Here is a 55,373-nt window from a genome sequence, read left to right as displayed (position 1 = left end):
GGAATGGGGCATGAAGAAAGCCAGATCCTGCTGGACGAAGCCATCGCGTTCTGCACGCAGCCCGAATATGTCTATTCGCACCAATGGTCAGTCGGAGACGTTCTGATCTGGGATGAACGCGCAACGATGCATCGTGGCCGTCCCTGGGACTACAACCATCCAAGAACGCTGAAATCTATTTGTAGCTCTGTAACCGAGTCTGATGGTTTAAACGCAGTTCGTGTGGTTTGAAAAACCATCCCTCCCGCGCCCGCTTCGAGTCATCGGTCATGCCAAAGGGCTCTCCGACCGGCGGGACAACTCTTGTGCCACGCGGCTGCGGCCCGTATCTAGAACCCAAACAGAGACACAGGAGAATACCAATGCTGAAAGGACTCGGCGGGCTTGGCGGTCTGGGCGACATGGCCAAGATGATGAAATCCGCGCAGGATCTGCAAACGAAAATGACCGAAATGCAGGAAGAGCTGAACAACATGATGGTTGTCGGTGAATCTGGGGCTGGCTTGGTCAAGGCAACTGCAACGGCCAAGGGCGACCTGAAAGGTCTGGACATCGACCCGTCCATTTTTAACGGCGACGACAAGGAAGTGGTCGAAGACCTGATCCTGGCCGCGATCAAGGATGCCCAATCCAAAGCGACTGAGCGTTCTCAGGAGGAAATGGCAAAACTGACCGAAGGCATGGGCTTGCCCGCAGACATCAAGCTGCCGTTCTGATAGACACTCCTGACGACCCAGAGGCCGGGCCCGCTTGCCCGGCCCATTTGCAGGAGCGTGCGGATTGAGTTCCAACAACGACATAGACAATTTGATCGAACTGATGGCCAAGCTGCCCGGCCTCGGCCCCCGTTCGGCCCGTCGCGCCGTTCTGCATCTGATCCGCAAACGTGCCCTTCTGCTGACGCCCTTATCTGATGCCATGCAGCAGGTCGCCATTACCGCTCGTGAATGCCTGAATTGCGGTAACGTGGGCACCACCGACATCTGCGATATCTGCGACAATGAGGCCCGCGCGACCGGAGAGCTGTGCGTGGTCGAGGATGTTGCCGACCTTTGGGCGATGGAACGCGCGGCTGTTTTCAAAGGCCGCTACCACGTTCTTGGCGGCACATTGTCTGCGCTGGACGGGGTTGGCCCGAATGAATTGCGCATTCCCCGTCTCAGGGATCGGGTGACTTCCGAGGGGATCACCGAAATCATTCTGGCGCTGAATGCGACCGTCGACGGCCAGACCACCGCCCATTACATTGCCGATCAGTTGGAGGGGCAGGTACGCCTGACTTCGCTGGCGCAGGGTGTGCCGATTGGGGGTGAGTTGGATTATCTGGATGACGGGACGATAACGGCCGCGCTCAGGGCGCGGAAGGAACTGTAGCTCAAATTCCCAGTTCTCTTTTTCGCGCTGCCTGTGCGCTAGTCGGCGCCAGCGCAGCGCACGGCGCTCGCTCAAATATCGCGGTACCTACCTTGACAGCGGTATAGTTATTGGATGAGTTGCTTTCTGTTAATTTCACGGATTATCAAACACGATGAAACACTTAGCGTTGTTTGCAATTGTTGGTGCTTTCGCCTCGCCCATTGCCGCTGAAACTCTCTACTTATACGAAGACACCCACGATCTACCGCCGCCATACAAACAATGGCGGAGCGCAATTCCGGAAGACAAAAGATATGATGAACAAACAGACAGGCACGTCTATGTTCGCGGCGAAGGTAAGTACGGCGATTTTTTCGGCGTTCTATACGTTGATTGCATTAACCCTGAATACTCCGAATGGTTAGCTGTCGGAGGGTCGCTGAATTCAGAAGACGTTCCGAACCAGGCAATTGTTAACCTGAGAATTGAGATATGTTCCAGCGGCGAGGAGACCTGACACGGCCCCTTGGAAATTAATAGATTGTCTAACTTCTACGACAATTTACAATGACATAAATAGATTGTCTGATTTGTGGATGTGCTATGACCCGCCTTCTTGCCCTTACCTTCGCTGCCTTCACCACCACCTCTGCTCTCGCACAAGACCTCATCGACAAGGGCTTTGTCGAAGGCTGGAACATCATGATGGACCCCGCACTTGGCAACGGGTGCCTGATCCAGACGGTGTATCAGGATCTCTCGGTGGTGCGGCTGGGCTTTGACGCGTTGGGCAATCGCGGGTATTTCGCCGTATACAACAAGGCTTGGGGCGACATCAAACAAGGCGAGAGCTATCCGATCCGGTTTGAGCTGGACGGCAAAAGCTATGACGCGACTGCCATTGGGTTCAACCAACGAGACGTACCGGGCGCGACCGTGTTTTTCACCGATCGAAGCTTTGTGAACGCCATCGCACAGAACAAAACGATGACCGTTTATAACCCCGCAGGTGAAGTGGTAATGGCCATCGACCTCAAAGGGACCGCCAAAGCGCTGGATTATGCCCGCGATTGCCAGAACAAGAAGCTTTAACGAATCGGATCGAACAGCGCGTCCTTGGCGGTACAGTCGCGGATCACGTCGCCGCCACAGGGCACTGGACCAAGGTCGTGCGACAGGCACAGGCGGATCTCTTCGATATAGCCCTGCTTGCATGTGACGGTGATCATGTCCCGTTCCAAACCGGGATTGTCCTTCAGGAACGCCTCTTCGACCACTGTAGCGGGTAATGTGACGGATGAGTCCAGCTTGCGAAACACCTGCGGGCGCTTGACCGCGTCATAGGCGCGCCGGGACAGGGCGAAATAGTCGGGTGCAGACAGCCCGGAACAGGTGCCGTGTTTTTTCCACTGATGCCAGGCCAGACCCGCACTGCCCTGAATATCTTCCATTTCGCGTGTCATACGACGGGTCGGAGGCGCTTCGGGCGTTCTGCAATAGGACGGCCATCCCTGATGGAATTGTGGCCAAAGGCCATGCAGAATCCAGCCATGATCATGACGCGCATCGCACTGATCGGACCCACGCGCATCACCTTCGCGGGCGCACCAGTTGGGCGACCAGCTAAGTGACAGAACATAGTAATCGAATTCTCCGGCCTTTTCACCGTCGGCCAGCGCAGCAACCGCGCTGAAAATCCACAATACGACCCAGCGCATTCGCCTCTTCCCTTCTTGCCTTTGCGCGACTATATACGGCGCAAGTTCCCCGACAACGGAAACCTGCCTCAAGACCAAGGGGCCGCCGAATTCCGGCGACGGGACAGATGTATGTATAGGAGACGGGCTGATGGCAAAACCGCTTATGGCCAAGGCAACCGCCGTATGGCTGGTGGACAACACCACGATCAGCTTCAAGCAGATCGCGGATTTCGTAGGGATGCACGAATTGGAAGTGCAAGGCATCGCTGACGGCGATGTGGCTGCTGGCGTGAAGGGTTTTGACCCGATTGCCAACAACCAGCTGACCCAGGACGAGATCAACGCGGCGCAGAACAACCCGCTTCACAAGCTGAGGCTCAAGTTCAACCCGGCCGCTTCGGGCGAAGAAAAACGTCGTGGTCCGCGTTACACACCGCTGTCCAAGCGTCAGGACCGTCCGAACTCGATCCTGTGGCTGGTCAAGTTCCACCCGGAACTCAGCGATGGTCAGATTGCCAAGCTGGTGGGCACCACCAAACCCACCATCCAGTCCATCCGCGAGCGCACCCACTGGAACATCGCCAACATGCAACCGATCGACCCGGTCGCTCTGGGCTTGTGTAAACAGTCCGAGCTGGACGCCATCGTGCAGAAGGCAGCCGCCAAGAAAGCAGCTGAAGGCGGTGTGATGAGCGATGATGAACGTCGCAAACTGGTGTCGACCGAACAGTCGCTGGAAATGGACGCTGCGCCAAAAATCCCAACCGCGATTGAAGGGCTCGAAACGTTCTCACTGTCCGACGAACCTGAGGAAGAGAAAGAAGAAGCGATCATCGATGCTGACAGCTTCTTCAATCTGCCCAAAGGTGGGGCGGATGACGAAGACGAAGATGATCTTCGCCCATAACGCATAATCAGCCCCGGCCAAAACGGCTGGGGCTTTTTAACGGACTTGCCATGCTGAACGTTCTATCTGCTGTTTTTGGCCCACACCGTGCCGTCTCTGTTTATGCCTTTCTCAAAACCTGGGGTCTTGGTTTGGCTGGCGGCGTTGTCATGATCGTTATCGTTACGTTCCTGTTTCTGCTGGGTGACGAAGGGGAACACGCGCACGAAGCCTTCCTGACTGTGCCGGTTTTGTCTGCCACGGCGATAAACGGAGATCTTAAGAACGGCGTAATTGCCTCGGTTCGACTGCCGGATGGATCTGCCACGTCGATCACTTCGACCGAATCCCAAATTTCACAAACCGTGGGCACAACCGCTTGCATCGAGAAACGCGTGTATGTCGAAAGTGGCGAAGCCCGGTATCGGTTCAAACTGCCACGCTTGTGCGAAGACAGCTGATTGGTTGAACCCATCTAACAAAGCCGCCCGATGCTGACACCGGGCGGCTTTTGCGTTCATACCATCTGAAAGATGATGCCTGCGATAATCGCACCACCCACTCCGAGGCCAAGGTAGGTGGCAAACACGCGTGGTTTGACCAGCGACCAAACTGCGGCCATCGCCGGGATGGAGCTGACAGCACCAGCAACCATGAACGACATGGCGGCGCCTGCTGTCATTCCCTGCTCCATCAACCCCGCCAGCAGCGGCGGTGCCACGTAGGAGTTCAGATAAGCCGGCATTCCCACCAAGGCGGCAACAACGATGGGCAGCACACCATCTCCGCCAACCACGCCAGCGATCAGGTCGGCAGGCACATAGTTGACCAACAAGGCTTCAAGCACATACGCCAGAGCCAGCCATTTCAGCAGGAACAATCCGTTGTGTACGAACTCTGAACGGAACCGAACGCGTCGCTCGGGTTCTTGCCAGAATTTCCAGACCGGCTTGTCATCCATTTTCGGACCACAGCCGCAGCATCCGGCAGGTTTGTATTCGCGCAGAGGTTGGGCAAACGCGCCTTGGCGCATCAACAGTCGCACCATGAACCCGCCAAACAGGCCAAGGGCAACCGCCGCCACGGCTTTACCGATGGCAAAGGGCCATCCCAGCGCACCGGCGGTAATCAAGAGTGTCGGCGGGTCGATCAAGGGCGAGCTGAGCCAGAAAGCCATGACCGCCGACAACGGCGCGCCAAGCGCCAGAAGGCCTGCGATAAAGGGAATGACCTCGCAAGAACAGAACGGTGCGAGACCACCGAACAGCGCAGCCAGAAAGATCATCCGGGTCTCGCGCCCCTCAAAGGCGCGGGCCACCATCACTTCTGCTCCGGTCGCCTTGAGGTATGACAGCAGCAGCACGGCAAACAGGATGTATTGCCCGGTATGCGCCAAGGCCTTGACTGCGAAAGTCACCACCTCACGCAAGTTACCGGGGTCCAGGATTGCCACAGCCGCAAGAATTGCAACGATCAATGCCCAAGGCGTCTTGATCAGCTCCAGCACGCTCTTGGCGGTCACCTTGGGATTTTGTGTTAATTCAGCCATCGTTCGCAGCCTCTCCAACCGCGTCGGCGCAACATTCGCTGAGAATGAACTGCGCCAGGTTTCTCAATTCGTTGTAACAGGCCCGGTTGATCGTGGTGCGCCCGATCTTTTCCTGCTCAACAACACCACCGGCCGCAAGAAACCGCAGGTGATGCGCCAAGGTCGACGGGGCGATACCCGTCCGGTTTTGAATCTCGCCAACGGTCAAACCGGCGTCGCCAGCCCGTACCAGGGTCTTGAGGACTTTCAGTCGGGCTTCAGATCCCATGGCAGAAAATCCGGCAGCAGCAGCTTCCCACATGAGTCGCCTCCATTAAACTAGATTTATAGTTATTTAGGTTAAACCGATTTCCCGGTCAACCCACCAGGTGAAATTTCGTGACCGCAATGTAAGTCCAGATTGCCCCCACCTTAAGTCCACCCTATAAGCAGGCATGGGGATATCAGTCGATACATTCTTTCTTGAACTCAACGGTCAAGGCACGCTTCAGGCTCAGATCCAGCAGATGATCGCCGAAGGCATCCTGTCTGGTCGCTTTCACGTTGGGGAAAAGCTGCCATCGTCGCGCAAACTGGCCGCACATCTGGGTGTCAGCCGGATCACGGTGACGTTGGCCTATACCGAATTGCTGGCGAATGATTACCTGACTGCCAAGGGACGATCTGGATACTACGTTTCGCATAATGCGCCCGTCCCGCCCAAATACTCGCCCGTCCAGCGCGGCACAGAATCCGTAGACTGGGACAAGGCGCTAGCACGTCGCTTTCTGGACAGCTACGTTCTGCCGAAACCCAGCGACTGGCGCGAATACCGCTATCCGTTCATCTACGGTCAGGCAGACCGGACTTTGTTTGATCACGCCAACTGGCGCTTGTGCGCTGTGCGAGCTTTGGGACACAAGGACTTCGATTCGCTGACCGGTGATTACGTGGATCAGGATGACCCACTTCTGGTCGAGTTCATCGCCCGCCACACCCTACCCAGACGCGGCATTGCCGCCCGCCCCGAAGAAATTCTGATCACGCTGGGCGCGCAGAACGCGCTCTGGCTGGCATCGCGCATCTTGCTGACCCACAATCGTTCCGCCGTGATAGAAGACCCCTGTTATTACGCGCTACGGAGCTTGCTGAATCATTGGGACTGCGCGGTGACGCCCCTGAGTGTCGATCAAAACGGACTTCCACCCGAGACGATCCCCGACGACGCTGACGTCATCTTTACAACGCCCAGCCATCAAAGCCCGACGACCGCAACGATGTCGATCGAACGCCGGAACCAGTTGCTGGATCGAGCACGCGAACTGGACGCGATGGTTGTCGAGGATGACTACGAATTTGAAATGGCTTTTCGGGGTGCGCCTTCACCGGCGCTCAAATCCATGGATCGGGATGGGCGCGTGATCTACGTCGGCAGTTTTTCCAAGTCGCTGTTCCCCGGATTGCGGCTTGGATACATGGTCGGTTCCGAGCCCTTTATCCGCGAGGCACGTGCGCTTCGTTCATTGGTTCTGCGCCACCCACCTGGGCACATTCAGCGCACGGCCGCATACTTTCTGTCATTGGGCCACTACGACGCGCAGATCCGGCGCATGTCGAAGGCTTTACAAGAGCGGCGCGCTGCAATGAACTCAGCCATCGAAGAAAGCGGGCTGATCGTGGCCGGGCGCGGTGTGATTGGTGGTTCGTCAATGTGGATGTCGGCGCCGGAACATGTCGACACGACCCAACTTGCGTTGAGGCTGCAGAATCAGGGTGTTCATATTGAACCGGGCGCACCGTTTTTCTCTGGACCAGACAGACCCCGGAACTTTTATCGCCTCGGCTACTCCTCAATCTCGACCGACCGCATTGCACCAGGTGTGAATCTGATCGCGGACGCCATTCGGACCGCCTAGGCGATATCTGGACCTAATTCGGGTTTCGTTTTGGCCCTAACGCCAAGCGCACCCATACGCCAAAACCGTATCAAAACCCCGGGCACTTTGCCCGGTTTCACCCACTTGTTTGGAGAGCACTCACATGAAGATGACGACCGAAGAAGCCTTTGTTAAGGTTCTGCAGATGCACGGGATCGAACATGCGTTCGGTATCATTGGCTCGGCGATGATGCCGATCTCGGACCTCTTCCCGAAAGCTGGAATCATGTTCTGGGACTGCGCCCATGAAGGCAGCGCCGGCATGATGGCCGATGGCTACACCCGCGCCACCGGCAAGATGTCGATGATGATCGCGCAGAACGGCCCTGGTATCACCAACTTCGTGACCGCTGTCAAAACCGCCTACTGGAACCATACACCGTTGCTGTTGGTGACTCCGCAGGCGGCCAACAAGACCATCGGTCAGGGTGGTTTTCAGGAAGTCGAGCAGATGAAGCTGTTCGAAGACATGGTTGCCTATCAGGAAGAGGTCCGCGACCCGTCCCGCGTCTGCGAGGTTCTGAACCGCGTGATCATGCAGGCCAAACGCGCCAGCGCCCCGGCTCAGCTGAACATCCCGCGCGATATGTGGACTCAGGTGATCGACGTCGACCTGCCCGCCATCGTTGAATTCGAGCGCCCCTCGGGCGGCGAGGCCGCCGTTACCCAAGCCGCTGAATTGCTGTCGAACGCCAAGAACCCGGTCATCCTGAACGGTGCCGGTGTGGTTCTGTCCGAAGGCGGCATCGACGCCTCCAAGGCGCTGGCCGAGCGTCTGGACGCACCCGTCTGCGTTGGCTACCAGCACAACGACGCCTTCCCCGGCTCGCACCCGCTGTTTGCAGGTCCCCTGGGCTATAACGGTTCGAAAGCCGGAATGGAGCTGATCAGCGAAGCTGACGTGGTCCTGTGCCTCGGCACCCGTCTGAACCCGTTCTCGACCCTGCCGGGCTATGGCATCAACTACTGGCCTGCGGATGCGAAAATCATTCAGGTCGACATCAACCCCGACCGTATCGGCCTGACCAAGACAGTCAGCGTCGGCATCGTTGGCGACGCGGCCAAGGTGGCCAACGGCATCCTGAACCAGCTGAGCGGCACCGCAGGTGACGAAGGCCGTCAGGAGCGTAAAGACCGTATCGCGCAGAAGAAATCCGCCTGGGCTCAGGAACTGACCTCGATGACCCACGAGGATGACGATCCGGGCACCAGCTGGAACCAGCGCGCCCGCGACGCCAAGCCCGACTGGATGAGCCCGCGCATGGCATGGCGTGCCATTCAGGCTGCGCTGCCGAAAGAGGCGATCATCTCGTCCGATATCGGCAACAACTGCGCCATCGGCAACGCCTATCCGGCCTTTGAAGAGGGCCGCAAATACCTTGCCCCCGGCCTGTTCGGCCCCTGTGGTTACGGTCTGCCTGCCATCGTTGGTGCAAAAATCGGCCAGCCCGAAGTTCCGGTTGTCGGCTTTGCCGGTGATGGTGCCTTTGGTATCGCAGTGAACGAACTGACTGCGATCGGCCGCTCGGAATGGCCTGCCGTGACCCAGATCGTCTTCCGCAACTACCAGTGGGGTGCTGAAAAGCGGAACTCGACCCTGTGGTTCGACGATAACTTCGTCGGCACCGAGCTGGACACCCAGGTGTCTTATGCCGGTATCGCACAAGCCTGCGGTCTGAAAGGTGTTGTTGCCCGCACGCAGGACGAACTGACCGCAGCCCTGAACCAGGCGATCGAAGATCAGAAGAACGGCATCACCACCCTGATCGAGGCCCTGATCAACCAGGAACTGGGTGAACCCTTCCGCCGTGATGCGATGAAGAAGCCCGTCGCAGTCGCAGGCGTTTCGGCTGACGATATGCGCGAGCAAGCCGTATAATTACAGGACGAGGCCGGAGCGAATGACCCTGACACCTATTGAGCTGTTGCGGCAGAACGCTCCGGCCACCCGCCCTGTGATTTCACTATGCGAAGGCAGTGATCCCCGCGTTGTTGCGGGGGCGCTGGCCGCCCATCAGGCCGATCTGGCCGATGTTATTCTGGTCGGACCACAAGCCGAAGTCGAAGCTGCCCTGAAGGATCACGGTGCTGCTCCTTCACAGGGCGTTGCGGTGCATGACCCCGTGACCTCGGAACTGACCGAGGAGTTTGCCCAGACATTCTTTGAGTTGCGTCAACACAAGGGTGTTGATCAGGCCAAGGCCCGCGCGGCCGTTGAAACGACACCGGTCTATGCCGCCATGCTGGTGCGCAGCGGGCGCGCCACCGGAACGGTCGGCGGCGCGGTGCACACAACCGGCGATATTGTTCGCGCGGCCATTCAGGTCATCGGAATGGCCCCAGATGCCGGGATGGTGTCGTCCTTTTTCCTGATGTACCCGCCTGAGAACGCGCAATCCGGCGCACGGGCGATGCTGTATTCAGACTGCGGTTTGGTCATCAATCCGACTGCCTCTGAGTTGAGCAAAATCGCCATCGCCTCGGCTGCCTCGGCCAAAAGTCTTCTGCAGATCGACCCCAAGATCGCGATGCTGAGCTTTTCGACCAAAGGCAGCGCCAAGCACCCGGACGTGGACAAGGTGATCGAGGCCACGGAATCTTTGCGCCAGACCGCACCTGATCTGTCAGTCGACGGAGAACTGCAGTTTGACGCGGCTTTTGTTCCCTCGGTCGGCGAACGCAAATCTCCCAGATCATCCGTTGCCGGTCAGGCCAACGTGATGATCTTCCCAAATCTTGATGCGGGCAACATCGGCTACAAGATCACCCAGAGGCTGGGCGGATACTCCGCAATTGGCCCGGTGCTTCAAGGGCTGGCACAGCCGGCCAATGACCTGTCGCGCGGCTGCAGCGCCGAAGATGTAACCCAAATGATCGCCGTGACTGCACTGCAAGCCGGCAGTACATAATTCACTTATTCACACCGTTTTTCCGAACAGTGTTCTCATATCGGGAAGAAACTGACACATTCCTCCCGAAACAACCGACAGGACCCGCCAATGACCCATCAGCAGCCGATCCTTGATACGTCTCCGAAAGTCTCGGACGAGGTTCGCAATACCACGTGCTATATGTGCGCCTGCCGCTGTGGCATCAACGTGCATATGAAAGATGGCAAGGTTGCCTATATCGAAGGCAACCGCGATCACCCGGTCAACAAAGGTGTCCTTTGCGCCAAAGGATCCGCCGGGATCATGCAGGTCAACGCTCCGTCACGCCTGCGCGCGCCGCTGAAACGCGTTGGCCCGCGCGGCTCGGGGGAGTTTGAGGAAATCAGCTGGGATGAAGCGCTGGAGCTTGCCGTCAGCTGGCTGAAGCCGATCCGTGAAGACAACCCAGAAAAGCTGGCCTTTTTCACTGGGCGCGACCAAAGTCAAAGCTTCACCAGCTTCTGGGCGCAAAACTTCGGTACCTGTAACTATGCTGCGCATGGCGGCTTTTGTTCCGTCAATATGGCAGCGGGCGGCATCTATACGATGGGCGGCGCGTTCTGGGAGTTCGGCCAGCCCGATTGGGACCACACCAAGCTGTTCATGCTGTTCGGCGTGGCCGAAGACCACGACTCCAACCCGATCAAGATGGGCATCGGCAAGATCAAGGCGCGTGGCGCGCGTGTGATCGGCGTCAACCCGATCCGCTCGGGCTATAACGCCGTGGCCGATGACTGGGTCGGCATTACGCCGGGCACTGATGGGCTGTTCATCCTGTCGATGATCCACGTGCTGATGAAGGCGGGCAAGATCGATCTCGACTACCTCAGCCGCTACACCAACGCACCGGTTCTGATCGACGCCTCCGAAGGTCCGACCAAGGGCTTGTTCTTGCGGGACAAAGACGGCAAACCACTGGTCATAGATCGCGCCACCGGTGAATTGACTGCCTTCGACAAGCCCGGTGTTCGCCCGGACTTGTCGGCCACTTACGAAAAAGGCGGCGTCACCCACCGCCCGGTCTTCCACCTGATGGCCGAACGGTACCTGAGCGACGAATACGCGCCCGAAAACATTGCCGAACAGTGCGGCATCCCCGCCCAGCGCATTCGTGCCATCGCGGGTGAGCTGGCGCGCGTGGCCTTTGACGAAGCATTCGAGCTGGACCGTGAATGGACCGATTTCCGCGGAGAAAAACACAGCAAAATGATCGGCCGCCCCGTGGCGATGCATTCGATGCGCGGTGTCTCGGCCCATGCCAACGGCTTCCAGACCTGCCGCGCGCTGCACGTTCTGCAAATCCTGCTGGGCACAGTCGAGGTTCCGGGCGGCTTCCGCTTCAAGCCGCCCTACCCCAAACCGGTCGAGGCCCACCCAACCCCGCACTGCAAGGTGACCCCAAATTCACCGCTGGACGGCCCGCATCTGGGCTTTGTACAGGGCCCCGAACATCTTGCGCTGAAAGAAGACGGCAGCCCCGCACGAATCGACAAGGCGTTTACCTGGGAAAACCCGATGTCCAGCCATGGGCTGATGCATATGGTGATCTCTAACGCCCATGCAGGCGATCCCTACAAGATCGATACGCTTTTCATGTACATGGCCAACATGTCCTGGAACTCGACCATGAACACCAAGGGTGTCATGGAGATGCTGACGGATAAGGATGAGAACGGCGATTACGTGATCCCGCGCATCATCTATTCAGATGCCTATTCCTCGGAAATGGTCGCCTATGCCGACCTGATCCTACCGGATACCACCTATCTGGAACGTCACGATTGCATCTCGCTGCTCGACCGCCCGATCTGCGAAGCAGACGCCGCCGCGGACGCGATCCGCTGGCCAGTGATTGAGCCCGATCGTGAAGTGCGCGGATTTCAGTCCGTGCTGATCGATCTGGCGAACCGAATGGGACTGCCGGGCTTCACCAACGAGGACGGCAGCGCCAAATGGGTCGACTATGCCGATTACATCGTTAACCACGAACGCAAGCCGGGCATCGGCCCCCTTGCCGGATTCCGGGGCGAGAATGGCGACAAGAAGGGCCGGGGCGAAGTCAATCCCGACCAGTTGAACCGCTATATTGAAAACGGCGGCTTCTACGTGGCCCATATCCCCGAAGGTGCGGATTACTACAAACCGTGGAACACCGCTTACCAAGACTGGGCGGTTGGCATGGGCATCTACGACAGCCCGCAACCCTACTTGTTCCAACTCTATTCCGAGCCGATGCGTAAGTTTCAGCTGGCCGCCGAAGGCCATGGCGAACGCCAACCGCCCGAACATCTGCGCGCGCGCATCAAAGAAACAATGGACCCGATGCCGATCTGGTACGAAACCGACCAGACCGGCAATGAAGGCTTCACTGTGAACGCCCTGACACAGCGCCCTATGGCGATGTATCACAGCTGGGGCACCCAGAACGCATGGCTGCGTCAACTGCACGGGCGCAACCCGCTTTATGTGCCGACAAAACTGATGCGTGAACATGGATTGCAAGATGGTGACTGGGCCAAGGTGACCTCGCCCCACGGTGAAATCACGGTGCCTGTCATGGAAATGGCTGCACTGAACGACAACACCGTATGGACCTGGAACGCCATCGGTAAACGCAAAGGTGCCTGGGCCCTTAAAGAAGATGCACCCGAGGCCACAAAAGGCTTTCTTCTCAACCACCTGATACACGAGCTTCTGCCCGCCAAAGGCGACGGCCTGCGATGGGCAAACTCTGACCCGATCACGGGCCAGGCCGCGTGGTTCGACCTTAAGGTCAAGATCGAGAAAGCCGCGCCTCCTTCGGATGCGGAAAGTCAGCCCGAGTTCCCTGCGATCAAGTCCCCGGTTGGGACTGGGCCACAGGACCTGGCATGGAAGGTGGGCAAATGACCCGGATCCGCACTTCATCTGGCCAAAAATATCTCGGGGGTGAATTGAGCCAAAGGCTCAAGAGGGGGCTGGCCCCCTCCCCCGCATTGCAAGCAGAGGTTCAATGACATGACCCAGCTACCTCAATCCACCGAGCGCAAGATGGGTCTGGTCATCGACCTGGACACCTGCGTAGGCTGCCACGCCTGCGTGATCTCGTGCAAAGGCTGGAGCACTGAAAACTACGGCGCGCCCCTTTCAGATCAGGACGCTTACGGCGGTAACCCGTCGGGCACGTTCCTGAACCGGGTGCATTCCTACGAAGTGCAGCCCGCCGAAGGTCATGCTCAGCTGATCCACTTCCCCAAATCCTGCCTGCATTGTGAAGACGCGCCCTGCGTCACCGTCTGCCCGACCGGCGCCAGCTATAAACGTGTGGAAGATGGCATCGTTCTGGTTAACGAAAGCGACTGCATCGGTTGCGGCCTCTGTGCTTGGTCGTGCCCTTATGGCGCGCGCGAACTGGATCAGGCCGAAGGCGTCATGAAAAAATGTACGCTCTGCGTTGACCGAATCTATAACGAAAACCTGCCAGAGGTGGATCGTGTCCCCTCGTGTGTACGCACCTGCCCCGCAGGTGCCCGGCACTTTGGCGATCTGGGCGATCCTGACAGCGATGTCAGCAAGCTGGTTGCAGATCGGGGCGGTGTGGATCTGATGCCCGAAATGGGCACCAAACCTGTCAACAAATACCTGCCGCCGCGCCCCAAGGACACTGTGGAGGACCAGATCGACATTTTGGCCCCCCTTCTGGCACCTGTTGCTGAAGAACCCAAGGGCTTCCTCAGCTGGCTCGACAAGACGTTGGAGAAACTCTGATGCATCCCGCACCCTCAGTCATTATCTTCACCACTTTGTCCGGGCTGGGTTTTGGCCTGTTGGTCTTTCTTGGCCTTGGGTTTCCGGCTGTCTCGGGCTGGATGGCCTTTGCCTTCTTTGCCATCGCCTACGCGTTGGCAGTCGGCGGGCTGATGGCGTCCACGTTCCACCTGGGGCACCCGGAGCGCGCCTGGAAAGCCTTTATCCAATGGAAGACCAGCTGGCTCAGCCGCGAAGGCTGGTGCGCTGTTCTGGCGCTGATCATCATGGGGCTCTACGCGATTGGTCTGGTGTTTCTGGATCAGAATTGGAGCCTGCTGGGCTGGATAGGCGCGCTGTTCTCGCTGGCAACCGTGTTCACCACATCAATGATCTACACGCAGCTCAAAACCATCCCGCGCTGGAACATGAACCTGACCCCGGCGATGTTCCTTAGCTTCAGCTTGGCGGGTGGTGCATTGCTGGCCGGTCAAACTAGCGTTGCTATTCCGCTGCTGTTGATCGCGGCGCTTGTCCAGATGCTGTATTGGCGTAAAGGGGATCAGGCGTTTGCCTCCTCTGGAACCGATCTGGGCACCGCAACCGGGCTTGGCGTGCGCGGGTCTGTCCGCGCCTTTGAACCACCGCATACCGGCACCAACTATCTGCTGCGGGAATTTGTTCACGTGGTCGGTCGCAAACACGCAGAGAAACTGCGTGTCCTCTCGTTTGTTCTGGCCTTTGTGCTGCCGGTTATACTGCTGGTTTTACCATTCAATCACCTCTTCGCATTGCTGGCCGTGGCCTCGCATCTGGCGGGCGTGGCAACGTCGCGCTGGTTGTTCTTTGCACAGGCTGAACATGTCGTTGGGCTTTACTACGGTAAACGCTGAGGGGGCTCTGCCCCCGCCGCGGCAAGCCGCGACTCCCCCGAGATATTTTTAGCCAGATGAGGTCTGGATCCGAAATGAAAAGGGCGGCGCTCAGGATTTGAGGCCGCCCTTTGTTGTATTCTGAAAAACGTGTCAGATCAGGTCAGCATGGGCCATTGCAGCCTCAATTGCGGCCTTAGTGCTGTCCTCAAGCTCGGTCAACGGTGAACGGACCTCGGTGCCGCAGAGGTCCAGTTTGCTGAGCGCGTATTTGGCGCCGACAAGACCCGGTTCGATGAAGATGGCTTCGTGCAGCGGCATCAACTTGTCCTGATAGTCCAGCGCTTTTGCATAGTCTCCGGCCAGTGTGGCCTGTTGAAACTCGGCGCAGAGCTTGGGAGCGACGTTTGCAGTGACCGAGATACAGCCAACACCGCCATGGGCATTGAAACCAAGCGCGGTCGCGTCTTCACCGGACAGCTGGCAGAAATCTGCGCCACAGGTCGCGCGTTGCTGGCTGACGCGGGCCAGATCACCCGTTGCATCTTTGACACCAACAATGCGCGGCAGCTTTGACAGCTCACCCATAGTGGCCGGTGTCATGTCGACAACGGACCGTCCGGGGATGTTGTAGATGATGATCGGAATATCCGCAGCTTCGTGCAGGGCCTGGAAATGGGCAATCAGGCCGTTTTGGGTCGGCTTGTTGTAATAGGGGGTAACGACCAGCGCTGCGTCCGCGCCGACCTTTTGGGCGAACTGCACGAACCGAATAGCTTCGACCGTATTGTTCGAACCGGCACCGGCGATGACCGGCACGCGGCCTGCGGCAGTTTTCACGACCTGTTCGATCACCGTTTCATGCTCGTCATGGCTGAGCGTGGGGCTTTCGCCTGTGGTACCCACCGGCACCAGCCCGGTCGAGCCTTCTGCAATCTGCCAATCCACAAGATGTTTGAGCGTCTTCAGGTCCAACTCGCCGTTGTTGAACGGGGTGACGAGGGCTGGCATTGAGCCTTTGAACATGACACGCTCCTTTAAGGTGCATTTTGCGGTTTTTGCGCCTCGGTCCCTCACGTTTCCAGCTTTGTGAGTTGATCCCGGCGACGCAGGGTTTATCTTCACAGGCTCTATCCTCGGTTGGTTGGGAAATGCAAGGGATGACACGCTTTCTGGCATTGTTGATTGCCGCGATTCTGTACTCAGTAACGGCACCGCAGCTTGCGCGGGCGGATGCCGCAGGTGATTTGCGTGCCGGGCTTTATGAAATGCGTAAGGGCGACTGGAACGCCGCACTGCGCGTATCTGGCCAACGCGGATCTGTATCGCGCGATATCATCGTTTGGCACTGGCTGCGCGAAGGGTTCGGCAGCTCGGGCGATGTACTGGTGTTTCTCGAACGCCGCCCCGACTGGCCCGGTCTGGCATGGTTGCGCCGCAAAAGCGAGCCGGCCTTTACCGGCGCCGATCCTGACAGGGTTCTGAAATTCTATGCCGAAATGCCCCCTCAGACTGCTGAAGGGGCGTTGAATTATGCAATCGCTCTGAAAGCAAAGGGACGTATCGGAGACGCCGAAGCGGATATCGTCACCGCGTGGCGGACCATGCCGATGGGTTCAGGGTTGCAGAAGACGTATCTGGAAAACTTCGCAAAGCTGTTGAAACCGCATCACGCGGCACGGCTGGACCGGATGCTATGGGATGGTCATCTGGTCAGCGCCGGACAGATGTTGTCTCTGGTCAGTGCAGACCAGCGCAAGCTGGCCGAGGCACGGATCGCGTTACAGAAACGCCAGCCCGGCGTGGACGGCAAAGTGGCGGCAGTTCCGAAATCCTTGGCGGATGCGCCCGGGCTTGCCTTTGACCGTTTTGTCTGGCGGGACAAGAAGGAACTGGATGACAGCGCCGTTGACCTGATGCTGGCACGATCGACCGGCCCGGATGCCTTGGGCGAACCTGACAAATGGGCCGAAGGACGCCGTCGCCTGGCACGGCTTGAGATGCGATCGGGACGATCGGCACGGGCTTACGACGTGGCCGCCAATCACCACATGACACCCGAAATGGGCTATGGCTATGCAGATTTGGAGTGGCTGGCGGGGTTTCTGGCATTGCGCAAGCTGAATGATCCGGCCACGGCTGTGCGACATTTCCAGAGTTTCTCTGACGCGGTCAAATCGCCAATCTCAAAAGGGCGTGGCGGTTACTGGCTTGGGCGGGCTTATGCAGCGATGGGCGACGCAGACAAAGCTTACGACGCCTATGCTAAGGGGGCCGACTATCAAACCTCATTCTACGGCTTGTTGGCTGCGGAACGGATTGGGAGGCCGTTTGATGCAGAGCTGGCCAATCCGCGGCGCGCACCGCATTGGCGACAGGCAGAGTTCGCCGATTCCAGCGTTCTGGAAGCGGGGCTGTTGCTGCTGAAAGCCGGAGAGGCCAACCTGTCCGAGAGGTTCTTGACCCATCTGGTCGAAAGTCTTGATCAGGTGCAAGCCAATCAACTTGGTGATCTGGTCATCGAGTTGAAACAACCGCATCTGGCCGTGATGATCGCCAAGCGGGCGGCAACTACGGGCACCGTGTTGCCCGCAGCTTATTACCCGGTGCATCCGGTGGCCGATATTCGTTTGCCGATGGCAAAGGAAATGACGCTGGCCATTGCGCGACGTGAAAGCGAGTTTGATCCGGTGGTTGTCAGCGGTGCGGGTGCGCGTGGTCTGATGCAGGTGATGCCCGCGACGGCCAAGCTGGTAGCGGGTGAGCTGGGCCTCCTTAGTGGTCACCAGACAGGACGATTGACCACGGATTGGCAGTACAACGCCAAACTGGGGGCCAATTACCTTTCAGGATTGGCGGCCGATTTCAACGGGAACGTGGTAATGATGGCCGCCGGGTATAACGCAGGACCAAGGCGCCCGATCTCGTGGATGCAGCGTTTTGGCGACCCCCGCGCGGGTGAGATTGATATCGTCGACTGGATCGAGACGATTCCGTTCACTGAAACCCGCAACTACGTGATGCGCGTGACCGAAAGCCTGCCAGTCTACCGGGCCCGCTTGGGGCAGCCCCCGCTTCCGATCCCGTTCTCACAAGAACTGGTCGGATCATCGCTGGCGGCGTTCGCGCCATAGGGTGAACAACCCTGCGGCCACAACAATCGCTGCGCCCGCAACAACTTCTGGGCGCAGCGTTTCCCCAAAGACCGAGATCCCCAGAATCGCACTCCAGACCAGATGGAAATAGGCAAAGGGCTGCACCGCGCTGGCCTCAGCCATCTCGTAACATTTGATCAGCAACCAGTGCCCGGAAACTCCGCTGACACAAAGCAGCCCCATCCACAGCCAATCGTCGGAAGCCATCGGCTCCCAGAACCACATACCGACTAGGGTAATTGCGACTGCGCCTGCGACGCCAGTCCAGAAAAAGCTGGTGGCTGCGCTGTCCTCATGGGCGACATAACGTGTCAACAAAGCGTAGATCGCAAACATCAGAGCCGAAATCAGGGGAATGATCGCCCATGGATCAAAAACGCCGACACCCGGCTGTAAGATGATCAGAACGCCGATGCAGCCCACCGCGATCGCGCTCCACCGCCGCCATCCGACCTGTTCACCCAGAACGGGCCCGCTGAGTGCTGCGACAAGCAGCGGATAGCAGATGAAGATGGCCATACTATCGATCAACCCAAGTATGGTGAAGCTAAAGACCGCGACGCAAATCTCGGCGGCCAGCAGCACACCCCGGGTGATCTGCAGACCCAACTGATTTGTCTGCATGGCCGCCCTCAACCCGCCCGGCGAGCGCGCGGCCAGTGCGATGACAAACGCGGCAAAAAACCAATAACGGATCATAACCACCATGTAGGTGTTGTAGGTCCCGGCCAAGTGACGAGAGAGTCCGTCCTGCAACGCAAAGACAATTGTTGCGCCCACCATCAATGTGATGCCCGCGCCTACATGGTTTTTCTGTGTCATGCTTTGTGCGCCCGTGTCATATGCCGCTTACGGCCATAACCGGGCGTACGGGTAACGTTGAAACCGGCATCCTCCAGCCCCCGCCGCACAAAGCCTGCGGCCGTATAGGTGGCTGCCGTACCCCCTGTGACGGTGTGGATTGCCACCTCCTGCATCAGGTCTGCGCCCCACAATTCAGGGTTCTTGGCAGGCGAAAACCCGTCGAGGAACCAAGCATCCGCCGCCGCAGCCCAATTCGGTAGGGTCGCGCGCGCATCTCCGATGATCACCTCAAACTGGAGGGTTTCAAGCTTACATTCGCGGCCCGTCCAATGCGACAGAAAACGGCTGCTCCAGGGATGCAATTCGGGGAAGGCTGCAAGCGCATGCCGCATGTCTTCCGCAGCCATGGGAAATGCTTCGAAACTGGTAAACCGCAAGGGTCCGGTTTGGCCTGATTTTTCCCATTCAGACCAAACGGTCAGCATATTCAGGCCGGTGCCAAAACCCAGTTCGGCAATGTGAAATCCGGGCGTGAAGCGCGCGGGTAAATCGTTGCCCGCCAGAAACACATGGCGTGTCTCTTCCAGCCCGTTCTGCAACGAATAATAGGGATCGTCGAAACGATCCGAGACCGGTATCTGATCCTCGGTCCACGTCAATTTGGCACGCTGGTCTGCCATCTGGGAATCCTGTAGCTAAACGGCGCGACACTGAACAAGGAATAGGAAATTGGCAATGGTCGACGTGACGGTTCGCGGTGCAGGAGTTTTTGGCCTGTCCATTGCCTGGGCCTGTGCCCGGCGCGGCGCAAAAGTGCAGGTTATCGATCCGTTCGGGCCGGGAACCGGCTCCAGCGGCGGTCTGGTCGGCGCGTTGGCCCCGCATGTCCCTGAAAACTGGAACGCCAAGAAAGCCTTTCAGTTCGAAAGCCTGATCATGGCCGAGTCTTTCTGGCGGCAGGTCGAAGAAACCGGCGGCGTTTCCCCCGGCTATGGTTGTCTGGGTCGCCTTCAGCCCATCGCGGATACCCGCAGCCTGGACCTGGCGCGCCAGCGTGAGGGCACGGCGGATGAACTTTGGCAGGGGTTGGCCGAATGGCGCGTGATCAGCGCCGCGCAGGCTGGTGCATGGTGCCCGCCCAGCCCCACCGGATTTGTCATCCGGGATACTCTGACGGCGCGGATGCATCCCCGACGAGCCTGCGCCGCGCTTGTTGCGGCCCTTGAAGTTATGGGCATCCACGTGATCAGCGAAGCCGATGACCTAGGGCAGGTTGTCCACGCCACGGGCCTGGCGGGTCTACAGGAACTGAATGACGTGTACGGAAAGACCGTTGGAAGCGGCGTCAAAGGGCAAGCCGCCCTGCTGCGCTTCGATGCCGGCGAGGTTCCACAGCTCTTTGCCGACGCGATACACATCGTACCCCATGCGGACGGGACACTGGCAATCGGGTCAACCTCGGAACGGGAGTATGACGACCCGACCAGCACGGACAGCGCCCTGGACGATGTGATCGACCGCGCCACACGCGCCCTGCCTCTGTTGCATGGGGCCGAGGTAATGGAACGCTGGGCAGGTGCCCGCCCGCGCAGCAAAAGCCGCGCGCCAATGTTGGGGGCGCATCCATTGCATCAAGGGCAGTTCATCGCAAATGGCGGGTTCAAGATCGGGTTTGGCATGGCACCCAAAATAGCCGAGGTTATGGCTGAGCTGATGCTGGAAGGCCGGGATTCTATTCCCGATGATTTCCGACCCGACGCTTCACTGTGACGTGGCAACAGCTTGCATACACTGTCGACCATCGGGACCACGTACCCACATGTTCTCTCCGTTGCGGCACAACTGGGCGGTCTCGAAGTGCATAAGCGGTGAGGTGGCACGGAAATAGAAAGACGTAAGCGGACCGTTCAGATCAACCGCAAACAGCATGAGAAGTTGCGCCAATAGTGGTCCATGCACGACCAGCCCGTCATATCCTTCCACATCCCGCGCATAGTCCAGATCATAGTGGATGCGATGACCGTTGAAGGTCAGTGCCGAGTATCGAAACAACAGAGTTGAATCGAACCTAACCTCGCGCAGATCCGTTTCATCCCCCCGCGCGACCGGTGGCTGCGAACTTGTTGCGTCCGGCACGGGATCCTCACGATAGACCAGGTCCTGCCATTCGGTCAGGCACAGCTGCCCCTCCTGCCAGATCTCGTGTCGCAAGGTGACAAAACCCAACGGGCCGGACCGCCCCACTTTGGAGTTTTGACTCTCCAGAACCGATTTCTTGTCCGCGTCGATTCCCGCGACCAAAGGCACATGAAACTCCAACCGCCCTCCGGCCCACATTCTGCGCGGCAATCCCATATCCGGGATCAGACCACCAACCTTGGGATGCCCATCCCGCCCCAACGCGGCAGGCGGTTGCGGTGACCAGAAATAGAGCTGATGGAAGAAGGGCGGCAAGGCTGAACCACCGGCAATCGTCGGCTCGGAACCCAGCGCAGCTTGAAATGCAGCGGCGCGGGCGGGGTCCATGATATCCGTCTGACGCTCTTCTTTCATACTTTTGGCCCTGTTTCAGAAACCGGCCTCGGCCCGAAGTTTCTGCATCAGTTTATGCAATGACTTTTCATACCGGTCAGAGACCAGTTTGCCGTGTTCGTCGAACTCGTTCGAGGTGTCTGCCAGATGAATTTCAGGCCCCTGCAGAATGCGCGGCTGAAAGGGCACCATAAACGCGCGCAGGATCATCTGCGCCCGCTCACCCCCTGCGCGACCTGCTGCCGCCGACATAACCGCCACCGGTTTGTCGGCCCAAGGATTGCCCTGAGTCCGGCTGACCCAGTCCAGCGCGTTCTTCAGAACACCCGACGGTCCCTTATTGTATTCCGGCGTCGAGATAACAACCGCATCAGCCTGGGCGATTTGATCTGCCAGAGACTGTACCGCTGCCGGAATCCCCTCGCCCTCTTCCAGATCTCCGTCATAAAGCGGCAAGTTCAGGTCTGCTTCGACAAAGTGGGCCGGATCAAACAAGCGGGCCGCTTCACGCAAAAGCTTGCGGTTGGTCGCCTCCTGACGAAGGGATCCGGACAGGCCAACGAGGGTGGGTTGAGGCATCTGGTACAACTCCGTTTCTGTGTTTTCGGGAACCTAGCCTGAGTTTGACCTGTTCCAAACCCCATTTGACGCGCAGTCAATGCGTAAACGGGGCCGCCGATGGCGACCCCGTGCATCAAACTTAATCTGCGTTACGTGTTTCCGCTGGGTACGACAACGATCTCGACCCGACGGTTCTGCGCCTTGCCCTCTGGTGTCAGGTTCGAGGCGACGGGATTGTTTTCGCCCTGACCAATTGTTGTGATGCGATTATAGCTGACACCATTGGCCTGCAGGACATCCGCAACTGCATTGGCGCGACGCTGAGACAAGCCCAGATTATAGGTCGCGTCCCCGTCGCTGTCCGTGTGACCAATGATCTGCACGTTCGAGTTCGGGTAATTGACTAGGTTCTGACCCACTTTCACCAAATCGGATCGCAGCGCTGGGCGCACGGTCGAGCTGTCGGTGTCAAAGGTAATATCATTGGGGACCGTTACAATCAGACGATCGCCCGCATTCACGATGGTGATCCCGTCATTTGCCAATTGCTGACGCAGCTCAGCCGCCTGTTTGTCCAATTGGTTGCCGATCAGGCCACCACCGGCTGCGCCAATTGCAGCCCCCGCCAGCGCCCCAAGGCCGGGATTCGAGTTGTTAGCGATCGCCCCGACGCCAGCTCCAACAAGACCGCCCAAAACGGCACCCTGTTTAGCGTTCTGGTTCGGGTCGCCCTGCACCGACAACGTGCCCGGATCCGTGCAAGCCGACAAAACAAGGGCTGAACTCAGCCCCGTGGCCAGAATAAACTTGGAAATCGTCATAATATCACCTTCTGCTCCGACACCCGTTTGTCGGGTGAGTTTGGTTTTTCTCTGTATATCACGGCCAAGGCGCTGGGGCTCAAGCAACAATCGGGTGAGATCGGCAATTAGCCGCCAATCCCGACGCGATTTCCTCAGAACTCCACCCGAGCACGGAATTTCATCGAAACGCCGCCTTCTGGGTGTTTCAGACGCAGTTCTTCCGAATGCAGCATCAACCTGGGGAAATCCGCCGCCGCACCGGTTGCGTAAAATGGGTCGCCCAGAATCGGATGACCCAACGCCTGCATGTGAACGCGCAATTGATGGGACCGGCCTGTCTTGGGAAACAGGCGCACGCGCGTTGTGTCGCCTTCATATTTCACAAAACGCCAATCGGTGATCGCGGGCTTTCCTGTGTCGTGGCAGACCATTTGTCTGGGCCGGTTGGGCCAGTCCACAATCAAAGGTAGGTCAACTGTGCCGGTCTTGGGTTCCAGCCGCCCCCAGACACAAGCAATGTAGGTTTTGCGCGTCTGCCGCTGTTCGAACTGCATACTCAGGTTTCGCTGTGCATGGGGCGTTTGGGCAAAAACCATGACACCGGATGTATCCCGGTCCAGCCGGTGCACCAGCAGTGCCTGAGGAAACGCCGCCTGCACCCGTGTCAGAAGACAATCCGCCAGATGCGGGCCACGCCCTGGCACCGAAAGCAGGCCAGACGGTTTGTTCACCACAATCAACTGGGCGTCTTCATGCAACACATCCAGCGGGGTTCTAGGGGGATCATAGGTCTCGCTCATGCGGGTCTGCCTATCGCAGCTCGCTCCCTCCCGCAACGTCGCCCTTGCCTGTGGCGCGATGTTCAGAGACCTTCCGCACAGGAGGAGACGACATGCACCCGACCATAGACCGAATGCGAGAGGTTGTCGCTAAAGGCGATGAAGCCCTGATCCACGCGCTGCTGGCCGAGGATGTCCGGTTCCTGCCGCCAACCTACTACAGCACCTGGACAGGTCGCACGCCGGTGGCAGCCGTTCTGGGACATGTCGGGCAGGTCTTCTCGGACTTCCGCTATCGCCGCATCATGGGCGAAGGAAAAGACTGGGCGCTGGAATTCCAGTGCAAGGTCGGCGATCTTGACGGGATCGGCGTGGACCTGATCACGCTGAACGACGACGGCTTGATCCAAACCTTCGAAGTCGCCATGCGGCCCTATAAAACGGTCGGCGCCTTGCGAGAGGCGATGATGGCGCGCGTGATGACCGATGCGCGGTTTCTCAAATTCAAAGATGCTTTAAGCTGACCATGCGCGGCTTGATTGCAGCCGATCAGGTCCTGCGCATTCCCTTGCTGCCGGTTCTGGCGGCACAGGGCCTTGCAGTGCGCCGAAACGCTCAGATGTTGCCCGAACCGACGGGTCCGCGAACAGGCCGATCCGGCCGCGGCCCGCGCCTGCGGCTGCTCATCTGCGGCGACAGTTCGGCTGCGGGGGTTGGGGCCGGAACCCAAGCGCAGGCTCTGTCCGGGCACTTGGTTGACCAGCTGGCCAAGCATTACTCGGTTGAGTGGCGATTGGAAGCGACCACGGGGCATACGACACAGGACACGCTCGATCGCTTGAAAGGCATGCAAGGCGAATTCGACGCGGTTGTCACGGCTTTGGGCGTCAATGATGTGACCCGTGCCGTAACATCCCGGCAGTTTGCACAGCGCCAAACACAGCTCATCACTGCTCTTTCCAAAGATCTGAAAGCACGGCGCATTGTCGTCACCGGCGTTCCACAGATGAACAGGTTCCCAGCTTTACCTTATCCATTGGCGTGGGTCCTTGGCCGTCAGGCTGCCAGGCTGGATCAGGCGCTGCAACAGGTTGTGTTTGCCCTCCCCCATGTCAGGCATCTGAAACTCGATCTGCCGGACGACCCTGCCCTTGCTGCCCCAGACGGCTATCATCCCAGCCCACGCGCCTACGCCCTTTGGGCGGAAGCCGCAGCGCAGCTGTTGCGTCAGGCCTAAGCCCGCGCCTGCCGGATCATCGGGATCGAGTAGACAATCAAAGCCGCCCAGATCAGAGGGAAGGCGATCATCCGGCCGGTGTCGATCTTTTCGCCAAACAAAGTGATTGCCGTAATGAAAATCATGGTCGGCGCAATGTATTGCAGGATACCCATTGTGGACAGCCGCACCAGTTTGGCACCGTTCGCATAGACCAGCAGCGGCACAGCCGTCACAACACCGGCACAGGACAGCAATAGGGTATCTGACATCCCCACACCGAAGTGCCCCGTGCCCTGCACACCCAGAAAGGTGACATAGACGAGGGCTGGGATCAAAAGGATCAGGACCTCAAGCAGAAAGCCCTGATTGGGTCCAATTGGCAGCGAACGTTTGAAAAACGCATAGAACCCCCAACTGACCATCAGTCCAAGAGCCGCCCAAGGCAACCGGCCGGCCTCCACCACAAGTACCACCACACCTAGTGCGGCTAACCCGACCGCGAACAGTTGCGTCCGCGTCAGGGGCTCCCTTAACAAGATCGCCCCCAGCGCGATACTGAACAGAGGGTTGATGTAATATCCCAGCGCTGCATCCAGTGCGTGACCCGTGGAGATGGCCCAGACGTAAATCGCCCAGTTCACGGATATAAGCGCAGCTGTCACAGCAGCCATGCCCAGCATTTTCGGATTGCCCAAAGCGGCCTTCAGATCTCGGGTCCGGCCCAATACGACCAGCAAAAGCCCGGCCACGGGCACTGACCAGATAATACGATGCGCCACAACCTCGATCGGTCCCAAATGATCCAGCGCTTTCATGTATAGTGGCAGAAAGCCCCACAGGACATAGGCTGTGACAGCCAGCGCAAGACCTTTCGGCGTGTCCGTGCTCTGAGATGGTAAAGGCGTGTCGGCCACGTCAGGTCTCCGGTTGATACCGGTTCCGTTTACGGCAGAACCAAAGTGTTTGGAAACTCTGAAAACAGTGATGTGTCACATAACAGTTTTTGATGAGTTGTCCGACCGCATCAAGGCTTTAAAACGGAAATGCGAGGCTCTGCCTCGCGCTCCGGGATATTTTTAGCCAGATGAAGAGAGAATCCCCTGCTCCATCTGGCTCTAAATATCCCGATGGGGGCACCCGAAACGGGTAGCGGGGGCAGAGCCCTCTACCCTCTGATTTAGACCTTAACCCGTTCTGATTTTGGATCATACATCGGCTTCAGCGACGCTTCGGCTTTGACCTTCACGCCACAAACGTCGATCTCGTAGCTCGAAGCCAGGACTTCCGCGGCTTTCTCTCCTTCGCAGGGCACATAGCCTAAACCAATAGCACCACCGAGAGTGTGGCCATAGTTGCCGGAACTTAGATAGCCGACATACTCACCGTCGCGGACAATCGGTTCATTGTGGAACAACAGCGGTTCGGATTCCGTCAGGCGGAACTGCACCAGACGATTTTTGGGGCCGCTCTCTTTCCGTGCGATCACGGCCTCGCGCCCAATGAAATCGCTGCCTTTGTCCACTTTGACAGCAAAGCCCAGGCCAGCGTCGACAACGTGATCTTCGCAGGTAATATCGTGACCAAAATGGCGAAAGCCCTTTTCGATCCGACAGCTGTCCATCATGTGCATACCACAGAGCTTCAGACCCATGTCCTGCCCGGCGTCATGCAGGGTTTCGAAGACGTGGCCCGCCATATCCGAAGAGACATAGATCTCCCATCCAAGCTCGCCTACATAGGTGACACGGTGAGCGCGGGCGAGGCCCATGCCAATCTCGATCTCCTGTGCTGTGCCGAACGGATTGGTCGCGTTCGTGAAATCGTTGGGTGAGACTTTTTCCAGCAGCGCGCGCGCATTCGGACCCATGATGGCCAGGACGCCTTCGCCGGCGGTCACGTCGGTGATGACCACGTTGAAATTACCTGCATGGCGCTGCATCCAGGTCTGATCCGCCAGACGGGTCGCCGCCGGGGTTACCACCAGATAAGAGGTTTGGGTCAGTCGGGTCACGGTGACGTCCGCCTCAATCCCACCTGTGCGGTTTAGAAACTGCGTATAGACGATCTTGCCATTTGGCACCGAGTAGTCGCCGCCACCAATGTAGTTCATGAATCTCTCGGCATCCGGGCCTTCGACACGGATTTTGCCAAAGGAAGACATGTCATACATGCCCACATTTTCGCGTACCGCCATGTGTTCGGCCGCCGAATTCTCAAACCAGTTCTGGCGTTTCCAGCTGTACTGGTATTCGCGCTCCTGACCGTCATTCGCAAACCAGTTGGCGCGTTCCCAACCGGCCAGTTCGCCCATAACGGCGCTCTGTTCCAGCAGGTGATGATGGAACGGCGTCCGGCGCACGCCGCGGGCGGTGGCTTTTTGGCGATAGGGGTAATGGTCGGCGTAAAGCAATCCCAGTGTCTCTTTGGAGCGCTCGAACAGGTACTTCTTGTTGCCCTGGAACGGTTGCATTCGGCTGACGTCCACGTCGCCAAGGTCAAAGGGCTTCTCGCCCGTGTCCATCCATTCGGCCAGCGCCATGCCCGCACCACCGGCGGATTGGATGCCAATCGAGTTGAACCCGGCGGCAATCCAGACATTGTCCATCTCGGGCGCCAGACCCAGATGGTACGCATCATCGGGCGTGAAGCTTTCAGGACCGTTGAAGAAGGTGTGGATACCCGCCTCGGCCAGCATTGGCATCCGTTCACAAGCGGCTTCAAGGATCGGCTCAAAATGGTCGAAATCTTCGGGCAGCTGATCGAACTCGAACGTGTCAGGGATACCGTTCGTTGCCCAGGGTTTCGCGTTAGGTTCGAACGCGCCCAGCAGGATTTTACCTGCATCTTCTTTATAGTAGGCGCATTCGTCAGGCACACGCAGCACTGGCAGCTGGGTCAGACCGCCAATGTTCTCGGTCACGATATAGAAGTGTTCACACGCATGAAGCGGTACATTCACACCGGCCATCCGGCCAACTTCGTGCCCCCACATACCCGCGCAGTTCACCACCATGTCGCATTCGATGTGGCCCGAGGCGCTGCCATCATCGGCGACCCAGTCCACACCAGTGACCGACCGGCCCTGTTTGACGATGTCGGTGACCTTCACCCGCTCTTTCACTACAGCGCCGCGCTGACGCGCGCCTTTGGCCAAGGCCAGTGCAATGTTGGCCGGATCACCTTGCCCGTCCAATGGTAGATAAACAGCCCCCTTGACGTCTTCGAGATTGATGTGTGGGTACAGTTCCTGCACGCGCTCATTCGAGATTTCTTCGACCTCGACACCAAAGGCCCGCGCCATCGCAGCCTGACGATAGATCTCTTCCTTGCGCTCTTCGGTCAGGGCCACGGTGATTGACCCGCAGCGCTTGAAGCCCGTGGCAACGCCGGTTTCTTCTTCCAGCGAGCCATAAAGTTCCTGGCTGTATTTCGCCAGCTTGGTCATGTTTGCGGTGGCACGCAGCTGCGCAATAAGCCCTGCCGCGTGCCAGGTGGTACCACTGGTCAGCTGTTTGCGTTCCAGCAGCACGACATCCTTCGAGCCCTTCTTGGTCAGGTGATAAGCGACCGAGCATCCGATGACGCCGCCTCCGATGATGACCACTCGGGCCTTGCTGGGAAGATCAACCATTGTGACGACTCCGCTAGTGTTTGATTCTGGCCAGAATGCCACGGGGGATCGACAACAAATGCACTAAAAGCGTCACGGTATCCGGGAAAATCATCTTTGTGCGACCTGGCGTTTTTCCCGCCTCATGACAAAGGGCGTGACACCGAAGAAGCTTTTGTAAACAGACGAAAATCCGTTGGGGAAACCGCAGGCCATACCGATCTCACGCACGCTCATCGTGGTGTTCATCAGAAGATTATTGGCCTTGGCCAGACGCATTTCGCGATAGAACCCGTTGGGTGTGGTGGCGAAAAAGGATTTGAACTTACGCTCCAGCGATCGATTCGACAGGCTCAGATCCTCGACAATCTGCCGAATAGGCAGGGGGTCTTCGATATTCTCTTGCATCAGCTTAATGCATTGATCCAGCTTGGCGTCGCCGGTGGCCGTGGTCTTTGCCCCTGAAAATGGCTGCATGGATGAGAAATCGCGAATCTGCTCATGCAGCATGATATCCGCGACCGTCATTTTCGTCGGCCCTGAAATATGCCGCCCGATGACGGCCAATGCGATGTCGGCTGTGGCCCCCATTCCGGCACATGTAACCACCGGCCCGTTTTCCGTGGCGATTGAGAGTTTAGCCTCGAACCGGGCACCTCGTTCGCGTAGGAAAGAGGCGTTTTCCCAATGGGTCGCCAGATGTTCGGTGCCGTTTTCGTCTATGTAACGACTGGCAGCTTCAGACAGAAGAAAGACCTGTGCACCGCGATACGTGTAATCCGAAACGATACGGCCAAGCGAAAGGTCAGGTTGATCCGGGTCGGAGTTGCCAATGACAAAGAGATAATCGGCCTTGGGTTGCGGTGGCAGTTTTGTTGTCGAAACTACGGCGTCACTGCTGCTGGCCACATCCCCACCGCGCAGTGACCGATACGTGTAGGTGAAAGGCGGTGAAGCACAGACGCGGTTAGCCACCCGCAGAACATCCACAAGCGAGGCGAGTTCCAACAACACAAAACCCGGCGCGACGATAATGTCGAACTGCCAGAGGGTCTGTTGTGAATCGCTCTGTTTCGACTCTGCTGCCATCAGCGTTCTCAGACGATACTGTGTCCGGCCGTCCGCAATCGGTTGGCCAGCGTTTCGATGTGATCTGGGCCTATTTCGCAGCATCCGCCGACGATCGTGGCCCCCTGATCGACCCATCGCATGACATGATCCGCATAGGCATCCGGACCAAGGTCATGTCGTTGTTCCAAAGTGTCCACCGTAGGCGCATCTTCGAGGAACCCGTCCGAGATATGTGTGAACCCATTGGCATAGGCCCCAAATGGCAAGGACATGCCCGACAGGATGTCCAATGCTGCCGGGATCGCCTCGGGGCGCGAACAATTGATCAGCACAGCATCCGGTGAATACTCTTCGACCAATGTAGCTATGTCCGCCAAGGGTTCACCGGACCTGAGAAAGCTTCCTTCATCGTCATTGACCGACAGGGCCAGCCACACCGGTTTTTCAGACCCGGTTGTGCCGCGTAGCGCACCTTCGGCTTCGAGCACGGAAGAAACCGTTTCAATCAGGAACAGATCTACCTTATCCGCCATCAAACTGACCAATTCACCAAATTTTTCGGCGGCTTCGCTCGGGTCTGGCTGTAGGTCAGGTCTGTATGAGGCCAGCAATGGCCCCAGTGATCCCGCAACACGATTCTTCGTCCCTTCACAAGCGGCCTGAGCCTGCGACAGCGCGATGTTAATAAGAGTTTCCAACTGATCTTCGATGTTTTCGAACCGCAGTCGGGACCGGTGAACTGCATAAGTGTTGGTCGTTGCAATCGTCGCCCCGCGCCGAAAGTACTCTGCATGCACTTCGCGCACCAATTCAGGGCGATCGATCATGACCCGGGTTGACCAAAGCGCCGTTGGCGTATCACCACTGCGCTTGACCAGTTCCTGCCCAATCGAGCCGTCCAAAAGGGTAATATCTGCCATGCCATCGCTCCTTAAGGCACAAGAACCAGTTTGCCCGGAAAGGTCTTGGATTGAAAATCAGCCTGCGCCAAGGCGATCTCACGCAGCGGATATGTTCGCGAGATCAGCGGTTTGATCCGTCCCACATTCATCAATTCTACAAGGCGGCCAAAGACTTCGGGGGTCTGATGCGTACACCCATGAATCGTGATGTCGCGCAAGTAGATGTCCCGCAGATCGGCCTGAACAATTGGGCCTGCGATTGCGCCTGACACGGCGTAATGCCCGCCGGGTTTCAAGGCCAGGATCAGCGATGCCCAAGCGAGACCGCCCACCACATCGATCACCGCGTCGAACATATCCTGCGGCGGCGATTCATCACGGTCAAAGGTAGCTTTTGCCCCTTGGGATTTGACTACCTCGGCTTTCGCGGCACCTGTTACGCCCCAAACCGTGGCCCCGCGCAGTGCTGCGAGTTGCACAGCGGCCAGACCAACACCACCTGACGCACCGGTGATCAAGACCTTTTGTCCTGCCGTCACACCTGCGCGGGTCAGCAGGTTCTCGGCGGTGCCAAAGGCGCAGGGAATGGCTGCAATTTCAACATCCGACAGAGGCGAGGTGCTGACGTCGTACAGATCATCCGCCTCAACCAGACAGTATTGCGCAAATGCGCCGTCGATCTCGGATCCAAGCGCGATGAACCCCTGAGGATTTCCCGGGCGCGGGCGCGGCAAGTTGATCGGGCAGGTCACGCGTTGGCCCAGGCTGAAATGAACCCCGTCGCCCACAGCCTCGACAATACCGCACAGATCCCCACCTTGAATGCGGGGGAAGTGCAAGGCACCGCCCCACCCACCGGATTCGACGTCCTGACGTACGGTGTCCGTGGCCCCCGTCACCTCGGACGCGTACCAACCAACTCGGGTGTTGATATCCGTGTTGTTCACACCCGCCGCGGCGACGCGAACAAGCACCTGGCCCAGACCGGGCTCGGGCACCGGAATATCTTCGCGCCACTCCAACGCTTCGGGTCCACCGTGACCAGTCAAGTAGACGCCAGACATGGATTTTGGAACGGCCATCTCAGACCTCATCATCCGGATGCAGTGGGACAGGGCCCATGGGAACGATGTCATACCGCGCGTTGAGATCGGCCATCTTGGCCTCATCGGCAAAGTCGGTTTCGCTCATCTTTGCAAGTTCGGCAAGGAACCCATCAAACCCCGAAGGCTGAAAGATCATGAGCATTTTGGCTGGCGCATCACCCGCCACACGACAGGCATGCGGCACCCCGGGCGGCACGTGCATTGTGGTGCCCTGTCCACATCGATGCCAATCACCATCGACATAGAAATCAACCTGACCTTCCAGAAAATAGAAAGTTTCGGCGTGGGTGTCGTGACAATGAAGGCCAAGCGCAAAACTGGCCTTCAGATTGTCTTCCATAAGCGTGTATGCGCCATCTGTGTCCTGACCTGACACCTTCACGTAGGTATGGTCATTTTCCCAGTCATAGCTGGGGCCCTCACCCGGCCCCAGTTTAGCGTATCGTTTGCTCATGGCTGTCTCCGCAAGAGGTTAAGCGCGCAACCGCTCGTTCTCGGGATCCCAGAGCGGTTGATCCTGCTCTACCACAGCACGGAACTTTTGACCGTAGATTTCGACCTCAAGTTCAGTACCGGGGTTCGCAAGATCGGCCTTGATCATGCCCAGCGCGATGGATTTGCCAACACGGTATCCCCATGCGCCCGAAGTGGTCTCACCTACGATCTCATCCCCTTGCCAGATGCAGGACATATATGGCGCGTCGCAATCTCCCGCATCAACAGTCAGGGTGACGAATGATTTCTTCACGCCCTGCTGTTTTTCGTTCAGGATCGCCGCCTTTCCGGGGAAGTCCTGTGGTTTGTCCAGCTTCACAAACCGCTCCAACCCGCCTTCGAGCAGCGAGTAGTCGGTCGACAGATCGCCTTTCCAAGCGCGATACCCTTTTTCGATCCGCAGCGAGTTCAGCGCATACATCCCAAACGGCTTGGCACCCGCCTCGATGATCGCGTCATAGATCGCAGGCATATGCTCGTTCAGCGCATGCACTTCCCAGCCCAGCTCACCGGCGAAGGAAACGCGGATCAGGTAGGCAGGCTGACCCGCGACGGTGGCGGACTGGTGGGTCAGCCATCCGGAGGTCAGATCAGCATCGCTCATACTCGACAGGATCTCACGCGATTTCGGACCAGTGACGATCAGCGTGTCGCGCGTGGTTGTGACATCCGTAATCGACACAGTGGCAGGCAACGCGTTCATCAGAATATCGCGGTCGTGCCATTGCGCAGTCGCCGCGGTGATCATCACGAACTCGTCCTCACCCAGCCGGATGCAGGACATCTCGGTCAGAATGCGACCACGGTCGTCGGAGACGTAGATGAGGTTCATCCGGCCGACCTTGGGCAATCCACCGGTTGCGAGGCCGCGCAACGCCTCGGCGGCACCTTCTCCCTTGACCATGAAGCGCGAGAAACCTGGCAAATCCAGTACGCCACAATGGTCTCGCACGGCCTCGCATTCTTCTTTGATCCGCTGCTCCCACGGGCCGGAACGGCCCCAGGTATGGGTCGCCTCAAGCGAGGTGTCATCGCCCGGCTTCGCGAACCAGTTGGCCCGCTCCCATCCGTTGTAGGCACCCATCACACCGCCCAGCGCTTTGACCTTGTCATGTACCGGCGACAGCTTCTTGTCACGCGCAGCAGGCCATTCGTGGTGGGGGAAATGCATGGCGTATTCGTTGCCGTAAACCTCCAGACCCTTCTGATTGCAGTAGTCCTGATCAGTGTAATCGGTGTAGCGGCGCGGATCGACGGCCCACATATCCCATTCGGTTGCGCCTTCGACAATCCACTCTGCCAGCACCTTGCCTGCACCACCGCCCTGCGCGATGCCGAATGTAAATGTGTGCGCCTCAAACGCGTTTTTCACACCGGGCATCGGGCCAATCAGCGGCAACCCATCCGGTGCATAGGGGATCGGCCCGTTAATGACACGACCAACACCCGAGGTCGCCATCAGCGGAACCCGCTCCATCGCGTCGGTCATGATGTCTTCGATCCGATCCAGGTCATCATTCCACAGCTGGAAGCTGAAATCCTCGGGCATGGGGTCGTCTTCCCTCATCCAGTGGCCCTTGCAGTTGGGCTCATAAGGACCAAGGTTGAAGCCATGCTTCTCCTGCCGCAGGTAATAGGATACGTCCACATCTCGCAGCAGAGGCAGCTTGGCACCGCTTTCCTTGGTCCATGCTTCGATCTCGGGGATCTCGTCCGTCAACAGGTACTGGTGGCTCATGATCATCGCAGGAACCGTACGACCTCCGAAGGGTTTGAACCACTCGCCCACGCGCTGGGCATAATACCCGGCTGCGTTCACAACATAGTCACAGGCAATATCGCCTTTTTCGGTCTGTACGGTCCATGTACCGTCATCATGCTGCGTCACGCCCGTTGCCGGGGTGAAGCGCAGGATTTTCTGCCCCATGTCCCGAGCGCCTTTCGCAAGCGCCTGAGTCAACTGAGCCGGATCGATATCACCATCCGACGGATCAAAAAGAACGCCCTCGAGATCATGGGTTTCCAGGAAGGGATAACGCTCTTTAGCTTCTTCCGGGGTCCACATTTCCATCGGGATGCCTTGATAGCGTCCCATCGCCATTGCGCGTTCGAATTCCTGAACCCGCTCTTTCGAATGCGCCAGACGGATTGACCCGGTCTGGTGGTAGTTCATCGGATAATCGACCTCGTCGCCCAGCCGCGAATACAGCTCGGTCGAGTACCGCTGCATGTTCATGATCGCCCAAGAGGTCGAGAAGGTCGGAACGTTACCCGCCGCGTGCCAGGTCGAGCCTGCAGTCAGTTCGTTCTTCTCCAGCAGGACACAATCGGTCCAGCCTTTCTTGGCCAGGTGATAAAGGGACGAGGCCCCTACCACACCGCCACCGATAATGACCACGCGGGCTTTTGTCGGAAAATCACTCATGTGTTTTGTTCCCTGTTACTGTGCCTCTTGAGGCAGATCGTCCGTGATGTCGTAGTAATCGCCCTTGTCGGCGACAAAGATGTGCTTCGAGAGCATCAAACCCGTGGGTTCGCGGAGCGCACCCATGGAAATTGAAATCGTGTCCTCGTCATTGTGCTGCCAGAAGAGGAAGGAACCACACGCACTGCAAAACCCACGCCGGGCGATGTCAGAGGCGCGAAACCAGCTGAGTGTATCGCTTGCAGTGAAGCTAAGGTTGTCCTGATGGGTCGAAGTCGACGCCCAGACATGGCCCGATTGCGTTCGGCACTGGCTGCAATGGCAGACCGAGGGCGGCGACAGATCTCCGTCGACTGTAAATGCGACTGCGCCGCACAGGCAGGATCCGGTATGCATGTGTTTATCCCCTTGCTGCGGGCGAGCTGCTGGCCCCTAACAACACGCCATAGATGACAAAACAGGTCGCCATTACGCGACGGACCCAAATGTTGAACACGGCCCCCAGCGCCGCTTTGCCCATCAGCGCACCCAACAGGGTGAAGCCGGTGTAGCTGAGCGTTGTGATGATCAGCGCCGTGGGCATGATTACTCCCATCTGCTGCCAGATTGGCACGTCGGGCTGAACGAATTGCGAGAAGGCGGCGAGGTATCCGGCCACGCTTTTGGGATTGATCGCCGCAACAGCCAGCGCATGAAAATAGACGTGCCGAGCCGGCCGTTCAGAGGCCGGTGCAGGTTTTGCAGCATTCATCCATCCACGTATTCCAACCCAGATCAGAAACCCTGCACCTATTAGCTTGACGATAAAGAACCCGGTCGGAGAGGCGGCAATCAAAGCAGTAACGCCCAGCGCAGACAGGATCAGAAAGGCGCTTGCCTGCGTGAGGATTGCCAGAACACCCAACATCGCCTTGGGGAACGGCAAACTCATCCCGTTCGAGATGCAATTGACTGCGTTCGGGCCCGGGGTGGTCACGAATACCACCCAGAACAGCGCGAATATGGTCCAGGCTTCAAAGCTCATCAATACACCGGTGGAGCGATGACCCAGATGGCCACCGCGGGCTCATCATAGGGGTTAGACCATTGATAAGGTTCGTGTTTGATCCGAAAACTGTCACCTGGCCCGACGGAAAATGCGCGTGACCCGATGTTCAGGTCCAATCGGCCCGAGATCATGTAGCCCACTTCTTGCGTCGGGCGATTGGCGGGCGTCTGCATCTTCGAATTGGGCTCGAACGTGGAATGCACCATTTCGAAATCATCGGTCAGATCCGGCGAGAGCAGCTCTTCGATCAGCCCTTCTGCGCCCGACCCCATGGGACGACGTGACCCCGCGCGCACAACATACCCTTGCTCGTCTGCAGGTGCAGCTGAATGCGCAAACAACATCGACATGGGGACGCCAAGGCACTCGGCAATCTGGCGCAGGTCCGAGATCGAGGGGGCGGACATGTCGCGTTCAACCTGACTCAACCATCCCACCGACCGATCCAGCCGCGTTGCAATCTCGGTCAAGGTCAATCCTCGGGCCTTGCGCAAGGCCCTTAGGTCGGCTCCGAGTGTCGCGCTTTGGGGGGCATGGCTGTTCACTGGCCACTCCGAATCTTGTGAAATTTTGCTTCCTATTTTCACGATGAAGCAAGTTTGTGAAATTTCCAAGCATTTTTTCACGCTTGGTTTTCGATAGGATATTGAGTTGTGCAGACCCCCAACCGCCGCGTTAGCGACCGCAGGCAAACTTGGCCCTTAAGAACCGGCAGGTGAAAGGGTATCGAAAATATGAAACTAACAAGTTTTGCGAAGTGGCTTCAGAATTGAAGACCCGCAAAAACCTTCACTTCATCCAGCACATGTTGCGGCCAACGACGGCTGAAACTATCGGCAATCGTTTCGCGTTTCTCCGGATCAAGCCCAGCGAGCAAACTGGGAAAGCGGCGCCGGTTTCTGGGTAAAGTCCACATTTCGATATCATTTTCGAAACAGTAGCGGGCAAAACGTACATCAACGAACTTCTCACTGCCCTCCATGTAATCCAGAGGTGGAAACAGTGATCCGGACAGCATGACGGTTCCGGTTCCCAACTGATGGACTCTGGTAGAGTATGTGAGTTTTTGATTCATCCGCAATAACGTGCGTTGCCGTATCGACCTTGGCGTCGGGTTTGAGAACGTCGTCGCGTGATAACCGAAGACGCGCTTATCCATTCCAACGCCCCGTGCTCGGCGCAGGGTCTGACGGGCATAGTTGTCGGCATAATCGATATCGTCATCGACAAGAAAAACGGTGTCTTCAGGATCAGGCTGGAAAATAAACTTGCCGACATCCTTATAGTCCCGCTCGGGGATCACAGCAGTGACGTTGTCGAACTCGTTCAGAAAGCCAGGTACATCGTGATACTCATTCAGGCAGAGGAACACCTTGTCGACCTGCGACGCAATGCTTGCCACCGAATGAGGTAAAACGCCGGCACGATCCGGGAAGGTTGCCATATGCGCGCGTTTGATCCCTTTTTTGGGCGTCCCGCCTGTGACCCTTGGATTGATTTCAGTTTCTTGCATCCCTGAGAAACACCCAAAAAAGAACCTTCGCTATGGATTTTGATATGAGATCATTTCGAAGCCCGCAAGGCGAACTCGATTTAGCCGTGCAATCACTCGGAAATCCTTGATTTTGATGCAAGCCAGCAACGACTGCGACAGCTAGGATCCTGCAAAAACAGCCGTCAGAATATCTTGGAGTTTTTGCGCATCCAACGATGAGAAAGCAGCTGGCTGATCGCTATCAATGTCAAAAACAGCAATGATATCACCTGACGGGTCCCGCACCGGAAGGACAAGTTCAGACCGGGTTGAAGACGCGCACGCAATATGACCCGGGAAAGCGTCAACATCCGACACAAGCTGCACCTTGCCCGTCTTCGCTGCGGCACCGCAAACGCCGCGTTCGAACGGGATGACAAGGCACCCATGCCCACCTTGATAAGGGCCGATTTTTAGCAAACCAGGTTCCACCACACGATAAAATCCGGTCCAGTCAAAGCGGTCGTCTGAATGATGCACCTCGCACGCGACCGTGGCCATCAAAGCGACTTGATCCGTTTCGCCTTCGGTCAATGCTGCGATTGTGTTGGTCAGGCTGTCGTAATCGACTGTCATTGATTCTTATCCATTGGGACTGCGCGGGGGCGCTGCCCCCGCACCTCCGAAGTATTTGGAAAAAGATGAAGGGTCAAACGCGTTCGATTGCAATCGCGGTGCCTTCGCCGCCGCCGATGCAGATGGCCGCAACTCCTCGTTTGAGGTCTCGCTTCTCCAATGCGTTCAGCAATGTAACCATGATGCGCGCGCCCGAGGCACCGATAGGATGACCCAGCGCACAGGCGCCGCCATTCACGTTCACTTTGTCGCGCGGCAATCCCATCTCATGCATGAACGCCATCGGCACAACCGCGAAGGCTTCGTTGACTTCCCACAGGTCAACATCCTCCTTGCTCCAGCCGATGCGGGACAAGAGTTTCTGTGCGGCCGGAACCGGCGCAGTGGTAAACAGCTCGGGTGCCTGGGCGTGACTGGCGTGACCCAAAACACGGGCACGCACCGCCAGCCCTTGCGCTTCGGCCGCCTCGACCGAAGCCAGAACAAGCGCCGCGGCCCCGTCCGAAATCGAAGAGGAGTTGGCGGCCGTCACTGTACCGTCCTTGCGAAATGCGGGTTTCAGCGTAGGAATTTTATCAGGGCGGGCAGATTTTGGTTGCTCATCGGTGTCGTGCACAACCTCGCCCTTTCGAGTACGAACTGTGACCGGAGCAATTTCCCGATCAAATGCACCGTTTTCCTGTGCGGTCAGGGCGTTCGACAGAGACTGCAGCGCATACTCATCCTGCGCTTCGCGGGTGAACTGATAGGCTTCGGCACAATCTTCGGCAAAAGTGCCCATCAGACGGCCTTTGTCATAGGCGTCTTCGAGCCCGTCCAGGAACATATGATCGACCACCTGACCGTGGCCAATGCGGGCACCACCGCGCATCTTGGGCAGCAGGTAGGGGGCATTCGTCATACTCTCCATTCCGCCTGCAACCATTGAATCCGCATGGCCCAAGGCAATCTGGTCAAAGGCAACCATTGCTGCTTTCATACCCGAGCCGCACATCTTGTTCAGCGTTGTTGCCGGGACCTCTTCGCCCAAACCAGCGGCAAAACCTGCCTGCCGCGCGGGGGCCTGGCCCTGCCCCGCTGGCAAGACACATCCCATCAGCACTTCATCAACTGATTGCGCCCCGGCCTGGCTTAACGCAGCCCGGATCGCGTCCCCCCCAAGGTCGGCTGCCGCAACCCCATCGAACATGCCTTGAAAACCACCCATTGGCGTTCTGGCGGCCCCTGCAATCACAACATCTTTCATCCGGGTTTTCCTCCTGCTTTCCGGTTCTTGAATACCGAATGGTAAGAATTGGCGTCTAGCGTATTTCTACGACTCATTTTTCAGCTTGGAGGGTGCCCAAACCATGGGGCTGACCAGCGCGTCGAACGGCGCAACACAGATAATCACCGTTCATTCCGACCGGATCGATGCCGCAATGGCCATTCAGTTCAAGGAAGACATGCGCTCGGAAACCGAGACCGGCGCAGATCGGGTTGTGCTGGATCTGTCCGGCGTTCAGTTCATCGATTCCAGCGGTCTGGGTGCAATTGTGGCGTCGATGAAGCAGCTGGGCAAAGACCGGCAACTGGATCTGGCCGGGCCGCAGCCAGTGGTCGAGAAAGTTTTTCGCCTGACGCGCATGGATACTGTTTTCCGGTTGTTTTCAACACTGGACGACGCACTGTCCGCGCCAGATGCGTAACCAAGGCAGGAGTGAATGGGCGTGGAGCCAATTTGTAACAAGACCTGCCTGGAGCTAAGCTTCCCCGCGACGGACACAGAAGCCAGCGCAGGTATCGCGCGGCTTAGCAGTGGTCTGGCAAATCATGGCTTGCCGCCTCATAAATCGGACGATGTGAAGATTGCATTGGCCGAAGCAATCAACAACGTGGTGGAACACGCATACAATGGCATTGCACCGGCCAATGTTCAGGTCACTTGCCGACTGGACCGAGATAGGCTGGACATCCTGATCTCGGATACCGGCCATCCGCTGCCCGGTTTTCGGATGCCGGACGGAACGCCTGCACCGCTGGGGGAAACCACGCAAGACCTACCGGAAGGAGGGTTTGGCTGGTTCCTGATTCATCAGCTCACCAGTGACATCCGGTATGAGCGCCGGGATGGGTGCAATCGGCTTTCCCTGCGGTTTAACTTCGGCAATGCGCCTAATCGGGCATAATTGGTCACAATAACGCCATTTTCGAAACATTGTCGCGCCGCAAACAACCGCCATACAGTGACTCGTAGCTCAGATAGCTTCCCTCGGCGCCATTTATCACAGCCCCCACCCAGTGAAAGGCGCCGAGGAACTTCTCTCCTGAAATCTCTGGACAATCCTGGATCAGTGAATAGCTTTCCCTTGTTTCAGGGAGAAAGAGCACACCATGCGGGATCTGCATAAACCAGGCCGGTCAGAAGTTTTTGCGACACACGGCATGTGTGCAACATCTCACCCGCTTGCAGCTAAAGTAGCGATCGACACTCTGGAACAGGGCGGCAACGCAATGGATGCCGCTATTGCCGGAGCGGTCCTGCTGGGAATTTGCGAGCCGCAGATGACCGGGCTGGGCGGCGATTGCTTTGTTCTGTTCAACCGGGCTGGGGAAAGCCGAATCCGAGCCTTGAACGGTTCAGGCCGATCGCCAGCTGCAGCTCAGGCACAGCTTTTGCGCGATCAGGGCCTTTCATCTGTGCCCTTGAACGGGCCGGATGCCGTGACAATTCCCGGTGCTGTGGACGCGTTCTGCCATCTGGCAGAGACTGAAGGGCGTTTGGGGTTGGACGCGATCCTGACCCCTGCAATTCACTACGCGGAAGCGGGTGTTCCCGTTGCGCCCCGAGTTGCGTTTGACTGGAGAATTGGGGCGGAAACCCTGCAAGGTTCGGCACGCGACCACTATCTGATCGACGGGCAAGCCCCTTCAGTCGGACAGATCTTTCGCGCGCCAGGTCAAGCCGAAGTATTGCGTCGGATCGCAAGCGAAGGTCGCGGCGCGTTTTATTCGGGCGACATTGCCGAGGACATGATCGCAGCCTTGTCCGCGCGCGGCGGCGTCCACACCGCTGAGGACTTTCAAAACGCGGGATGTAGCGACGCTCAGCCCATGCGCGGAGAATACAAAGGCGTCGATCTGGTGGAACATCCGCCAAACGGCCAAGGCGCGACTGCAATTTTGCTGCTGAATATCCTGAAACACTTTGATCTGACCCGCATGGATCCATTCGGAGCAGACCGGATTCACATCGAGGCAGAGGCGACCAAACTGGCCTATGATGCACGCAACAGGTTCATCGCAGATCCAGACCATATGGCCAGAGCAGAGCGCTTTCTTGACCCTGAACTGGCCGCCAAGCTGGCCGCGCTCATTGATCCCAAACGTGCAATACCTGCGGCGGCACCTTTGACCGAAGCCATTCACAAGGACACTGTCTATATCACTGTCGTTGACCGCGATCGGATGGCCGTGTCGTTGATCTACTCGATCTTTCACAGCTTTGGATCGGGCATCGCATCAGAAAAATATGGCATCTTGCTACAGAACAGAGGCGCTGGATTCACGCTGGAGCCGAGCCACCCGAACGAGCTGGGCGGCTGCAAGCGTCCAATGCATACGATTATTCCGGGGATGCTGACCGAAAACGACCGCGTCATGATGCCCTTTGGCGTGATGGGTGGAGCGTATCAACCAACTGGCCACGCGCGATTTGTGTCCAATCTCAGAGATTTCAGCCTTGAACTGCAAGAGACCATCAATGCCCCCCGCGCATTCTTCGACGGATCTGTTCTGAAGCTGGAACGTGGCTACCCAGAAGAGGTGCTGAAACAATTGACAGAAATTGGACACACTGTCGAAACACCCGAAACGCCGCTAGGGGGTGCACAAGCGATCCGAATCCGGGAAGACGGTATTTTGGAAGGTGCCAGCGACCCGCGTAAGGACGGCTGCGCCCTTGGATACTAACAGGCGCACAACCGCCACCGAGGTGGCAGGTAACTTTAGTTCAGGTGGAAATGCAGGGGGTATGCGCCGTCTTCGAACGGACCAAACATATTGGGGATATCCGGGTGCTCGACCGGCTCTCCGGAATAGTCGGCAACCAGATTTTGTTCTGAAACATAAGCAACATAGAAGGATTGGTCGTTCTCAGCCAGCAGGTGATAGAATGGCTGCTCTTTCCGTGGACGGCTGTCTTCAGGGATGGCCTGATACCATTCCTCGGTATTTGAAAATTCCGGATCCACGTCAAAGATTACCCCTCGGAAAGGGTGTTTTTTGTGACGAACCACCTGGCCTAAGCCGTATTTTGCACGTGTCTTTAGCATTGTTTCAGCCCCCAGAGCATTTACTACCCGTTTCTGGCCCGAAAAGCCAATCATTGATGTGAAACTCAGGGAAACAGTCTGTGAACCTAATACTGACAGTGTTCGAAATCGTAGCGCCGGTCTTTTTGTTGGCGGGGATTGGTTTTGCCTGGGTCAAACTGGGGTTCGAGTATCGCCTGCAGTTCGTCACCCGCTTTGCGACAACCCTGGCAATGCCCAGCCTGATCTTTGTTGCCCTCATGCAAACCGAAATCCCGGGCGGAGATCTTTCGCGCTTCACAATGGCGACCTTGCTTGCAAATCTTTTGCTGGCGTTGGTGTTCTGGCTGATCGTTCGCGGCTTGAAACTGGATCAGAGAACTTACCTGTCACCTTTGATTTTCGGTAATACCGGCAACCTCGGCCTGCCGTTGTGCATTTTTGCCTTTGGTCAGATCGGCTTGGGCTATGCAGTCATCTTTCTGTCTGTAACTGCACTGTTTTCCTTCACCTATGGGATTTATCTGGTCGCAGGAAAAGGTGCATGGGGCCAGGTTGTGCGCCAGCCGATGGCTTGGGCTACGATCCTTGGTGCAATTTTTCTTTGGCAAGGCTGGCAAACACCTAAATTCCTGACAAACACATTGGAGCTCTTGGGGCAAATGGCCGTCCCACTGATGCTGGTCACTGTCGGCGTGGCAATCGCCCGCCTGACGTCACGTAGCCTGGGGCAAGCGATCTGGCTGTCAGCGTTGAAGCTGACCGTATGTTTTGCTTTGGGATGGGGTATCGGGGTGCTGTTTGATCTGGACACCATCGCTTTTGGCGTTCTGATATTGCAGATCTGTACGCCGGTTGCGGTAACCTCTTACCTGTTGGCCGAACGGTTTGGGGCCGATTCCGATGCAGTCGCTGGCATGGTCATGGTATCCACCGTGCTTTCCGTCGCAGCGTTACCGGTTATTCTGGCTATCGTTTTATAACGATTGTGATTTCATAATTACTCAATCTGCGTTAGAATGCCCCAAAAAAGGCACGAGGCACATGAGCAGAATTCTTATCGTACTCTTCGGGGTGCTGCTTCTGGCATCCTGTGGGGGTGGCTCCAAACAGCCGCCCAGCAGATTGAACGACGCGTGCAGCATTGCGCGTGAAAAGCCTGACTACATCAAGGCCTTCAAAAACACCGAACGCAAATGGGGCGTTCCCGTTCACGTTCAGATGGCCACGATCTATCAGGAAAGCCGCTATCGCCATGATGCGCGCACCCCGCATAGATACGTTTTGGGCGTCATCCCGATGGGTCGTCAAAGCAGCGCTTACGGTTACGGTCAAGCGCTTGATGGTACGTGGGAGCAATACCAACGCGAAACCGGAAAACGCCGGGCCAAGCGGGATCGTATCCGCGACGCATCAGACTTCATCGGCTGGTACATGAATAAAAGCAACGAACGTAACGGCATCCACCCGGCAGATACGCGCAATCAATACCTAGCCTATCATGAAGGCCATACGGGATACGCGCGTGGCAGCTACAACAGCAAATCCTGGTTATTGAACGTAGCCAATGACGTGGACGCGCGCGCGCAGTTGTACCAAGCGCAGTTGGCGAACTGCCGATACTGACACATTCGGGCGGGTCAGCGATTGCCTGACCCGACCCTCTTTCTGTTCGAGAACAAGCCCTGATCGAGGCGCCCACCTTCATTCAGCGCACCGAGCAGAACGCTTGTCTGCCCACCGGCGTTATCGTGAATCACCCATTTGCGCAATTCGACTGGGTTGTCCGTAAACATAAGCTCAATCCGGCCTGCCTCGGGGTTCTTGGGGTCTTGTGCCGTGACCACGGTGGCTGTGCCGTCAAAGCTGTGGCCTACGACCATATTGGCCTGACCCAAGTTCACATTCCGCGCCAATACAATGGACAGCGGCGTACGCTTCAGCGGGTATTGCTCGGGGGGTTGGTTTGATTTTGGGTCAAAGATCTGCACGCTACCAGAACGCGCCAACACCACTGCGCTGTTGGGTGGGTCATATTCGAACCGCATCTTGCCCGGGCGCTGCATCCACAGCTTACCGGTGCTCAGCGATCCGTCATCGTTCACTTGCGTGAAAGTCGTCTCAACCGTTTTCAATCCGTTCAGATAATTCGAAATCTGCGAAAGCGGCAGCTTGTCCGCCGCCCATGCGGCAGGAGCGGCCAGTGTCAAAGCAAGGGCAAAAGCGATCTGTTTCATGCCGTACAGATAGGCCTTCTGCCCTTGTTATTAAATATCTTACTGCTCGGGGACGAGGATTTCCCGCTTACCGACGTGATTTGCCGCAGAAACAACGCCTTCGTCTTCCATCTGCTCAACCAGACGCGCAGCTTTGTTGTAGCCAATGGCAAGTTTTCGCTGAATGTAAGAGGTCGAACATTTGCGATCCTTGATCACAATCGCCACTGCCTGATCATACAGGGCATCCTCTCCGTTTGTATTGCCGCCGGTACTCAGACCCAGAACAGCGTCGATATTGTCAGCCTTGTCCTCAGCCGGGCCGTCCAGCACCGTGTTCACGTAGTCTGGAGGACCAAACTGTTTCAGGTGGTTGACGATTTCCTCGACCTCTTCATCTGAGACGAATGGCCCGTGGCAGCGAGTGATCTTGGCCCCGCCAGCCATATAGAGCATGTCGCCCTGCCCCAGAAGCTGTTCAGCGCCCATTTCACCCAAGATAGTGCGGCTGTCGACTTTCGAGGTCACTTGGAATGAAATCCGCGTCGGGAAGTTGGCCTTGATTGTACCGGTGATCACGTCGACCGAAGGGCGTTGTGTGGCCATGATCAGGTGAATGCCCGAGGCCCGCGCCATCTGTGCCAGACGCTGGATGCAGGCTTCGATTTCCTTGCCTGCAACCATCATCAGGTCAGCCATTTCGTCGACGATCACGACGATATACGGCATCGCTTCGGGTGCGAATTCTTCGGTCTCAAAGGTTGGCTCGCCGGTTTCATCGTCAAAGCCGGTCTGTACCGTGCGGCTGAACAGCTCGCCCTTGGCCAGCGCGTCTTTCACGCGACCGTTGTAACCGGCAATATTGCGGACACCCATTTTGGACATCTTGCGATAGCGGTCTTCCATCTCACCCACGACCCATTTCAGCGCGACGACCGCCTTTTTCGGGTCGGTGACGACAGGCGAGAGCAGGTGCGGGATGCCGTCATAAACGGAAAGTTCCAGCATCTTCGGATCGATCATGATAAGGCGGCATTCATCCGGTGTCAGCTTGTACAGCAATGACAGGATCATTGTGTTGATTGCCACCGATTTACCGGAACCGGTGGTCCCTGCGATCAGCAAGTGAGGCATCTTGGCCAGGTTCGCCACAACGGATTCGCCGCCAATATCCTTGCCCAGTGCCAGAGGCAGTGCATGATTGCCATCGCCAAAGTCACGGCTGGCGAGAATTTCGCGCAGAACCACCATCTCGCGGTTTTCGTTGGGCAGTTCGATGCCGATGACAGAGCGTCCCGGCAGGGTTGAAACACGTGCCGACAGCGCTGACATCGAACGCGCAATGTCATCGGCCAGGCCAATCACGCGGCTGGCTTTTAAACCCGGAGCCGGTTCCAACTCGTACATGGTGACAACCGGACCAGGGCGAACGCTGACGATCTCACCTTTGACGCCGTAATCATCCAGAACATTTTCCAGCATCCGCGCGTTTTCTTCCAACGCCTCATCACTCAGATGATGACGCTGAATGCTGGCCGGATTCGACAACAATCCCAGCGGAGGCAGTTCGAAATCGGCATGCTTGTCCTCAAACGACAACGCCGGTTGCGCTTCGGCCTGTGCCCGTCGGGATGGCTGCGGTGTGCGGCGCACGGGTTGCGCAACCACGGGTTTTCGCGGTTCGGCCACAGGGATTTTCATTGCAGGTCGCGGCTGCGGTGCGGGCTCTTCAACATCTTCGAAGACCGGGGCATCGTCTACTTCCGGCTCAGACGCATAATGAACCAGCATCGGCTCCGGCGTATATCCCGTCGGTGCCGGATCTTGCCACTCTGTAGTGACATCCGTCGAAACCGGAGGCTCGAGCGGCAAGCCCGCAGCCGTCACCGGCGGCTCCATCGGCAGACCATCCGGCTGGCTTGTATTCAGGATCAGCGGACCAGGGCGGCGGCCTCGACCTTTGGTCAATGGCAGGTTCGGGTCCGGCTCGGGCGTCATCTCACCTGCCGCCACTTTGCGATTGCGTACAGCGGCCGAGATTTTCGACCGGATGCGATCCTCGCCCGGCATCTCATCAAAGCCCGCGATCGGTTCAGGATCGACCAGCTCAGGTTCGGGCATAGGGTCAGGGCGGCGGATAAGCGACGGCATGCGCGACAGCAGTCCGCCTTTCACCGCAGGTTCCGGGCTTTCCAGATCGGGGTCTTCAAAGATAGGATCAGCGTAAGCCAGATCGTCTTCATAAATGGCCTCTTCCGCCTCAGTACGCGCAAGTTTGCGTTCTTCCCACTGCGCCCGGCGATCCCGTGCTGCTTGCGCCGCCGACGCCGCACCGCGCCCCATCAGGGTCATCAGCATATCGTAAGACATCACGAGACCCAGCAGGAAGGCGTGGAAACCACGTTTCACGTCGGCCTTAGTGAAGCCCAAAACAAAAATACCCAGAGCAATCATGCCGACCGCCATGGCCAATGACATTAGCTTGACCAGAAAATGTGAAGAGATCGGCAACAGTGTCAGCAACGCTCCCATGACAGTGTCGCCAAACAAACCGCCCAGCCCATAGCTGTGGGTTGCGCGCCATTCGGCATCGGGAACAAGAGTCGCGGCGTAGACCGAGACAACGGCAATCCAGATCGGGGCAAAAATCAACCGTGCGATGGCCCGGTCTTCACCGAAGTGGCCCGCGAAACGCAGACCCCACCCGATCAGAACAAGCGCGATGCCCCAGCTGCCCCACCCCACGATCATGAACAAAGGCGCTGCGATCGACGCGCCAATCCGTCCCATCCAGTTCTGTACCGGGGCGTCGGTCGACACCATCCAGTTCGGATCATCGGGCGTGTAGGACCAGATCATCGCCGCCGCAGCCAAACCCAGCAGGATCAAGGCGATACCGATCAGTTCCTTACTGCGTCGCTCCAAAGCGGCCTGCGTGGTGCTGTCCAACAATGGATCGCGATTGCGCGCGTTATATGATGCCATTTTGCCCTCGTACCTCACGAATAGATGCAGTCGCGGAGTGTGATCAGACCACGCTGCAACTCTGTTTTTGGGGCCACCAATGCAACCCGGATAAAGCCTTTGCCCGGGTTATTCCCCGGATCACCTTGTGAAAGATATGCGCCCGGCAGAACCCGAACCCCGGTGTCCTTCCAGACCTTCAATGCAGTGTCTTCGCCATTCTCAACCGGCAGCCACAAAAAGAACCCCGCCTCTGGCGACATGTATCCCTGCACACCTGCGAACACCTGATCCGCGATGGCGTATTTTTCCTGATACAGTGCACGGTTTTCCTGAACATGTTCTTCATCTGCCCAGACCTTTGCTGCGGCAGCTTGCAAGGGCAGCGGCAGAGGCGACCCTGCATAGGTACGCAATTGCTTGACTTGTTTGATCGTCTCAGGCCCACCCGCGATCAGGCCCGACCGCAACCCGGCCAGGTTTGAGCGTTTGGAAAGCGAGTTGAACAACGTGATCCGCTCAAGATCAGCGCCCAGTTCTTGCGCGACGGTCAGAATACCTGTCGGGGCCTTGTCCCGGTAAATCTCGGAATAGCATTCATCCGCGAAAATGCGAAAATTGTATTGCTCGGCCAGACGGATCAGTTCGACCCAATATTCGCGAGAGGCAACAGCCCCCTGCGGGTTGGCAGGCGAACAGATATAGGCCACGGCGGTGCGGTTCAGCACATCCGCAGGCAGACCAGCATAGTCCGGCAGATGGCCTGTCGCCGCGGTGGCAGGCACAAAATAGGGCTGCGCTCCTACCGAAAGCGAGGCGACCATATAAACCTGATAAAACGGATTCGGGCACAGGATGATCGGTTGCTGGCCGTTCTTCTGTTCCGGACACAGCGCCATGGCGGCGTTGTACAGCCCTTCTCGTGTTCCGTTCAGTGCCATCACATTGGCATCCGGGTCCATCTGGACCCCATAGCGTCGACAAATCCAGTCTGTGATCGCATCACGCAGGTCTTCCGAACCTTCGTTCGGAGGATACCCCTGAAACCCGGCGGCGTTTTCGATGATGACATCAGTCACCCAGGCCGGAAAATCATGCGTGGGTGCGCCAATGGTCATGTGAACAACGTCACCGCCCGGCTGGTGATGATCCAACAGGGCGCGCAGACGCGGGAATGCATAAGCCGGTAGGTTCGAAAACCGCTCGGGGAAATTCATAATACTGCCTCAATATCGGGGGTCATTTGCGCCCCGTTTTTTTAGCAGATTACAGTCCGTGCGCCTCCCCGTCCAGACAAAGAGGTTCCGAATCAGGGGATTGTGGCATTCAGGCCAGTACCGATTCCGCCGCTGAACCCAGCCGCAAAAGCGCCTCTTCCGAGCCGGGATAGCCCAGCATCATCAGACCGCAACTGGGAGTTCCAGTGGGCAGGCTCAGCGCTGCAAGACCCATCAGATTGCCGATCCGCGTGTTGCGCAGGGCCAGCAGATTCTCGGTCACGTAATAGTCGTGGTCATTCATCAGCCGCTCCAGATTGGGCGGCAGAATCGGTGCAGTGGGGGCCAGAACGGCATCAAACCCGGCGGTTGCTGCATCCCACGCGGTGCGGCAAGCCTTGAGCTTGGACCAAGCGGACACATAGTCGGGGCCGGAAAACTCCATTCCGATGCGGAAACGTTCAAGGATCTCGGGGTACATCGCCTCGGGGTTGGCCTCGATCACATCGCGCCACAACCCATAGGCCTCGGTGGTGTAAACGATGCTGGTCAGGGTCATGGCCTCGTTCAGTGCAGGCACCTCCAAAGGCACAATTTCGGCCCCTGCATCCGCAAGTTTAGCAAGGGCATCCTCATACGCCTTGCGGGGCGTATCACGCAGGTCGTCCTTGGCAATGTTTTGCAAATCGGCAAAGCGGCGACCTTTGACCGAAGCACCACGCAGATCGGCAGGCATTCCGCCCTCGAGTAGAGCCAACATATGCGCGGCGTCCTCGACCGACCGCGCCAGAGGCCCAACCGTATCAAAACGCAAGCAGAGCGGCACCACACCTTCCAGACTGAGTCGCCCAGCAGTGGTTTTCAGCCCCACCAAATCGTTCCACGCCGCCGGGATACGGACCGACCCGCCGGTGTCCGATCCGATTCCGCAAGCCGCCAGACCCCAGGCAACCGAAGCGCCGGCCCCTGAAGACGACCCACCCGGCACGGCTGCCTCGTCATGTATGCAGGGCGGAGTTTCGGTGATCGGGTTCAGCCCAAGCCCGGAAAAGGCCAACTCGCTCATGTGCGTCTTGCCCAGACAGACGGTGCCCATCTGCGTCGCGTTGCGTAACACCAGCGCATCCGCATCCGGCACGCGATCCTTCAACAGAGCCGAGCCCGCCTCGGTTACGGTTCCTGCAGTGTCGAACAGGTCTTTCCAACTGATCGGGACCCCGTCCAGCAAAGAGCGTCGCAGGCCCAATTTGGCGCGCTGCTTTGCTGCTTCAGCCTCAGACCGGGCGCGATCATGGGTGACGCGGGCATAGATGCGGTCCCGATGCGGGTGGGCGTCGATGGCCGCAAGATAGGTCTCGGTGAGCTCGACCGGATCAATCTGACCCATCCCAATGCCACGGCCCAAATCACACGCGGTCATGGTCAACCAATCCTGCATCCTGCCCCCTCCTGCTTTTCGGCTTAAGGGGACGGTAGCGACAGGACTGCACATGGACAATCCCGAAAGGGCGCGCATATTGCAGGGCATGACACAGGCATCTGATATTCTGATCGTGGGCGGCGGGCTGAACGGCCCTGCTTTGGCGCTGGCACTGGCACAAACCGGTCACTCGGTCACGGTGATCGATGCGCTGGCTGAGAAAGTTCGCAAGAATGCGGCATTTGACGGACGTGCTTATGCGCTGGCCCTGGCGTCGCAACGCCTGCTGGATGCCATCGGCGTGTGGGATCGTGTTGCGGAACACGCTCAGCCGATGCTGGAAATCAAGGTTACAGACGGCCATGCCGGAACAGGGCCATCACCCTTTTTCATGCATTTTGACCATGCCGAGATCGAAGAAGGCCCGATGGGCTTTATGGTCGAAGACCGCCATCTGCGCCGGGCTTTTCTGGACGCGATGACGGAAGAACCGCGCATCACTCAGGTAAGCGGTAAGACCGTCGTAGCCCAACAGACCGACGCCACCGAAGTGACCTTAACGTTGGACGACGGCACAACCGTGCAAGGCGGCCTGCTGGTCGGCTGTGACGGCCGCCGCAGCGGCACCGCGTCGCGGGCGGGTATCAAACGCACCGGTTGGGACTATGGCCAAACGGCGCTGGTCTGCGCCATTGATCATGATCTGCCGCATAACGGCATTGCCCATCAGTTCTTCATGCCGCCCGGCCCGCTGGCGATTCTGCCGTTGACCGGAAATCGCAGCTCCATCGTCTGGAGCGAACGCACCGAGACCGCAGCCCGGATCAACGCCCTACCCGAAGAAGATTATCTGCAGGTGCTGCGCCCACGGTTTGGCGATTTTCTGGGTGATATCCACCTTGCTGGTGATCGTTTCACATACCCGTTGAACCTGACCATCGCCAATTCCTTTGTCGGCATCCGCATGGCGCTGGTCGGGGATGCCGCCCACGGAATGCATCCCATCGCCGGTCAGGGGCTGAATGCCGGCCTACGCGATGTCGGGGCCTTGGCCGAGGTTCTGACACTGGCCGGGCGACGCGGCGAGGATATCGGATCGACCATGGTGCTAGAGCGGTATCAGGAATGGCGTCGCTTTGACACTGCCTCGCTTGCGATGGCGACGGATGTCTTCAACAAGCTGTTTTCCAACGATAACCCCCTACTGCGCCTTGGACGAGATATTGGCATGGGAATTGTCGGCTCTTTACCCGGGTTGCGTCGCGGCTTTGTCAGGGAAGCAGCCGGGTTGACCGGAGACCTGCCCAAGCTGTTGCAAGGGCGGCCTATCTAGTCGAGCTGCCGCGCCTCATCAATCAGCATGACCGGGATCCCGTTGCGGATGGGAAAGGCCAGTCCGGCGGCCTTGGACACAAGCTCTTGCTTTTCAGCGTCATAGTGCAGTGTCGTGTGTGTCTGCGGGCAGATCAGCGCTTCGAGCATATGGCGGTCAAAAGCATGGTCGGGGTTGGTCATTGCAGTTTTTCCTCGTTCGATCCGCCGCGCATGGCAAATTCGATCAGTGTCACCAATGTCTCGCGCCGGGTGCGCAGGCAGGGGGCCTCGAGCAGGGCTTGTTTGTCTTCGGGATCAAAATCCAAAAGCATCGACAAAGAGTTCACAAGCAACTCATCGTCTGCATCTTTCAGTGAATCCCAATCAGTGGACAGCTGCCGGGACGAAAAGAAACGTTCCAGCAAGTTCAGAAACTTGGTGCGGTTGAACCCGTCATCTTTTTCGGACCTACCAAGATCCCGGTCGAAGCCGTTCCACGAGACAGCGCACCGGCGATAGGGTGTGAATGCGTCCAGCTCGGACGCAATGCGGAACCGCGACACACCGGTCAACGTGATCAGGTACCGACCATCTTCTGTTTCGGAAAACTGCGTCACCCGCCCGGCACATCCGATACGGTGCAGCTTGTCCTCGTCGCTGACCGAAGGGTTCGGCTGAACCATTGCGATCAGCCTTTCCTTCGTTTTCAGCGCGTCGTCCAGCATCTGCAGATAACGCGGTTCAAAGATGTGAAGTGGCAGGCGCGAACGGGGCAACAGCAGTGCCCCGGGCAATGGAAAAACGGATACCGTATCCGGCAGATCGGCGGGATGTATCATGTACCCAATTCTAGCTCTGATCAGAGATTAGGCAAATATCATCGAGCTGAGCTTGCGACGTCCGTTCAGAACAATCGGATCATTGGGTTTAAGTGCATCGAAAATGGTGAAAAGCTGGGTCTTGGCCGCGCCATCATTCCACTCACGATCCCGGCGGAACAGCTCCAGCAGTTGCGCTACGGCCTCTTCCACATCCCCGTTGGCGTGCAGGGCCTGAGCCAGATCGAACCGGGCTTGGTGGTTGTCAGGATCAGCCTCAACAGCAGCCGTCAACTCGGCAACCGGACCCGCATCCGCGGCCTGTTTGGCCAGCTCAAGCTGTGCATGTGCAGCCTCCAGCTCGGCGGATGCCGAAATCTCGGCAGGAGCACCGTTCAAGATCGCCTCAGCCTGTTCCAGATCGCCGGTGGCGATATGGGCGCGCACCAACCCGCCATAGGCCGCTGCGTGGTTCGGGTCTTCGCCCAAAATAGCCGCAAAGGTCTGTGCGGCGTCCGCAGCTGCGCCTTCGGTCAGCATGTCTTCGGCAGCTTGCACGGCATCATCCAACTGGCCGCCCGGGCTTTCACCACCTGCAGCTTCGATCACGCGGTCGACAAATGCCTTGATCTCGGATCCCGGCAACGCGCCCTGAAACCCGTCAATCGGCTGACCCTTGAAAAAGGCATAAACGGTTGGAATCGACTGGATGCGCATTTGCGCGGCAATTGCCTGCGCCTCATCCACGTTGATCTTGACCATCTTCACCGCGCCTTTCGCGGCGCTGACGGCCTCTTCCAGCAGCGGGCCAAGAGTCTTGCACGGGCCACACCAGGGCGCCCAGAAGTCAACAATCACAGGCGTTTCCTGTGAAGCTTCGACCACGTCGGCCATGAAAGTGGCCTCGCTCCCGTCTTTGATCAGATCGGTGGCGGGGGCATCTGCGCCGTTCAGAAGGTCCATGGCAATCACTCTTTCGTTCGAACTCGCGCCCTATATGCAGTCGCTTGTGGCAGAAACCAAGGGCAGAGTTTCATCTCAGATGTCGAAGGTCGCAAAGACCGGGGCGTGATCGCTGGGCTTTTCCCACCCGCGCGCATCCCGCAGGACACGGCTGGAATGGCCCGCGTTGGAAATATCCGGCGTGGCCCAGACGTGATCCAGCCGCCGCCCCTTATCCGCCGTGTCCCAGTCGCGCGCGCGATAGGACCACCAGCTATATAGTTGGCCTTCGGGAATATCCTGCCGGGTGATATCGACCCAACCGCCTGCATCTTGCGTCTCGGCCAGATGCTCAACTTCGATTGGAGTGTGCGAAACGACCTTGAGCAGTTTTTTATGCGACCAGACATCATCCTCGCGCGGGGCGATGTTCAGGTCACCAACGAGAACGGATTTTTCCGGCTTTTCCGCGTTGAACCAATCGCGCATGTCGGTGAGGTAATCCAGCTTCTGGCCAAATTTCTCATTCACTTCGCGGTCCGGCACATCCCCGCCCGCCGGAACATAGAAGTTGTGAATCGTGACACCATTTTCCAACCGCCCGGCAATGTGACGCGCATGGCCCAGATTCGCGAAATCCTTGTCACCGACTTCTTCCATCGACAGACGCGACAGGATGGCAACGCCGTTATAGCCCTTTTGCCCCCTTGCAACCATGTGGGTGTAGCCCAGTTCGGCAAACCCCTCGGTTGGAATCTTTTCGACCGGTGACTTACATTCCTGCAGGCACAGAACATCCGGTGCCTCTTCCTGCAGCAATTTCAGCACGATCGGCTCACGCAGGCGGACCGAGTTGATGTTCCAGGTGGCAAGGGTAAAGGGCATGGGATGGGATTCCTCTGTCGCGATTGGCGCAGGTTAGCGTGGTGCGGAACCGGGTGCCACGAGAAAAGGGCGCAGAACAGACGCGGATTGTTTATTGTCAGCTTTGCGGACGGAGCAGTCATTCATCGCGCGACCGATCAAGTGCAAATAATCAGATTCTGCCTATAGTCTTGGCAAGCGCAATTCAGAATCAGAAATTTGTTCCAGAAGGAGTTTCGTTATGGGCTGGGGGAAGAGTTTAGGTGCCATCAAGGCATTGGTTTTGGGGGTGATCGTCGCAACTGCGAGTCATGCCGAGGATTTTGACCCATCGAACGCTAACACTGCGGACCGCATGACCTATCATCGCGCAGTTGATGCTGCTGTCTGGGCCATGCCTTTGATGAACTTCAAATTCTACATCGATGCTCTCGCTCGGGCCGGTGTCGGGCCGAATGACATTGGTTACAATTCGAAGGTTCAAGATTGGCGCTTCCAAACCGCTACGCCCAACAATACGACGCCCTATATTCATGCATATTGGAACATCAAAGATGGGCCAGTTGTGTTCGAAATGCCTGCTTCAGTCGAAGGGATTGGCATCTTTGGCACCGTGATGGACGCTTGGCAACGCCCACTTGACGATGTGGGCTCAAAAGGGCGCGACAGAGGCCTTGGCGCAAAATACCTGTTGGTGCCGCCAAATTATGATGGTCCGCTGCTCAGGAATGCCCTGGTCTATGAGCAGGAAACCAATTTCGGCTTTGCTGTGCTCCGGCCGATTATCGCCGGAGGTCCGACCGAAGAAAACCTTGCGAGGGCCACTGCATTGACTAAACAAATCAAGGTGTATCCGCTGTCAGAGGCTGGAGAGGAGGCCGCAACAAATTATGTTGATGTCTACGGCGTGCCGCTGGAAATGACGCCTAAGATGGATGGTGGAATCTATGGTCACATCCACGAGATGATAGGCGAAGAAGTCGTGTTGGATCGCGATCTTGCCATGATGGGTGCACTTGCACGTATCGGAATCAAGCGTAACGACCCTTTTGAACCCGATGCAAAATTGCAGGCTATTTATGATGTAGCTGGTCCTGAAGCACTCGAATACATGATTGACCAGTACCACCGTGTGCTCAATCCATTTGTGTTCGAAGGGAAGAAGTGGTCAGCGCTTGTTCCCGATGGATCGCGAGAAACAGAATGGAGCTATGAATACCCTTCATACTACGACTATGTGGCGCGCGGTGCACTTTACTACGCGATCATAACAAGTGTTAAGAATTACTGGACAGCAACCTACTACCTCGATCTGGCCGAGACTCCAGATGGAGAGTGGCTCGATGGCAACCGCAATTGCAAAATCACCGTACCTGCCAATGTTCCGGTCCGCGATTTCTGGTCGATCACGAATTACGATCTGGAAACGGCCTCATATCTTCGAGACATTGAGCCAAGCACTATCGATTCTAACATGGCCAGCGTCGTTAAGAACGACGACGGGTCCGTTGATATTTTCTTCGGGCCAAAGGCACCAGAAGGAAAAGAAAGCAACTGGCTTCCAACCAATCCAGAACGTCGTTTTTTCCTTCTCGCGCGGTTTTATGGTCCGGAACCTAGTCTGCTGGACAGTAGTTTTGAGCTGAATGACATGGAACGAACGGATTGAAAAATTTTAGTGTCCGCTTTGGGCTGATATTGTTGAAAAACAACGTGTTGCTGGCGCAGAGAGAGGCGTACCGAACTGAGCGCGAGTGCCTTTCTTGTCAGG

At 57.6% G+C, this 55,373-nt stretch carries 56 protein-coding genes (1 of these 56 running past the window's edge); 24 read left to right on the top strand and 32 right to left on the bottom strand.

The annotated features are described in order from the left end of the window. The 5 genes from AC2FJZ_RS14605 to AC2FJZ_RS14585 all read left to right on the top strand — a co-directional run. A protein-coding gene (locus AC2FJZ_RS14605) for a TauD/TfdA dioxygenase family protein (protein ID WP_496778473.1) crosses the window boundary here: on the top strand, positions 1-231 show its final stretch. Its footprint begins 639 nt before the window's first position; the window shows 231 of its 870 coding nt (coding positions 640-870); its start codon lies beyond the left edge, outside the window; the stop codon is at positions 229-231. A gap of 131 nt (positions 232-362) precedes the next feature. Then, positions 363-716 carry a YbaB/EbfC family nucleoid-associated protein gene (locus tag AC2FJZ_RS14600; RefSeq protein WP_050604985.1) on the top strand — a complete coding sequence of 118 codons (354 nt, stop codon included), beginning with the start codon at positions 363-365 and terminating at the stop codon, positions 714-716. Between the two features lie 64 nt (positions 717-780). Beyond that, positions 781-1,374: a recombination mediator RecR gene (gene recR, locus AC2FJZ_RS14595; protein ID WP_496778471.1), complete on the top strand. Its 594-nt coding sequence runs from the start codon at positions 781-783 to the stop codon at positions 1,372-1,374. A 154-nt stretch (positions 1,375-1,528) separates the two neighbouring features. Then, positions 1,529-1,873 (top strand): hypothetical protein, encoded by a 345-nt coding sequence (locus tag AC2FJZ_RS14590; RefSeq protein WP_496778469.1) that lies wholly within the window; start codon positions 1,529-1,531, stop codon positions 1,871-1,873. 86 nt (positions 1,874-1,959) lie between these two features. Then, positions 1,960-2,448: a hypothetical protein gene (locus AC2FJZ_RS14585; RefSeq protein ID WP_496778467.1), complete on the top strand. Its 489-nt coding sequence runs from the start codon at positions 1,960-1,962 to the stop codon at positions 2,446-2,448. Here AC2FJZ_RS14585 and AC2FJZ_RS14580 read toward each other — a convergent pair. After that, positions 2,445-3,074 (bottom strand): ribonuclease T2 family protein, encoded by a 630-nt coding sequence (locus AC2FJZ_RS14580; RefSeq protein WP_496778465.1) that lies wholly within the window; start codon positions 3,072-3,074, stop codon positions 2,445-2,447. The two genes, AC2FJZ_RS14585 and AC2FJZ_RS14580, sit on opposite strands and share 4 nt — an antisense overlap. Before the next feature lie 130 nt (positions 3,075-3,204). On the opposite strand from AC2FJZ_RS14580, the gene AC2FJZ_RS14575 reads away from it, so the two are divergent. Both AC2FJZ_RS14575 and AC2FJZ_RS14570 read left to right on the top strand, forming a co-directional pair. After that, a complete protein-coding gene (locus AC2FJZ_RS14575; RefSeq protein WP_050604980.1) occupies positions 3,205-3,963 on the top strand; it encodes a DUF1013 domain-containing protein in 759 nt (252 codons plus the stop codon). Between the two features lie 50 nt (positions 3,964-4,013). Continuing rightward, positions 4,014-4,403, top strand: coding sequence for a hypothetical protein (locus AC2FJZ_RS14570; protein WP_496778463.1), 390 nt, complete (start codon positions 4,014-4,016; stop codon positions 4,401-4,403). Between the two features lie 56 nt (positions 4,404-4,459). Here the strand turns inward: AC2FJZ_RS14570 and AC2FJZ_RS14565 are convergent, their stop codons facing one another. Next, a complete protein-coding gene (locus AC2FJZ_RS14565) occupies positions 4,460-5,491 on the bottom strand; it encodes a permease (protein WP_496778461.1) in 1,032 nt (343 codons plus the stop codon). Beyond that, complete coding sequence (locus tag AC2FJZ_RS14560; protein ID WP_050604977.1) at positions 5,484-5,792, bottom strand: ArsR/SmtB family transcription factor; 309 nt, start codon at positions 5,790-5,792, stop codon at positions 5,484-5,486. The genes AC2FJZ_RS14565 and AC2FJZ_RS14560 overlap by 8 nt, the downstream gene beginning before the upstream one ends. Positions 5,793-5,925: 133 nt before the next feature. Here AC2FJZ_RS14560 and pdxR point away from each other — a divergent pair, with 133 nt between their 5' ends. The 6 genes from pdxR (at position 5,926) to AC2FJZ_RS14530 (ending at position 14,956) form a co-directional block, all read left to right on the top strand. Beyond that, on the top strand, positions 5,926-7,386 hold the full coding sequence (gene pdxR / locus AC2FJZ_RS14555; protein WP_496670024.1) for a MocR-like pyridoxine biosynthesis transcription factor PdxR: 1,461 nt from the start codon (positions 5,926-5,928) through the stop codon (positions 7,384-7,386). Positions 7,387-7,510: 124 nt separating this feature from the next. Continuing rightward, positions 7,511-9,286, top strand: a complete 1,776-nt coding sequence (gene xsc, locus AC2FJZ_RS14550) for a sulfoacetaldehyde acetyltransferase (protein WP_496670025.1) — start codon at positions 7,511-7,513, stop codon at positions 9,284-9,286. A 22-nt stretch (positions 9,287-9,308) separates the two neighbouring features. Then, positions 9,309-10,316, top strand: coding sequence for a phosphate acetyltransferase (pta, locus tag AC2FJZ_RS14545; protein ID WP_496670026.1), 1,008 nt, complete (start codon positions 9,309-9,311; stop codon positions 10,314-10,316). Between the two features lie 90 nt (positions 10,317-10,406). Next, positions 10,407-13,226 carry a molybdopterin oxidoreductase family protein gene (locus AC2FJZ_RS14540; RefSeq protein WP_496778458.1) on the top strand — a complete coding sequence of 940 codons (2,820 nt, stop codon included), beginning with the start codon at positions 10,407-10,409 and terminating at the stop codon, positions 13,224-13,226. A gap of 108 nt (positions 13,227-13,334) precedes the next feature. Then, positions 13,335-14,084, top strand: a complete 750-nt coding sequence (locus AC2FJZ_RS14535; RefSeq protein WP_496778456.1) for a 4Fe-4S dicluster domain-containing protein — start codon at positions 13,335-13,337, stop codon at positions 14,082-14,084. Beyond that, on the top strand, positions 14,084-14,956 hold the full coding sequence (locus tag AC2FJZ_RS14530) for a dimethyl sulfoxide reductase anchor subunit family protein (RefSeq protein ID WP_496778455.1): 873 nt from the start codon (positions 14,084-14,086) through the stop codon (positions 14,954-14,956). The genes AC2FJZ_RS14535 and AC2FJZ_RS14530 overlap by 1 nt, the downstream gene beginning before the upstream one ends. A gap of 132 nt (positions 14,957-15,088) precedes the next feature. On the opposite strand, the gene dapA is transcribed toward AC2FJZ_RS14530, so the two are convergent. Continuing rightward, a complete protein-coding gene (gene dapA / locus AC2FJZ_RS14525) occupies positions 15,089-15,961 on the bottom strand; it encodes a 4-hydroxy-tetrahydrodipicolinate synthase (protein ID WP_496778453.1) in 873 nt (290 codons plus the stop codon). Positions 15,962-16,095: 134 nt separating this feature from the next. On the opposite strand from dapA, the gene AC2FJZ_RS14520 reads away from it, so the two are divergent. Then, positions 16,096-18,069: a lytic transglycosylase domain-containing protein gene (locus AC2FJZ_RS14520; protein ID WP_496778451.1), complete on the top strand. Its 1,974-nt coding sequence runs from the start codon at positions 16,096-16,098 to the stop codon at positions 18,067-18,069. Here AC2FJZ_RS14520 and AC2FJZ_RS14515 read toward each other — a convergent pair. Together AC2FJZ_RS14515 and mnmC2 are read right to left on the bottom strand one after the other, a co-directional pair. Further along, positions 18,043-18,912 carry a DMT family transporter gene (locus AC2FJZ_RS14515; RefSeq protein WP_496778449.1) on the bottom strand — a complete coding sequence of 290 codons (870 nt, stop codon included), beginning with the start codon at positions 18,910-18,912 and terminating at the stop codon, positions 18,043-18,045. The two genes, AC2FJZ_RS14520 and AC2FJZ_RS14515, sit on opposite strands and share 27 nt — an antisense overlap. Further along, a complete protein-coding gene (gene mnmC2 / locus AC2FJZ_RS14510; RefSeq protein WP_496778447.1) occupies positions 18,909-19,574 on the bottom strand; it encodes a tRNA (5-methylaminomethyl-2-thiouridine)(34)-methyltransferase MnmC2 in 666 nt (221 codons plus the stop codon). Before mnmC2 ends, AC2FJZ_RS14515 begins: the two co-directional genes overlap by 4 nt. 55 nt (positions 19,575-19,629) lie before the next feature. Between mnmC2 and AC2FJZ_RS14505 the strand changes: the two genes are divergently transcribed. Beyond that, positions 19,630-20,664, top strand: a complete 1,035-nt coding sequence (locus tag AC2FJZ_RS14505) for an NAD(P)/FAD-dependent oxidoreductase (RefSeq protein WP_496778445.1) — start codon at positions 19,630-19,632, stop codon at positions 20,662-20,664. Here the strand turns inward: AC2FJZ_RS14505 and AC2FJZ_RS14500 are convergent. The 4 genes from AC2FJZ_RS14500 to AC2FJZ_RS14485 all read right to left on the bottom strand — a co-directional run bounded on the left by AC2FJZ_RS14500 (position 20,656) and on the right by AC2FJZ_RS14485 (position 23,590). Beyond that, a complete protein-coding gene (locus AC2FJZ_RS14500; protein WP_496778443.1) occupies positions 20,656-21,447 on the bottom strand; it encodes an HTD2 family dehydratase in 792 nt (263 codons plus the stop codon). The two genes, AC2FJZ_RS14505 and AC2FJZ_RS14500, sit on opposite strands and share 9 nt — an antisense overlap. Before the next feature lie 15 nt (positions 21,448-21,462). Continuing rightward, complete coding sequence (locus AC2FJZ_RS14495; protein WP_496778441.1) at positions 21,463-22,005, bottom strand: NADPH-dependent FMN reductase; 543 nt, start codon at positions 22,003-22,005, stop codon at positions 21,463-21,465. Between the two features lie 131 nt (positions 22,006-22,136). Continuing rightward, positions 22,137-22,808, bottom strand: coding sequence for a YiaD family glycine zipper/OmpA-like lipoprotein (locus AC2FJZ_RS14490; RefSeq protein WP_496670036.1), 672 nt, complete (start codon positions 22,806-22,808; stop codon positions 22,137-22,139). Positions 22,809-22,942: 134 nt separating this feature from the next. Continuing rightward, positions 22,943-23,590 (bottom strand): RluA family pseudouridine synthase, encoded by a 648-nt coding sequence (locus AC2FJZ_RS14485; RefSeq protein WP_496778439.1) that lies wholly within the window; start codon positions 23,588-23,590, stop codon positions 22,943-22,945. A 92-nt stretch (positions 23,591-23,682) separates the two neighbouring features. Here AC2FJZ_RS14485 and AC2FJZ_RS14480 point away from each other — a divergent pair, with 92 nt between their 5' ends. Further along, entirely contained in the window at positions 23,683-24,093 is a 411-nt protein-coding gene (locus AC2FJZ_RS14480) for a nuclear transport factor 2 family protein (protein ID WP_496778437.1), read from the top strand. A 2-nt stretch (positions 24,094-24,095) separates the two neighbouring features. Next, positions 24,096-24,806, top strand: a complete 711-nt coding sequence (locus AC2FJZ_RS14475; RefSeq protein ID WP_496778435.1) for an SGNH/GDSL hydrolase family protein — start codon at positions 24,096-24,098, stop codon at positions 24,804-24,806. Here AC2FJZ_RS14475 and rarD read toward each other — a convergent pair. The 13 genes from rarD to AC2FJZ_RS14410 form a co-directional block, all read right to left on the bottom strand. Beyond that, entirely contained in the window at positions 24,803-25,702 is a 900-nt protein-coding gene (gene rarD / locus AC2FJZ_RS14470; RefSeq protein WP_496778433.1) for an EamA family transporter RarD, read from the bottom strand. The two genes, AC2FJZ_RS14475 and rarD, sit on opposite strands and share 4 nt — an antisense overlap. A 263-nt stretch (positions 25,703-25,965) precedes the next feature. Beyond that, positions 25,966-28,419 carry a GcvT family protein gene (locus AC2FJZ_RS14465; protein WP_496778431.1) on the bottom strand — a complete coding sequence of 818 codons (2,454 nt, stop codon included), beginning with the start codon at positions 28,417-28,419 and terminating at the stop codon, positions 25,966-25,968. 90 nt (positions 28,420-28,509) lie between these two features. Then, a complete protein-coding gene (locus tag AC2FJZ_RS14460; RefSeq protein ID WP_496778429.1) occupies positions 28,510-29,487 on the bottom strand; it encodes a GlxA family transcriptional regulator in 978 nt (325 codons plus the stop codon). An 8-nt stretch (positions 29,488-29,495) separates the two neighbouring features. Next, the gene (locus tag AC2FJZ_RS14455; RefSeq protein WP_496778427.1) at positions 29,496-30,389 is read right to left on the bottom strand and encodes a homocysteine S-methyltransferase family protein; all 894 of its coding nucleotides are present in this window, start codon (positions 30,387-30,389) and stop codon (positions 29,496-29,498) included. An 11-nt stretch (positions 30,390-30,400) separates the two neighbouring features. Next, positions 30,401-31,453: an alcohol dehydrogenase family protein gene (locus AC2FJZ_RS14450; RefSeq protein ID WP_496778425.1), complete on the bottom strand. Its 1,053-nt coding sequence runs from the start codon at positions 31,451-31,453 to the stop codon at positions 30,401-30,403. Position 31,454: 1 nt separating this feature from the next. Beyond that, positions 31,455-31,931 carry a cupin domain-containing protein gene (locus tag AC2FJZ_RS14445; protein WP_496778423.1) on the bottom strand — a complete coding sequence of 159 codons (477 nt, stop codon included), beginning with the start codon at positions 31,929-31,931 and terminating at the stop codon, positions 31,455-31,457. A gap of 18 nt (positions 31,932-31,949) precedes the next feature. Next, complete coding sequence (locus AC2FJZ_RS14440) at positions 31,950-34,397, bottom strand: GcvT family protein (protein ID WP_496778421.1); 2,448 nt, start codon at positions 34,395-34,397, stop codon at positions 31,950-31,952. 15 nt (positions 34,398-34,412) lie between these two features. Next, a complete protein-coding gene (locus tag AC2FJZ_RS14435; protein WP_496778419.1) occupies positions 34,413-34,793 on the bottom strand; it encodes a GFA family protein in 381 nt (126 codons plus the stop codon). A gap of 4 nt (positions 34,794-34,797) precedes the next feature. Continuing rightward, positions 34,798-35,421, bottom strand: coding sequence for a LysE family translocator (locus AC2FJZ_RS14430; RefSeq protein WP_496778417.1), 624 nt, complete (start codon positions 35,419-35,421; stop codon positions 34,798-34,800). Beyond that, positions 35,421-35,990, bottom strand: coding sequence for a helix-turn-helix domain-containing protein (locus AC2FJZ_RS14425; RefSeq protein WP_496778415.1), 570 nt, complete (start codon positions 35,988-35,990; stop codon positions 35,421-35,423). Before AC2FJZ_RS14425 ends, AC2FJZ_RS14430 begins: the two co-directional genes overlap by 1 nt. A gap of 218 nt (positions 35,991-36,208) precedes the next feature. After that, on the bottom strand, positions 36,209-36,958 hold the full coding sequence (locus AC2FJZ_RS14420) for a hypothetical protein (RefSeq protein WP_496778413.1): 750 nt from the start codon (positions 36,956-36,958) through the stop codon (positions 36,209-36,211). Positions 36,959-37,099: 141 nt separating this feature from the next. After that, on the bottom strand, positions 37,100-37,555 hold the full coding sequence (locus tag AC2FJZ_RS14415) for a GAF domain-containing protein (protein ID WP_050604948.1): 456 nt from the start codon (positions 37,553-37,555) through the stop codon (positions 37,100-37,102). Between the two features lie 73 nt (positions 37,556-37,628). Beyond that, a complete protein-coding gene (locus AC2FJZ_RS14410; protein ID WP_496778411.1) occupies positions 37,629-38,801 on the bottom strand; it encodes a thiolase family protein in 1,173 nt (390 codons plus the stop codon). A gap of 103 nt (positions 38,802-38,904) precedes the next feature. On the opposite strand from AC2FJZ_RS14410, the gene AC2FJZ_RS14405 reads away from it, so the two are divergent. From AC2FJZ_RS14405 to AC2FJZ_RS14395, 3 genes are all read left to right on the top strand, one after another. After that, a complete protein-coding gene (locus AC2FJZ_RS14405) occupies positions 38,905-39,243 on the top strand; it encodes an STAS domain-containing protein (RefSeq protein ID WP_496670050.1) in 339 nt (112 codons plus the stop codon). Between the two features lie 15 nt (positions 39,244-39,258). Continuing rightward, positions 39,259-39,723 carry an ATP-binding protein gene (locus AC2FJZ_RS14400; RefSeq protein ID WP_496778409.1) on the top strand — a complete coding sequence of 155 codons (465 nt, stop codon included), beginning with the start codon at positions 39,259-39,261 and terminating at the stop codon, positions 39,721-39,723. A gap of 205 nt (positions 39,724-39,928) precedes the next feature. Next, entirely contained in the window at positions 39,929-41,506 is a 1,578-nt protein-coding gene (locus AC2FJZ_RS14395; protein WP_496778407.1) for a gamma-glutamyltransferase family protein, read from the top strand. Between the two features lie 35 nt (positions 41,507-41,541). Here the strand turns inward: AC2FJZ_RS14395 and hspQ are convergent, their stop codons facing one another. Then, positions 41,542-41,868, bottom strand: a complete 327-nt coding sequence (gene hspQ / locus AC2FJZ_RS14390; RefSeq protein ID WP_050604943.1) for a heat shock protein HspQ — start codon at positions 41,866-41,868, stop codon at positions 41,542-41,544. Positions 41,869-41,948: 80 nt separating this feature from the next. Here hspQ and AC2FJZ_RS14385 point away from each other — a divergent pair, with 80 nt between their 5' ends. Both AC2FJZ_RS14385 and AC2FJZ_RS14380 read left to right on the top strand, forming a co-directional pair. Continuing rightward, positions 41,949-42,830, top strand: coding sequence for an AEC family transporter (locus AC2FJZ_RS14385; RefSeq protein WP_496778405.1), 882 nt, complete (start codon positions 41,949-41,951; stop codon positions 42,828-42,830). Positions 42,831-42,891: 61 nt separating this feature from the next. Next, on the top strand, positions 42,892-43,473 hold the full coding sequence (locus AC2FJZ_RS14380; protein ID WP_050604941.1) for a transglycosylase SLT domain-containing protein: 582 nt from the start codon (positions 42,892-42,894) through the stop codon (positions 43,471-43,473). Between the two features lie 14 nt (positions 43,474-43,487). On the opposite strand, the gene AC2FJZ_RS14375 is transcribed toward AC2FJZ_RS14380, so the two are convergent. The 4 genes from AC2FJZ_RS14375 to AC2FJZ_RS14360 all read right to left on the bottom strand — a co-directional run bounded on the left by AC2FJZ_RS14375 (position 43,488) and on the right by AC2FJZ_RS14360 (position 49,682). Further along, the gene (locus AC2FJZ_RS14375) at positions 43,488-44,084 is read right to left on the bottom strand and encodes a LolA family protein (RefSeq protein ID WP_050604940.1); all 597 of its coding nucleotides are present in this window, start codon (positions 44,082-44,084) and stop codon (positions 43,488-43,490) included. A 39-nt stretch (positions 44,085-44,123) separates the two neighbouring features. After that, a complete protein-coding gene (locus AC2FJZ_RS14370) occupies positions 44,124-47,048 on the bottom strand; it encodes a DNA translocase FtsK (protein ID WP_496778403.1) in 2,925 nt (974 codons plus the stop codon). Positions 47,049-47,062: 14 nt separating this feature from the next. Then, complete coding sequence (locus AC2FJZ_RS14365) at positions 47,063-48,244, bottom strand: aminotransferase class I/II-fold pyridoxal phosphate-dependent enzyme (RefSeq protein WP_496778401.1); 1,182 nt, start codon at positions 48,242-48,244, stop codon at positions 47,063-47,065. Between the two features lie 109 nt (positions 48,245-48,353). Continuing rightward, positions 48,354-49,682, bottom strand: coding sequence for an amidase (locus AC2FJZ_RS14360; protein ID WP_496778399.1), 1,329 nt, complete (start codon positions 49,680-49,682; stop codon positions 48,354-48,356). A 52-nt stretch (positions 49,683-49,734) separates the two neighbouring features. Here AC2FJZ_RS14360 and AC2FJZ_RS14355 point away from each other — a divergent pair, with 52 nt between their 5' ends. Next, a complete protein-coding gene (locus AC2FJZ_RS14355; protein WP_496778397.1) occupies positions 49,735-50,997 on the top strand; it encodes an FAD-dependent monooxygenase in 1,263 nt (420 codons plus the stop codon). Here AC2FJZ_RS14355 and AC2FJZ_RS14350 read toward each other — a convergent pair. The 4 genes from AC2FJZ_RS14350 to AC2FJZ_RS14335 form a co-directional block, all read right to left on the bottom strand. Further along, positions 50,994-51,179, bottom strand: a complete 186-nt coding sequence (locus AC2FJZ_RS14350) for a Trm112 family protein (RefSeq protein WP_496670058.1) — start codon at positions 51,177-51,179, stop codon at positions 50,994-50,996. The genes AC2FJZ_RS14355 and AC2FJZ_RS14350 overlap by 4 nt on opposite strands. Further along, positions 51,176-51,817 (bottom strand): LON peptidase substrate-binding domain-containing protein, encoded by a 642-nt coding sequence (locus AC2FJZ_RS14345; protein WP_496778395.1) that lies wholly within the window; start codon positions 51,815-51,817, stop codon positions 51,176-51,178. The genes AC2FJZ_RS14350 and AC2FJZ_RS14345 overlap by 4 nt, the downstream gene beginning before the upstream one ends. A 27-nt stretch (positions 51,818-51,844) precedes the next feature. Next, positions 51,845-52,759, bottom strand: coding sequence for a thioredoxin (gene trxA / locus AC2FJZ_RS14340; RefSeq protein WP_496778393.1), 915 nt, complete (start codon positions 52,757-52,759; stop codon positions 51,845-51,847). A gap of 75 nt (positions 52,760-52,834) precedes the next feature. Then, on the bottom strand, positions 52,835-53,623 hold the full coding sequence (locus AC2FJZ_RS14335) for an exodeoxyribonuclease III (RefSeq protein WP_496778391.1): 789 nt from the start codon (positions 53,621-53,623) through the stop codon (positions 52,835-52,837). Positions 53,624-53,843: 220 nt separating this feature from the next. Here AC2FJZ_RS14335 and AC2FJZ_RS14330 point away from each other — a divergent pair, with 220 nt between their 5' ends. Beyond that, positions 53,844-55,271, top strand: a complete 1,428-nt coding sequence (locus tag AC2FJZ_RS14330; protein WP_496778389.1) for a DUF1214 domain-containing protein — start codon at positions 53,844-53,846, stop codon at positions 55,269-55,271. The last annotated feature ends 102 nt before the right edge of the window (positions 55,272-55,373 follow it).

It is taken from the genome of Ruegeria sp. CDSA079 (genome assembly GCF_059612245.1).
Note: the sequence above shows the minus strand (reverse complement) of the source record. Positions and strands in the feature narration are given on the sequence as shown.

What these genes read in the sequence shown, in the direction of transcription:
- AC2FJZ_RS14600 (WP_050604985.1), top strand. Translation starts at nt 363, where the DNA reads ATGCTGAAAGGACTCGGCGGGCTTGGCGGTCTGGGCGACATGGCCAAG.
- AC2FJZ_RS14590 (WP_496778469.1), top strand. Translation starts at nt 1,529, where the DNA reads ATGAAACACTTAGCGTTGTTTGCAATTGTTGGTGCTTTCGCCTCGCCC.
- AC2FJZ_RS14585 (WP_496778467.1), top strand. Translation starts at nt 1,960, where the DNA reads ATGACCCGCCTTCTTGCCCTTACCTTCGCTGCCTTCACCACCACCTCT.
- AC2FJZ_RS14580 (WP_496778465.1), bottom strand. Translation starts at nt 3,074, where the DNA reads ATGCGCTGGGTCGTATTGTGGATTTTCAGCGCGGTTGCTGCGCTGGCC.
- AC2FJZ_RS14575 (WP_050604980.1), top strand. Translation starts at nt 3,205, where the DNA reads ATGGCAAAACCGCTTATGGCCAAGGCAACCGCCGTATGGCTGGTGGAC.
- AC2FJZ_RS14570 (WP_496778463.1), top strand. Translation starts at nt 4,014, where the DNA reads ATGCTGAACGTTCTATCTGCTGTTTTTGGCCCACACCGTGCCGTCTCT.
- AC2FJZ_RS14565 (WP_496778461.1), bottom strand. Translation starts at nt 5,491, where the DNA reads ATGGCTGAATTAACACAAAATCCCAAGGTGACCGCCAAGAGCGTGCTG.
- AC2FJZ_RS14560 (WP_050604977.1), bottom strand. Translation starts at nt 5,792, where the DNA reads ATGTGGGAAGCTGCTGCTGCCGGATTTTCTGCCATGGGATCTGAAGCC.
- pdxR (WP_496670024.1), top strand. Translation starts at nt 5,926, where the DNA reads ATGGGGATATCAGTCGATACATTCTTTCTTGAACTCAACGGTCAAGGC.
- xsc (WP_496670025.1), top strand. Translation starts at nt 7,511, where the DNA reads ATGAAGATGACGACCGAAGAAGCCTTTGTTAAGGTTCTGCAGATGCAC.
- pta (WP_496670026.1), top strand. Translation starts at nt 9,309, where the DNA reads ATGACCCTGACACCTATTGAGCTGTTGCGGCAGAACGCTCCGGCCACC.
- AC2FJZ_RS14540 (WP_496778458.1), top strand. Translation starts at nt 10,407, where the DNA reads ATGACCCATCAGCAGCCGATCCTTGATACGTCTCCGAAAGTCTCGGAC.
- AC2FJZ_RS14535 (WP_496778456.1), top strand. Translation starts at nt 13,335, where the DNA reads ATGACCCAGCTACCTCAATCCACCGAGCGCAAGATGGGTCTGGTCATC.
- AC2FJZ_RS14530 (WP_496778455.1), top strand. Translation starts at nt 14,084, where the DNA reads ATGCATCCCGCACCCTCAGTCATTATCTTCACCACTTTGTCCGGGCTG.
- dapA (WP_496778453.1), bottom strand. Translation starts at nt 15,961, where the DNA reads ATGTTCAAAGGCTCAATGCCAGCCCTCGTCACCCCGTTCAACAACGGC.
- AC2FJZ_RS14520 (WP_496778451.1), top strand. Translation starts at nt 16,096, where the DNA reads ATGACACGCTTTCTGGCATTGTTGATTGCCGCGATTCTGTACTCAGTA.
- AC2FJZ_RS14515 (WP_496778449.1), bottom strand. Translation starts at nt 18,912, where the DNA reads ATGACACAGAAAAACCATGTAGGCGCGGGCATCACATTGATGGTGGGC.
- mnmC2 (WP_496778447.1), bottom strand. Translation starts at nt 19,574, where the DNA reads ATGGCAGACCAGCGTGCCAAATTGACGTGGACCGAGGATCAGATACCG.
- AC2FJZ_RS14505 (WP_496778445.1), top strand. Translation starts at nt 19,630, where the DNA reads ATGGTCGACGTGACGGTTCGCGGTGCAGGAGTTTTTGGCCTGTCCATT.
- AC2FJZ_RS14500 (WP_496778443.1), bottom strand. Translation starts at nt 21,447, where the DNA reads ATGAAAGAAGAGCGTCAGACGGATATCATGGACCCCGCCCGCGCCGCT.
- AC2FJZ_RS14495 (WP_496778441.1), bottom strand. Translation starts at nt 22,005, where the DNA reads ATGCCTCAACCCACCCTCGTTGGCCTGTCCGGATCCCTTCGTCAGGAG.
- AC2FJZ_RS14490 (WP_496670036.1), bottom strand. Translation starts at nt 22,808, where the DNA reads ATGACGATTTCCAAGTTTATTCTGGCCACGGGGCTGAGTTCAGCCCTT.
- AC2FJZ_RS14485 (WP_496778439.1), bottom strand. Translation starts at nt 23,590, where the DNA reads ATGAGCGAGACCTATGATCCCCCTAGAACCCCGCTGGATGTGTTGCAT.
- AC2FJZ_RS14480 (WP_496778437.1), top strand. Translation starts at nt 23,683, where the DNA reads ATGCACCCGACCATAGACCGAATGCGAGAGGTTGTCGCTAAAGGCGAT.
- AC2FJZ_RS14475 (WP_496778435.1), top strand. Translation starts at nt 24,096, where the DNA reads ATGCGCGGCTTGATTGCAGCCGATCAGGTCCTGCGCATTCCCTTGCTG.
- AC2FJZ_RS14465 (WP_496778431.1), bottom strand. Translation starts at nt 28,419, where the DNA reads ATGGTTGATCTTCCCAGCAAGGCCCGAGTGGTCATCATCGGAGGCGGC.
- AC2FJZ_RS14460 (WP_496778429.1), bottom strand. Translation starts at nt 29,487, where the DNA reads ATGGCAGCAGAGTCGAAACAGAGCGATTCACAACAGACCCTCTGGCAG.
- AC2FJZ_RS14455 (WP_496778427.1), bottom strand. Translation starts at nt 30,389, where the DNA reads ATGGCAGATATTACCCTTTTGGACGGCTCGATTGGGCAGGAACTGGTC.
- AC2FJZ_RS14450 (WP_496778425.1), bottom strand. Translation starts at nt 31,453, where the DNA reads ATGGCCGTTCCAAAATCCATGTCTGGCGTCTACTTGACTGGTCACGGT.
- AC2FJZ_RS14445 (WP_496778423.1), bottom strand. Translation starts at nt 31,931, where the DNA reads ATGAGCAAACGATACGCTAAACTGGGGCCGGGTGAGGGCCCCAGCTAT.
- AC2FJZ_RS14440 (WP_496778421.1), bottom strand. Translation starts at nt 34,397, where the DNA reads ATGAGTGATTTTCCGACAAAAGCCCGCGTGGTCATTATCGGTGGCGGT.
- AC2FJZ_RS14435 (WP_496778419.1), bottom strand. Translation starts at nt 34,793, where the DNA reads ATGCATACCGGATCCTGCCTGTGCGGCGCAGTCGCATTTACAGTCGAC.
- AC2FJZ_RS14430 (WP_496778417.1), bottom strand. Translation starts at nt 35,421, where the DNA reads ATGAGCTTTGAAGCCTGGACCATATTCGCGCTGTTCTGGGTGGTATTC.
- AC2FJZ_RS14420 (WP_496778413.1), bottom strand. Translation starts at nt 36,958, where the DNA reads ATGCAAGAAACTGAAATCAATCCAAGGGTCACAGGCGGGACGCCCAAA.
- AC2FJZ_RS14415 (WP_050604948.1), bottom strand. Translation starts at nt 37,555, where the DNA reads ATGACAGTCGATTACGACAGCCTGACCAACACAATCGCAGCATTGACC.
- AC2FJZ_RS14410 (WP_496778411.1), bottom strand. Translation starts at nt 38,801, where the DNA reads ATGAAAGATGTTGTGATTGCAGGGGCCGCCAGAACGCCAATGGGTGGT.
- AC2FJZ_RS14405 (WP_496670050.1), top strand. Translation starts at nt 38,905, where the DNA reads ATGGGGCTGACCAGCGCGTCGAACGGCGCAACACAGATAATCACCGTT.
- AC2FJZ_RS14400 (WP_496778409.1), top strand. Translation starts at nt 39,259, where the DNA reads ATGGGCGTGGAGCCAATTTGTAACAAGACCTGCCTGGAGCTAAGCTTC.
- AC2FJZ_RS14395 (WP_496778407.1), top strand. Translation starts at nt 39,929, where the DNA reads ATGCGGGATCTGCATAAACCAGGCCGGTCAGAAGTTTTTGCGACACAC.
- hspQ (WP_050604943.1), bottom strand. Translation starts at nt 41,868, where the DNA reads ATGCTAAAGACACGTGCAAAATACGGCTTAGGCCAGGTGGTTCGTCAC.
- AC2FJZ_RS14380 (WP_050604941.1), top strand. Translation starts at nt 42,892, where the DNA reads ATGAGCAGAATTCTTATCGTACTCTTCGGGGTGCTGCTTCTGGCATCC.
- AC2FJZ_RS14375 (WP_050604940.1), bottom strand. Translation starts at nt 44,084, where the DNA reads ATGAAACAGATCGCTTTTGCCCTTGCTTTGACACTGGCCGCTCCTGCC.
- AC2FJZ_RS14370 (WP_496778403.1), bottom strand. Translation starts at nt 47,048, where the DNA reads ATGGCATCATATAACGCGCGCAATCGCGATCCATTGTTGGACAGCACC.
- AC2FJZ_RS14365 (WP_496778401.1), bottom strand. Translation starts at nt 48,244, where the DNA reads ATGAATTTCCCCGAGCGGTTTTCGAACCTACCGGCTTATGCATTCCCG.
- AC2FJZ_RS14360 (WP_496778399.1), bottom strand. Translation starts at nt 49,682, where the DNA reads ATGCAGGATTGGTTGACCATGACCGCGTGTGATTTGGGCCGTGGCATT.
- AC2FJZ_RS14355 (WP_496778397.1), top strand. Translation starts at nt 49,735, where the DNA reads ATGGACAATCCCGAAAGGGCGCGCATATTGCAGGGCATGACACAGGCA.
- AC2FJZ_RS14350 (WP_496670058.1), bottom strand. Translation starts at nt 51,179, where the DNA reads ATGACCAACCCCGACCATGCTTTTGACCGCCATATGCTCGAAGCGCTG.
- AC2FJZ_RS14345 (WP_496778395.1), bottom strand. Translation starts at nt 51,817, where the DNA reads ATGATACATCCCGCCGATCTGCCGGATACGGTATCCGTTTTTCCATTG.
- trxA (WP_496778393.1), bottom strand. Translation starts at nt 52,759, where the DNA reads ATGGACCTTCTGAACGGCGCAGATGCCCCCGCCACCGATCTGATCAAA.
- AC2FJZ_RS14335 (WP_496778391.1), bottom strand. Translation starts at nt 53,623, where the DNA reads ATGCCCTTTACCCTTGCCACCTGGAACATCAACTCGGTCCGCCTGCGT.
- AC2FJZ_RS14330 (WP_496778389.1), top strand. Translation starts at nt 53,844, where the DNA reads ATGGGCTGGGGGAAGAGTTTAGGTGCCATCAAGGCATTGGTTTTGGGG.